Source organism: Streptomyces rectiverticillatus, assembly GCF_013394065.1.
Taxonomy (GTDB): Bacteria; Actinomycetota; Actinomycetes; order Streptomycetales; family Streptomycetaceae; genus Streptomyces; species Streptomyces rectiverticillatus.
Genome location: NZ_CP040752.1, coordinates 4,176,049 through 4,232,652, shown reverse-complemented (window position 1 = coordinate 4,232,652; position 56,604 = coordinate 4,176,049). Strand labels below are relative to the sequence as shown.

Annotated in this window: 51 protein-coding genes and 3 rRNA genes (2 of these 54 cut by a window edge); 16 read left to right on the top strand and 38 right to left on the bottom strand. The window is 71.5% G+C overall.

Annotated elements, in window-relative coordinates; genetic code table 11:
- The 3 genes in view from FGW37_RS18460 to FGW37_RS18450 are tightly spaced (each overlapping or abutting the next) and all read right to left on the bottom strand, a layout consistent with a single transcriptional unit that may run on beyond the window.
- Nucleotides 1-302 carry the beginning of a response regulator gene (locus FGW37_RS18460; RefSeq protein ID WP_179082048.1) on the bottom strand. Its footprint begins 352 nt before the window's first position, so the window shows 302 of its 654 coding nt (coding positions 1-302); its start codon is at nt 300-302; its stop codon lies beyond the left edge, outside the window.
- Complete coding sequence (locus tag FGW37_RS18455; protein ID WP_179082047.1) at nt 299-1,603, bottom strand: sensor histidine kinase; 1,305 nt, start codon at nt 1,601-1,603, stop codon at nt 299-301. The genes FGW37_RS18460 and FGW37_RS18455 overlap by 4 nt, the downstream gene beginning before the upstream one ends.
- Nucleotides 1,603-2,166: a GNAT family N-acetyltransferase gene (locus FGW37_RS18450; RefSeq protein WP_179082046.1), complete on the bottom strand. Its 564-nt coding sequence runs from the start codon at nt 2,164-2,166 to the stop codon at nt 1,603-1,605. Before FGW37_RS18450 ends, FGW37_RS18455 begins: the two co-directional genes overlap by 1 nt.
- A 75-nt stretch (nt 2,167-2,241) precedes the next feature.
- Between FGW37_RS18450 and FGW37_RS18445 the strand changes: the two genes are divergently transcribed.
- Nucleotides 2,242-3,267: a hydroxyacid dehydrogenase gene (locus FGW37_RS18445; protein WP_246430439.1), complete on the top strand. Its 1,026-nt coding sequence runs from the start codon at nt 2,242-2,244 to the stop codon at nt 3,265-3,267.
- Between the two features lie 75 nt (nt 3,268-3,342).
- On the opposite strand, the gene rrf is transcribed toward FGW37_RS18445, so the two are convergent.
- From rrf to FGW37_RS18420, 5 genes are all read right to left on the bottom strand, one after another.
- Nucleotides 3,343-3,459 (bottom strand): 5S ribosomal RNA (gene rrf, locus FGW37_RS18440).
- A gap of 74 nt (nt 3,460-3,533) precedes the next feature.
- Nucleotides 3,534-6,656, bottom strand: a 23S ribosomal RNA gene (locus tag FGW37_RS18435).
- A gap of 277 nt (nt 6,657-6,933) precedes the next feature.
- Nucleotides 6,934-8,457, bottom strand: a 16S ribosomal RNA gene (locus FGW37_RS18430).
- The 16S, 23S and 5S rRNA genes sit together here, the layout of an rRNA operon.
- Nucleotides 8,458-9,038: 581 nt before the next feature.
- Nucleotides 9,039-9,509, bottom strand: a complete 471-nt coding sequence (locus tag FGW37_RS18425; protein WP_179082045.1) for a hypothetical protein — start codon at nt 9,507-9,509, stop codon at nt 9,039-9,041.
- Nucleotides 9,510-9,582: 73 nt separating this feature from the next.
- Nucleotides 9,583-9,837: an SH3 domain-containing protein gene (locus tag FGW37_RS18420; protein ID WP_246430438.1), complete on the bottom strand. Its 255-nt coding sequence runs from the start codon at nt 9,835-9,837 to the stop codon at nt 9,583-9,585.
- A 195-nt stretch (nt 9,838-10,032) separates the two neighbouring features.
- Between FGW37_RS18420 and FGW37_RS18415 the strand changes: the two genes are divergently transcribed.
- Nucleotides 10,033-12,276 (top strand): protein kinase domain-containing protein, encoded by a 2,244-nt coding sequence (locus tag FGW37_RS18415; protein WP_179082044.1) that lies wholly within the window; start codon nt 10,033-10,035, stop codon nt 12,274-12,276.
- A gap of 403 nt (nt 12,277-12,679) precedes the next feature.
- Here the strand turns inward: FGW37_RS18415 and ilvD are convergent, their stop codons facing one another.
- The 4 genes from ilvD to FGW37_RS18395 all read right to left on the bottom strand — a co-directional run bounded on the left by ilvD (nt 12,680) and on the right by FGW37_RS18395 (nt 17,303).
- Complete coding sequence (gene ilvD / locus FGW37_RS18410; protein ID WP_179082043.1) at nt 12,680-14,533, bottom strand: dihydroxy-acid dehydratase; 1,854 nt, start codon at nt 14,531-14,533, stop codon at nt 12,680-12,682.
- A gap of 160 nt (nt 14,534-14,693) precedes the next feature.
- A complete protein-coding gene (locus FGW37_RS18405) occupies nt 14,694-15,353 on the bottom strand; it encodes a TetR/AcrR family transcriptional regulator (RefSeq protein WP_179082042.1) in 660 nt (219 codons plus the stop codon).
- Between the two features lie 20 nt (nt 15,354-15,373).
- Nucleotides 15,374-16,198, bottom strand: a complete 825-nt coding sequence (locus FGW37_RS18400; RefSeq protein WP_079110629.1) for a sugar phosphate isomerase/epimerase family protein — start codon at nt 16,196-16,198, stop codon at nt 15,374-15,376.
- 163 nt (nt 16,199-16,361) lie between these two features.
- Nucleotides 16,362-17,303, bottom strand: coding sequence for a Ppx/GppA family phosphatase (locus tag FGW37_RS18395; RefSeq protein WP_179082041.1), 942 nt, complete (start codon nt 17,301-17,303; stop codon nt 16,362-16,364).
- A gap of 135 nt (nt 17,304-17,438) precedes the next feature.
- Here FGW37_RS18395 and FGW37_RS18390 point away from each other — a divergent pair, with 135 nt between their 5' ends.
- Complete coding sequence (locus tag FGW37_RS18390) at nt 17,439-18,239, top strand: DUF3109 family protein (protein ID WP_425506650.1); 801 nt, start codon at nt 17,439-17,441, stop codon at nt 18,237-18,239.
- Nucleotides 18,240-18,685: 446 nt separating this feature from the next.
- Here the strand turns inward: FGW37_RS18390 and FGW37_RS33865 are convergent, their stop codons facing one another.
- Entirely contained in the window at nt 18,686-20,461 is a 1,776-nt protein-coding gene (locus FGW37_RS33865) for a BACON domain-containing protein (RefSeq protein ID WP_281394846.1), read from the bottom strand.
- Between the two features lie 246 nt (nt 20,462-20,707).
- On the opposite strand from FGW37_RS33865, the gene radA reads away from it, so the two are divergent.
- Nucleotides 20,708-22,165 (top strand): DNA repair protein RadA, encoded by a 1,458-nt coding sequence (gene radA, locus FGW37_RS18380; RefSeq protein WP_179082038.1) that lies wholly within the window; start codon nt 20,708-20,710, stop codon nt 22,163-22,165.
- Nucleotides 22,166-22,285: 120 nt separating this feature from the next.
- Complete coding sequence (disA, locus tag FGW37_RS18375; protein WP_179082037.1) at nt 22,286-23,410, top strand: DNA integrity scanning diadenylate cyclase DisA; 1,125 nt, start codon at nt 22,286-22,288, stop codon at nt 23,408-23,410.
- Between the two features lie 172 nt (nt 23,411-23,582).
- On the opposite strand, the gene FGW37_RS18370 is transcribed toward disA, so the two are convergent.
- Nucleotides 23,583-24,422 (bottom strand): hypothetical protein, encoded by an 840-nt coding sequence (locus FGW37_RS18370; protein WP_179082036.1) that lies wholly within the window; start codon nt 24,420-24,422, stop codon nt 23,583-23,585.
- A gap of 184 nt (nt 24,423-24,606) precedes the next feature.
- Here FGW37_RS18370 and FGW37_RS18365 point away from each other — a divergent pair, with 184 nt between their 5' ends.
- Nucleotides 24,607-25,197, top strand: a complete 591-nt coding sequence (locus FGW37_RS18365) for a phosphatase PAP2 family protein (protein ID WP_179082035.1) — start codon at nt 24,607-24,609, stop codon at nt 25,195-25,197.
- Between the two features lie 72 nt (nt 25,198-25,269).
- On the opposite strand, the gene FGW37_RS18360 is transcribed toward FGW37_RS18365, so the two are convergent.
- The 3 genes from FGW37_RS18360 to FGW37_RS18350 are packed head-to-tail and all read right to left on the bottom strand — an operon-like array spanning nt 25,270 to nt 28,199.
- A complete protein-coding gene (locus tag FGW37_RS18360) occupies nt 25,270-25,803 on the bottom strand; it encodes a pyridoxamine 5'-phosphate oxidase (RefSeq protein WP_179082034.1) in 534 nt (177 codons plus the stop codon).
- A 48-nt stretch (nt 25,804-25,851) separates the two neighbouring features.
- Nucleotides 25,852-26,484: a response regulator gene (locus tag FGW37_RS18355; RefSeq protein WP_179084769.1), complete on the bottom strand. Its 633-nt coding sequence runs from the start codon at nt 26,482-26,484 to the stop codon at nt 25,852-25,854.
- Nucleotides 26,485-26,519: 35 nt separating this feature from the next.
- Entirely contained in the window at nt 26,520-28,199 is a 1,680-nt protein-coding gene (locus FGW37_RS18350; protein ID WP_246430437.1) for a sensor histidine kinase, read from the bottom strand.
- A 120-nt stretch (nt 28,200-28,319) separates the two neighbouring features.
- On the opposite strand from FGW37_RS18350, the gene FGW37_RS18345 reads away from it, so the two are divergent.
- The 5 genes from FGW37_RS18345 to cseC all read left to right on the top strand — a co-directional run bounded on the left by FGW37_RS18345 (nt 28,320) and on the right by cseC (nt 32,785).
- Entirely contained in the window at nt 28,320-29,249 is a 930-nt protein-coding gene (locus FGW37_RS18345; RefSeq protein WP_246430436.1) for an HhH-GPD family protein, read from the top strand.
- Between the two features lie 209 nt (nt 29,250-29,458).
- The gene (locus tag FGW37_RS18340; RefSeq protein WP_179082033.1) at nt 29,459-30,007 is read left to right on the top strand and encodes a SigE family RNA polymerase sigma factor; all 549 of its coding nucleotides are present in this window, start codon (nt 29,459-29,461) and stop codon (nt 30,005-30,007) included.
- On the top strand, nt 29,995-30,663 hold the full coding sequence (locus tag FGW37_RS18335) for an LppP/LprE family lipoprotein (protein ID WP_246430435.1): 669 nt from the start codon (nt 29,995-29,997) through the stop codon (nt 30,661-30,663). The genes FGW37_RS18340 and FGW37_RS18335 overlap by 13 nt, the downstream gene beginning before the upstream one ends.
- Nucleotides 30,664-30,670: 7 nt before the next feature.
- Complete coding sequence (gene cseB, locus FGW37_RS18330; RefSeq protein WP_179082032.1) at nt 30,671-31,378, top strand: two-component system response regulator CseB; 708 nt, start codon at nt 30,671-30,673, stop codon at nt 31,376-31,378.
- Between the two features lie 105 nt (nt 31,379-31,483).
- Nucleotides 31,484-32,785, top strand: a complete 1,302-nt coding sequence (gene cseC / locus FGW37_RS18325; RefSeq protein ID WP_179082031.1) for a two-component system sensor histidine kinase CseC — start codon at nt 31,484-31,486, stop codon at nt 32,783-32,785.
- Nucleotides 32,786-32,818: 33 nt separating this feature from the next.
- On the opposite strand, the gene FGW37_RS18320 is transcribed toward cseC, so the two are convergent.
- Together FGW37_RS18320 and FGW37_RS18315 are read right to left on the bottom strand one after the other, a co-directional pair.
- The gene (locus tag FGW37_RS18320) at nt 32,819-33,280 is read right to left on the bottom strand and encodes a VOC family protein (RefSeq protein WP_179082030.1); all 462 of its coding nucleotides are present in this window, start codon (nt 33,278-33,280) and stop codon (nt 32,819-32,821) included.
- A 127-nt stretch (nt 33,281-33,407) separates the two neighbouring features.
- Nucleotides 33,408-34,142 carry a M23 family metallopeptidase gene (locus FGW37_RS18315; RefSeq protein ID WP_179082029.1) on the bottom strand — a complete coding sequence of 245 codons (735 nt, stop codon included), beginning with the start codon at nt 34,140-34,142 and terminating at the stop codon, nt 33,408-33,410.
- Nucleotides 34,143-34,493: 351 nt separating this feature from the next.
- Between FGW37_RS18315 and FGW37_RS18310 the strand changes: the two genes are divergently transcribed.
- Nucleotides 34,494-34,832 carry a trypco2 family protein gene (locus tag FGW37_RS18310; protein ID WP_179082028.1) on the top strand — a complete coding sequence of 113 codons (339 nt, stop codon included), beginning with the start codon at nt 34,494-34,496 and terminating at the stop codon, nt 34,830-34,832.
- Nucleotides 34,833-34,954: 122 nt separating this feature from the next.
- Here the strand turns inward: FGW37_RS18310 and FGW37_RS18305 are convergent, their stop codons facing one another.
- Entirely contained in the window at nt 34,955-37,480 is a 2,526-nt protein-coding gene (locus tag FGW37_RS18305) for an ATP-dependent Clp protease ATP-binding subunit (RefSeq protein WP_179082027.1), read from the bottom strand.
- A gap of 499 nt (nt 37,481-37,979) precedes the next feature.
- Here FGW37_RS18305 and FGW37_RS18300 point away from each other — a divergent pair, with 499 nt between their 5' ends.
- A complete protein-coding gene (locus FGW37_RS18300; RefSeq protein ID WP_179082026.1) occupies nt 37,980-38,657 on the top strand; it encodes an SCO3374 family protein in 678 nt (225 codons plus the stop codon).
- Here FGW37_RS18300 and FGW37_RS18295 read toward each other — a convergent pair.
- The 12 genes from FGW37_RS18295 to FGW37_RS18240 all read right to left on the bottom strand — a co-directional run bounded on the left by FGW37_RS18295 (nt 38,588) and on the right by FGW37_RS18240 (nt 47,892).
- Nucleotides 38,588-38,926: a histone-like nucleoid-structuring protein Lsr2 gene (locus tag FGW37_RS18295; protein WP_058045639.1), complete on the bottom strand. Its 339-nt coding sequence runs from the start codon at nt 38,924-38,926 to the stop codon at nt 38,588-38,590. The genes FGW37_RS18300 and FGW37_RS18295 overlap by 70 nt on opposite strands.
- 160 nt (nt 38,927-39,086) lie before the next feature.
- Entirely contained in the window at nt 39,087-39,605 is a 519-nt protein-coding gene (locus FGW37_RS18290) for an amino-acid N-acetyltransferase (protein WP_179082025.1), read from the bottom strand.
- A gap of 9 nt (nt 39,606-39,614) precedes the next feature.
- Nucleotides 39,615-40,010 (bottom strand): BlaI/MecI/CopY family transcriptional regulator, encoded by a 396-nt coding sequence (locus FGW37_RS18285; protein WP_179082024.1) that lies wholly within the window; start codon nt 40,008-40,010, stop codon nt 39,615-39,617.
- 215 nt (nt 40,011-40,225) lie between these two features.
- Nucleotides 40,226-40,405: a hypothetical protein gene (locus FGW37_RS18280; RefSeq protein ID WP_179082023.1), complete on the bottom strand. Its 180-nt coding sequence runs from the start codon at nt 40,403-40,405 to the stop codon at nt 40,226-40,228.
- 77 nt (nt 40,406-40,482) lie between these two features.
- Nucleotides 40,483-41,211, bottom strand: a complete 729-nt coding sequence (locus FGW37_RS18275) for a hypothetical protein (protein WP_179082022.1) — start codon at nt 41,209-41,211, stop codon at nt 40,483-40,485.
- 104 nt (nt 41,212-41,315) lie between these two features.
- The gene (locus FGW37_RS18270) at nt 41,316-41,954 is read right to left on the bottom strand and encodes a hypothetical protein (protein ID WP_179082021.1); all 639 of its coding nucleotides are present in this window, start codon (nt 41,952-41,954) and stop codon (nt 41,316-41,318) included.
- Between the two features lie 82 nt (nt 41,955-42,036).
- Nucleotides 42,037-42,834, bottom strand: coding sequence for a type III pantothenate kinase (locus FGW37_RS18265; RefSeq protein ID WP_179082020.1), 798 nt, complete (start codon nt 42,832-42,834; stop codon nt 42,037-42,039).
- On the bottom strand, nt 42,834-43,877 hold the full coding sequence (nadC, locus tag FGW37_RS18260) for a carboxylating nicotinate-nucleotide diphosphorylase (protein WP_058045632.1): 1,044 nt from the start codon (nt 43,875-43,877) through the stop codon (nt 42,834-42,836). The genes FGW37_RS18265 and nadC overlap by 1 nt, the downstream gene beginning before the upstream one ends.
- Entirely contained in the window at nt 43,874-45,586 is a 1,713-nt protein-coding gene (locus tag FGW37_RS18255; protein WP_179082019.1) for an L-aspartate oxidase, read from the bottom strand. The genes nadC and FGW37_RS18255 overlap by 4 nt, the downstream gene beginning before the upstream one ends.
- Nucleotides 45,583-46,449: a pantoate--beta-alanine ligase gene (gene panC, locus FGW37_RS18250; protein ID WP_179082018.1), complete on the bottom strand. Its 867-nt coding sequence runs from the start codon at nt 46,447-46,449 to the stop codon at nt 45,583-45,585. Before panC ends, FGW37_RS18255 begins: the two co-directional genes overlap by 4 nt.
- On the bottom strand, nt 46,446-47,366 hold the full coding sequence (locus FGW37_RS18245; RefSeq protein ID WP_179082017.1) for a Rossmann-like and DUF2520 domain-containing protein: 921 nt from the start codon (nt 47,364-47,366) through the stop codon (nt 46,446-46,448). The genes panC and FGW37_RS18245 overlap by 4 nt, the downstream gene beginning before the upstream one ends.
- A gap of 187 nt (nt 47,367-47,553) precedes the next feature.
- Nucleotides 47,554-47,892, bottom strand: coding sequence for a hypothetical protein (locus FGW37_RS18240; protein ID WP_179082016.1), 339 nt, complete (start codon nt 47,890-47,892; stop codon nt 47,554-47,556).
- Between the two features lie 99 nt (nt 47,893-47,991).
- On the opposite strand from FGW37_RS18240, the gene FGW37_RS18235 reads away from it, so the two are divergent.
- The gene (locus FGW37_RS18235; protein WP_179082015.1) at nt 47,992-49,068 is read left to right on the top strand and encodes a DUF5937 family protein; all 1,077 of its coding nucleotides are present in this window, start codon (nt 47,992-47,994) and stop codon (nt 49,066-49,068) included.
- Nucleotides 49,069-49,105: 37 nt separating this feature from the next.
- Here FGW37_RS18235 and FGW37_RS18230 read toward each other — a convergent pair whose 3' ends face one another.
- Nucleotides 49,106-49,786, bottom strand: coding sequence for a response regulator transcription factor (locus FGW37_RS18230; protein WP_179082014.1), 681 nt, complete (start codon nt 49,784-49,786; stop codon nt 49,106-49,108).
- Nucleotides 49,787-49,850: 64 nt separating this feature from the next.
- Complete coding sequence (locus tag FGW37_RS18225) at nt 49,851-51,056, bottom strand: sensor histidine kinase (protein WP_179082013.1); 1,206 nt, start codon at nt 51,054-51,056, stop codon at nt 49,851-49,853.
- Nucleotides 51,057-51,177: 121 nt separating this feature from the next.
- Here FGW37_RS18225 and FGW37_RS18220 point away from each other — a divergent pair, with 121 nt between their 5' ends.
- On the top strand, nt 51,178-52,206 hold the full coding sequence (locus FGW37_RS18220) for an SAM-dependent methyltransferase (protein ID WP_179082012.1): 1,029 nt from the start codon (nt 51,178-51,180) through the stop codon (nt 52,204-52,206).
- A 22-nt stretch (nt 52,207-52,228) separates the two neighbouring features.
- A complete protein-coding gene (locus FGW37_RS18215) occupies nt 52,229-53,371 on the top strand; it encodes an NADH-quinone oxidoreductase subunit D (RefSeq protein ID WP_179082011.1) in 1,143 nt (380 codons plus the stop codon).
- 75 nt (nt 53,372-53,446) lie between these two features.
- Here the strand turns inward: FGW37_RS18215 and FGW37_RS18210 are convergent, their stop codons facing one another.
- From FGW37_RS18210 to FGW37_RS18195, 4 genes are all read right to left on the bottom strand, one after another.
- Nucleotides 53,447-54,463, bottom strand: coding sequence for a hypothetical protein (locus FGW37_RS18210; RefSeq protein WP_343067123.1), 1,017 nt, complete (start codon nt 54,461-54,463; stop codon nt 53,447-53,449).
- 183 nt (nt 54,464-54,646) lie between these two features.
- Nucleotides 54,647-55,639, bottom strand: a complete 993-nt coding sequence (locus FGW37_RS18205) for an ABC transporter substrate-binding protein (protein ID WP_179082009.1) — start codon at nt 55,637-55,639, stop codon at nt 54,647-54,649.
- Between the two features lie 79 nt (nt 55,640-55,718).
- Entirely contained in the window at nt 55,719-56,402 is a 684-nt protein-coding gene (locus FGW37_RS18200; RefSeq protein ID WP_179082008.1) for an ABC transporter permease, read from the bottom strand.
- Nucleotides 56,402-56,604, bottom strand: the end of a protein-coding gene (locus FGW37_RS18195; protein ID WP_179082007.1) for an ABC transporter permease. It continues 532 nt past the right edge of the window; only the last 203 of its 735 coding nucleotides appear in the window; the start codon falls outside the window, past its right edge; it ends in the stop codon at nt 56,402-56,404. Before FGW37_RS18195 ends, FGW37_RS18200 begins: the two co-directional genes overlap by 1 nt.

The following is a 56,604-nucleotide window of genomic DNA, read 5'->3' as shown; positions in this document are numbered from 1 at the left end:
AACCCGCTGGCCCCCGCGTGCAACGCCTCGTAGACGTAGTCGTCCTGGTCGAAGGTGGTGAGCATGACGGCGCGGCAGCCGGTCTCCGCGCAGATCGTGCGGGCCGCCTCGATGCCGTCCATGCGCGGCATGCGGATGTCGAGGAGGACGACGTCGGGCGCGTGCCGCCGCACGGCCGCCACGGCCTCGGCGCCGTCCCCGGCCTCCGCCACGACGTCGATGTCCGGCTGGGCGGACAGGATCATCGCGAATCCGCTGCGCACCAGTTCCTGGTCGTCCGCCACCACCACACGGATCGTCACGCCGCCCCCACCTCCGCAGGCGAGGAGATCACGACGGGCAGCTCCAGGCAAACGCGGAAGCCGCGGCCGTCCGGACCGGGCCCGGCCGAGGCGGTCCCGCCGTGCACGGCGGCCCGCTCCCGGATGCCGATCAGGCCTCTTCCGCTGCCCGCACCCCCCGGCTTGCAGACGCCCGTACCGTCGTCGGTCACGGTGACGGACAGCCCCCGTTGCCGGTCACCCTGCTGCCGGTCACCCTGCTGCCAGGCAAGGCGTACGGACACCGAGCGCGCGTCGGAGTGTTTGAGGACGTTCGTCAGCGCCTCCTGCACCACGCGGTAGACGGTGACCTGCGCGTCGGCGGCGAGCGGCTGCGGCTCCCCTTCCGTCAGCAGGACCACGGACAGCCCCGCCCGCCGGACCTCCCCGACCAGGGCGTCGAGACCGTCCAGGGTGGGCTGCGGAGCCGGCCCGCTCAGGCCCCTCCGATCCCCCGGCTCCCCCGACTCCCCCGGCTCCTCCTTCAGCACACCGAGCATGCGCCGCAGCTGCACCATCGCGTCCCGCCCGGCCCCGGCGATCGCATCGAACGCCGCCTCCGCCCGGTCGGGATCCGACCGTACGACCAGGGGCCCTGCCTCCGCCTGCACCACCATCAGGCTGACGGCGTGCGACAGGATGTCGTGCATCTCCCGGGCGATCCGCGCCCGTTCCCGCTCGGCGGCCCGCTCGGCCTCCACGATCCGGGCCCGCTCCAGCTCCGCGGCGCGCGCCTCGACGGCCTCCGTGTACGCCTGCCGGGTACGCGCCAGCACTCCGAGCGCGTACACCATGGAGAAGAGGAAGAAGGCGAAGAGGTACTCGCGGGCCGTATTCGTCCGCAGGGCCACCGCGACGGCCACGACCGGCACCCCGATCACGACCGTCACCCGCCGCTGCCGCACCCCCGCCTGCGCGGCCACCGTGAAGATGGCCACCAGCGGGCTGTACGGCATCGGCTGCCCCGGCCCGTCCATGGGCAGATAGGCCAACCCGGCCACGGTGATCGCCAGCAGACACGTCAGGGGCGCCCGGCTGCGCCACAGCAGCGGCAGCACGGACAGCGTGGTCATCCCGTAGAACGCCCAGGTGGCGGGCGGCACGTCCGCTGAGCGGGGCACGACGAAGGGGATGGTCACGGCGGCCTGCACCACGACCGCGATCAGGGCGTCCACGGCCCAGGGGCTACGGATCCGGATACGGGCGCGAGTGCGGGTGCGGGTGCGGGTGCGGGTGCGGGTGCGTTGACGGAGGCGGGAGCGAAGGCCGGTGCAGGAATTCATCAAGCGGCGGGACGAGCGAGCGCGAGCTCGTACTCCTTGGCCTCGGGGTCGCCCTGCATCGGGATGGTCGTGCCGGTGGGCTCGAAGCCGGCCTTGCGGTAGACCGCCATGGCACGGCCGTTGTCCTCGTGGACGAAGAGACGTATGCGCTCGACGCGCGGCTCGGAAAGGGCCCAGGACCACTCGACGGCGGCGTCGAAAAGCGCCTGGATAAGGCCGGCCCCACGCCGCTCGGGACGGACGAAGACCCCGACGATGTGCGTCTGCGGCACGGGCGGAGCGCCGCCGAAGACGGCGCCTTCCTCCGCCTCCGGGTCCTCGACGAGGACGGTGACCGTGCCGTCCCAGCTGCCGTCGGGCCCCTCCGCCACGAACGTGATGACGCGGCACGCCTCGGAGCTCGCCCGCGCCCGCTCCTGCCAATAACTGTCGGGCTGCTCGACGGCCTTGTCGTAGGTGTCGAGAAAAGCGATGGACGCCACGGGATCCAAGAGCGCCGTCAGCCGCAGTTCCTTGGACTTCTCCCAATCGCCCGCCTGCACAGGCCTGATGATGTGCTCCATCCTTTGATCGTCACCCCGGACGGACGGCACGAGCAATGTGTTTTCGCTCTCTGACGGGCGGGCAGAGGGGTGCGCATGACGGATGAACGGGCGTGTGGGGTCGGCGTGGCCGTGGCCATGGGGGCGGATGAACTGCCGGTCGTCCTGCCGCCTGATCTGCGGCAGCGGCTGGGAGAGTTGACGGGACGTGAGGTACGGGTGATTCCGGCGCTCGGTGGGCTTGGGCTCCCCGGGCGCCCGGCCGGGCTGGGCGACGTGGACATCCTCGTCACGGGGTGGGGGTGCCCGCCGCTGACGAAGGCCGTCCTCGACGGTGCGCCGCGGCTGAGGGCCGTCGTCCACGCGGCGGGTTCAGTAAAGCAACTGGTGACCGAGGCGGTGTGGGAACGGCGGCTCGTCGTCTCCTCGGCGGCGGAGGCCAATGCGGGACCGGTGGCCGAATTCACCCTCGCAGCCATCGGGCTCGCAGCGAAGGGAGCCTTGCCGGCGGCTGCCGCATACGCAGGTGGCCACTGGCCGGCCTTCCGCGACCGGCAGGGCGCCGACGGCCGGACCGTCGGTGTCCTCGGTGCTTCCCGTATCGGCCGCCGGGTCATCGCCGGCCTACAGGCTTCCACTGCCGGATACCGGGTGCTGCTCTACGACCCGTATGTAACGGACGAGGAAGCCGCACGCCTGGGTGCGGAACGAGTGGACCGCCTGGCCGACGTCTGCCGCGCCGCCGGCATCGTAACGGTCCACGCTCCCGCGACACCGGACACGTACCGCTTGCTGGACGCGGAACACCTGGCCCTCATCCCGGACGGCGGCACGGTCATCAACACAGCACGGGGGTCGATCGTCGACACCGAGGGCCTGGAACGGGAGTGCAGGTCGGGGCGGTTGAGCGCTTGGCTCGACGTCACGGACCCGGAGCCGCTGGAAAGGGGACACGCACTCTTCCGGCTGCCGAATGTGCTGGTGACACCCCATATCGCCGGCGCTCAGGGAAGCGAGGGGAGGCGGCTGGGGACGTATGCGGTGGAGGAGGCCGGGCGGTGGGCGAGGGGTGAGCCGCTGCTGGGGGCGGTGGAGAAAGAGAGCCTGGACCGTCTGGCATAAAAGCGATTCCGCCCGGAAACGCGAAAAAGCCCCGGCGGGAACTCAAGGTTCCCACCAGGGCTTTCTCTAAAAATTGTTCGGCGGCGTCCTACTCTCCCACACGGTCCCCCATGCAGTACCATCGGCGCTGAAAGGCTTAGCTTCCGGGTTCGGAATGTAACCGGGCGTTTCCCTAACGCTATGACCACCGAAACACTATGAAGTTAACCAACCCGGCAATGACACAGGTCGTTACTTCAGAACCTACACAGTGGACGCGAGCAACTGAGGACAAGCCCTCGGCCTATTAGTACCAGTCAGCTCCAACCGTTACCGGTCTTCCACACCTGGCCTATCAACCCAGTCGTCTACTGGGAGCCTTACCCCATCAAGTGGGTGGGAGTCCTCATCTCGAAGCAGGCTTCCCGCTTAGATGCTTTCAGCGGTTATCCCTCCCGAACGTAGCCAACCAGCCATGCCCTTGGCAGGACAACTGGCACACCAGAGGTTCGTCCGTCCCGGTCCTCTCGTACTAGGGACAGCCCTTCTCAAGACTCCTACGCGCGCAGCGGATAGGGACCGAACTGTCTCACGACGTTCTAAACCCAGCTCGCGTACCGCTTTAATGGGCGAACAGCCCAACCCTTGGGACCGACTCCAGCCCCAGGATGCGACGAGCCGACATCGAGGTGCCAAACCATCCCGTCGATATGGACTCTTGGGGAAGATCAGCCTGTTATCCCCGGGGTACCTTTTATCCGTTGAGCGACGGCGCTTCCACAAGCCACCGCCGGATCACTAGTCCCGACTTTCGTCCCTGCTCGACCCGTCGGTCTCACAGTCAAGCTCCCTTGTGCACTTACACTCAACACCTGATTGCCAACCAGGCTGAGGGAACCTTTGGGCGCCTCCGTTACTCTTTAGGAGGCAACCGCCCCAGTTAAACTACCCACCAGACACTGTCCCTGATCCGGATCACGGACCGAGGTTAGACATCCAGCACGACCAGAGTGGTATTTCAACGACGACTCCACCATGGCTGGCGCCACGGCTTCACAGTCTCCCACCTATCCTACACAAGCCGAACCGAACACCAATATCAAGCTATAGTAAAGGTCCCGGGGTCTTTCCGTCCTGCTGCGCGAAACGAGCATCTTTACTCGTAGTGCAATTTCACCGGGCCTATGGTTGAGACAGTCGAGAAGTCGTTACGCCATTCGTGCAGGTCGGAACTTACCCGACAAGGAATTTCGCTACCTTAGGATGGTTATAGTTACCACCGCCGTTTACTGGCGCTTAAGTTCTCAGCTTCGCCCCACCGAAATGGAGCTAACCGGTCCCCTTAACGTTCCAGCACCGGGCAGGCGTCAGTCCGTATACATCGCCTTACGGCTTCGCACGGACCTGTGTTTTTAGTAAACAGTCGCTTCTCGCTGGTCTCTGCGGCCACCCCCAGCTCAGAGTGCAAGACTCATCACCGGAAATGGCCCCCCTTCTCCCGAAGTTACGGGGGCATTTTGCCGAGTTCCTTAACCATAGTTCACCCGAACGCCTCGGTATTCTCTACCTGACCACCTGAGTCGGTTTAGGGTACGGGCCGCCATGAAACTCGCTAGAGGCTTTTCTCGACAGCATAGGATCATCCACTTCACCACAATCGGCTCGGCATCAGGTCTCAGCCTTAACGTGTGACGGATTTGCCTACCACACGGCCTACACCCTTACCCCGGGACAACCACCGCCCGGGCTGGACTACCTTCCTGCGTCACCCCATCGCTTACCTACTACCACCTTGGGTCAGCGGCTCCACCACTCCCCTTTCCCCGAAGGGTCCAGGGCGGCTTCACGGCCTTAGCATTAATGGATTCGATATTGGGCGTTTCAAAGCGGGTACCGGAATATCAACCGGTTGTCCATCGACTACGCCTGTCGGCCTCGCCTTAGGTCCCGACTTACCCTGGGCAGATCAGCTTGACCCAGGAACCCTTAGTCAATCGGCGCACACGTTTCCCACGTGTGTATCGCTACTCATGCCTGCATTCTCACTCGTGAACCGTCCACAACTCGCTTCCGCGGCTGCTTCACCCGGCACACGACGCTCCCCTACCCATCCCAGCGGGCGTTGGCCCTCATGCTGGAATGACACGACTTCGGCGGTACGCTTGAGCCCCGCTACATTGTCGGCGCGGAATCACTTGACCAGTGAGCTATTACGCACTCTTTCAAGGGTGGCTGCTTCTAAGCCAACCTCCTGGTTGTCTCTGCGACTCCACATCCTTTCCCACTTAGCGTACGCTTAGGGGCCTTAGTCGATGCTCTGGGCTGTTTCCCTCTCGACCATGGAGCTTATCCCCCACAGTCTCACTGCCGCGCTCTCACTTACCGGCATTCGGAGTTTGGCTAAGGTCAGTAACCCGGTAGGGCCCATCGCCTATCCAGTGCTCTACCTCCGGCAAGAAACACACGACGCTGCACCTAAATGCATTTCGGGGAGAACCAGCTATCACGGAGTTTGATTGGCCTTTCACCCCTAACCACAGGTCATCCCCCAGGTTTTCAACCCTGGTGGGTTCGGTCCTCCACGAAGTCTTACCTCCGCTTCAACCTGCCCATGGCTAGATCACTCCGCTTCGGGTCTTGGGCGCGCTACTCAATCGCCCTATTCGGACTCGCTTTCGCTACGGCTTCCCCACACGGGTTAACCTCGCAACACACCGCAAACTCGCAGGCTCATTCTTCAAAAGGCACGCAGTCACGACGCACCGAGCAAGCTCGATGCGCGACGCTCCCACGGCTTGTAGGCACACGGTTTCAGGTACTATTTCACTCCGCTCCCGCGGTACTTTTCACCATTCCCTCACGGTACTATCCGCTATCGGTCACCAGGGAATATTTAGGCTTAACGGGTGGTCCCGCCAGATTCACACGGGATTTCTCGGGCCCCGTGCTACTTGGGTGTCTCTTAAACGAGCCGTTGATGTTTCAGCTACGGGGGTCTTACCCTCTACGCCGGACCTTTCGCATGTCCTTCGCCTACACCAACGGTTTCTGACTCGTCTCACAGCCGGCAGACTATGAAAAAGAGATCCCACAACCCCGTATACGCAACCCCTGCCGGGTATCACACGCATACGGTTTGGCCTCATCCGGTTTCGCTCGCCACTACTCCCGGAATCACGGTTGTTTTCTCTTCCTGCGGGTACTGAGATGTTTCACTTCCCCGCGTTCCCTCCACACTGCCTATGTGTTCAGCAGCGGGTGACAGCCCATGACGACTGCCGGGTTTCCCCATTCGGACACCCCCGGATCAAAGCTTGGTTGACAGCTCCCCGGGGCCTATCGTGGCCTCCCACGTCCTTCATCGGTTCCTGGTGCCAAGGCATCCACCGTGCGCCCTTAAAAACTTGGCCACAGATGCTCGCGTCCACTGTGCAGTTCTCAAGCAACGACCAGCCACCCATCACCCCCAACCAAAACGGTCAGAGTGCACTGGGGCCGGCATCGCGAAGGTCGGACCGAAGTCCGTACCCTCAGATACCCAACAGCGTGCCCGGCCCAGCCCCTCAGGATTCACGTTCCACGCCGAAGCAGTACTAGTGATCCCTCACGACTGTGCCGAATAGTCAACGTTCCACCCATGAGCAACCGTGCGAGTCATTCGCTCGCAGTCGGCCATATGCTCCTTAGAAAGGAGGTGATCCAGCCGCACCTTCCGGTACGGCTACCTTGTTACGACTTCGTCCCAATCGCCAGTCCCACCTTCGACGGCTCCCTCCACAAGGGTTGGGCCACCGGCTTCGGGTGTTACCGACTTTCGTGACGTGACGGGCGGTGTGTACAAGGCCCGGGAACGTATTCACCGCAGCAATGCTGATCTGCGATTACTAGCAACTCCAACTTCATGGGGTCGAGTTGCAGACCCCAATCCGAACTGAGACCGGCTTTTTGAGATTCGCTCCACCTCGCGGTATCGCAGCTCATTGTACCGGCCATTGTAGCACGTGTGCAGCCCAAGACATAAGGGGCATGATGACTTGACGTCGTCCCCACCTTCCTCCGAGTTGACCCCGGCAGTCTCCTGTGAGTCCCCATCACCCCGAAGGGCATGCTGGCAACACAGGACAAGGGTTGCGCTCGTTGCGGGACTTAACCCAACATCTCACGACACGAGCTGACGACAGCCATGCACCACCTGTACACCGACCACAAGGGGGCACCTATCTCTAGGTGTTTCCGGTGTATGTCAAGCCTTGGTAAGGTTCTTCGCGTTGCGTCGAATTAAGCCACATGCTCCGCTGCTTGTGCGGGCCCCCGTCAATTCCTTTGAGTTTTAGCCTTGCGGCCGTACTCCCCAGGCGGGGAACTTAATGCGTTAGCTGCGGCACGGACGACGTGGAATGTCGCCCACACCTAGTTCCCAACGTTTACGGCGTGGACTACCAGGGTATCTAATCCTGTTCGCTCCCCACGCTTTCGCTCCTCAGCGTCAGTATCGGCCCAGAGATCCGCCTTCGCCACCGGTGTTCCTCCTGATATCTGCGCATTTCACCGCTACACCAGGAATTCCGATCTCCCCTACCGAACTCTAGCCTGCCCGTATCGAATGCAGACCCGGGGTTAAGCCCCGGGCTTTCACATCCGACGTGACAAGCCGCCTACGAGCTCTTTACGCCCAATAATTCCGGACAACGCTTGCGCCCTACGTATTACCGCGGCTGCTGGCACGTAGTTAGCCGGCGCTTCTTCTGCAGGTACCGTCACTTTCGCTTCTTCCCTGCTGAAAGAGGTTTACAACCCGAAGGCCGTCATCCCTCACGCGGCGTCGCTGCATCAGGCTTTCGCCCATTGTGCAATATTCCCCACTGCTGCCTCCCGTAGGAGTCTGGGCCGTGTCTCAGTCCCAGTGTGGCCGGTCGCCCTCTCAGGCCGGCTACCCGTCGTCGCCTTGGTAGGCCATTACCCCACCAACAAGCTGATAGGCCGCGGGCTCATCCTGCACCGCCGGAGCTTTCCACCACCAACCATGCGGTCAGCGGTCGTATCCGGTATTAGACCCCGTTTCCAGGGCTTGTCCCAGAGTGCAGGGCAGATTGCCCACGTGTTACTCACCCGTTCGCCACTAATCCACCCCGAAGGGCTTCATCGTTCGACTTGCATGTGTTAAGCACGCCGCCAGCGTTCGTCCTGAGCCAGGATCAAACTCTCCGTGAATGTTTACCCGTAATCGGGTGTGACACTCGCGTTGAGCGGAACGACCAGGAGGAATAATCCCGGTCGTTCACAGCGTCCTCGCTGTGTTGCCTGCGCAATCCCGAAGGACCGGCAGGACTTTCAAAGGAACCGCGTCCCGGTCAAAACTGACCGAGGACGGGGTATTTTATAGTCTGGCGTTGACTTTTGGCACGCTGTTGAGTTCTCAAGGAACGGACGCTTCCTTTGTACTCACCCTCTCGGGCTTTCCTCCGGGCGCTTCCCTTCGTTGTTTCCAACCTTACCAGATCCGTTTTCCGGCCCGTTTCCGGTCCGAATTCCGTTTCCGGCCCCCTGTTGGAGCGGGGTTGTTTCGCGCCTTCCGGCGTGATCACTACTTTAGCGGATTTCCCCGGTGACTCCTAATCGGAGTCCGAGGCCTTCACAGTCCGAATTTCGGCAGGCCGAAATCCATCCCGTTCAGGGGCCGTGCAGTGGTGATTGCCGCCGGTGCGGCTCGAGTGGCTGCCCCGCCGTCCTTGCGGACCCCGCGGCAACTCGGAGAACACTACACGAGGTTTGGGGGCCGTGTTGCCACCCCCCTAGCGCTTGCGACGGCGCTTCCGCTCGCCCCGCCGCTCGTACCTCGCGACGGCCTCCTCGTACTCCCGGCGGTGGAGTTGCTCGCCGGGGGCTTCCTTGAGTGTGCGGAGCGCGTAGGCGAGCAGGGCGCCGACGAAGCCGATCATCATCAGGCTCTGCATCGACCGCTCGGCGTGGGGGTCGGCCCCGGGGTCGGGGCGGCGGCCGAAGCGTTCCCAGGTGCGGCGGAAGGCCAGGGCGCTGCACACCGCGAACGCGACGACCACCATGGCGTTGACCAGGCCGCCCACCTGGGCGATGGCCAGGCCCTCGTAGCCGAAGCGCAGGACCAGTGCGCCCGCCGCGGCGGCGGCAAGCGCGCCGAGGCCCGCGCCGACGCGGCGCAGGGCGTACCCGCCGTCGTGATTCAGCCACGTGGTGCCGAAGAACCTGATCGGTTCCGGCTGAGGTCCTTCCGGCTCTTCGCTCATGCCTCGATTATCCCGGCCGAGGTCAGGAGCCGTCAGGAGCCGTCAGGGGCCGCCGGGGCCTCAGGAGACGCCGTCAGGAGCAGCGGATGGCCACAAAGCCGTCGCTGCCCGTCTTCACATACGCGTCGGACACGTACTGGCCGGGGGCGATGCTGTCCCAGATGTCGGTGGTGCCGTAGGGGCCGGTGATTGTTTCCCCGCGGGTCTGGCAGCGGATCGCGACGCGGGAATCCTCCGGGAGGACGCGGACGATCTGGCTGCCGGTGTTCGGGCCACGGCGTACGTTGACCTGCTCGCCCGGAGCGACCGGGTAGTAGATGGTGGTCATTCGGCTTCTCCCCCGCTTGAGCGTTCACCGTCGATCAATGACGTGTTGATCGGTGCTGTGTAGATCAAAGACATGCAATGTCATGTGCAGTGCAGGCTAGCAAGGCGCGGCACGGCTTCCCGGGATTGCCGGATGCCATCGATTAGGCTCCGGACGCCGCGCACTTCGCGGCCGACAGACAACGGGGGTGGGGGAATGCCGCCGCTGCGCAGTGCCGGGACGGGCCCGGAAGCGGAGGATCCGGAATTCGCCGGCCGATACCGGCTGGAAGGGCGTCTCGGCTCCGGCGGCATGGGGGTCGTACACCTGGCCCGCTCCTCCTCCGGAATGCGGCTCGCGGTCAAGGTGGTGCACGCCGAATACGCGGAGGACCCCGAGTTCAGGGCGCGGTTCCGGCAGGAGGTCGCGGCCGCGCGGCGCGTGAGCGGTGCGTTCACCGCGCCCCTCGTGGATGCCGACCCCGACGGTGAGCGGCCCTGGATGGCCACCCTCTACATTCCCGGCCCCACCCTCTCCGAGCGCGTGAAGCGGAACGGGCCTCTCGGGCCGGCGGAGGTGCGGCGCCTGGCGGCCGGGCTGGCGGAGGCGCTGCGGGACATCCACCGGGCCGGCGTCGTGCACCGGGATCTCAAGCCGAGCAATGTGCTGCTCGCCGAGGACGGGCCCAAGGTCATCGACTTCGGCATCTCGCGCCCGTACGACAGCGAGCTGCGGACCGAGACCGGGAAGCTGATCGGTACGCCGCCGTTCATGGCGCCGGAGCAGTTCCAGCGGCCGCGCGAGGTGGGACCGGCGGCGGATGTGTTCGCGCTGGCCTCGCTGCTCGTGCACGCCGCGACCGGGCGGGGGCCGTTCGAGTCGGAGAGCCCGTACATCGTCGCGTACCAGGTGGTGCACACCGAGCCGGATCTGACGGGGGTGTCGGCCGATCTCGTACCGCTGATCCGGGACTGCCTGGCGAAGGAGCCGGAGCAGCGGCCGACGCCGGACGAGATCATGGCTCGGCTGCCGCGGGTTCCGCAGTACGGGGGGCGGCTCGTCGAGGCGGCCGCGCCGGACGCGTCCGTGCCGACGCATGTCCGTGTCCCTCAGGCTCGTGAGGACTCTCCGTCCTCTCCCTCTCCCTGCTCCTCTCCCTCCTCCGCTTCCGCTACCCCGGCTTCTCCCCTCCCTCGGCGGCGGCGTCTGATGTGGCTCGTCGCCGCCGGCGTCGCGACCGCCGCGCTCGTCGCCGGCGGGACGTGGGCGCTGAGCCGCAGCGGTGACGCGGACCGGCCGCTGCAGACGCGGCCCACCGTGGCTTCGGCGGACTGGCGGCCGTGGGAGACGTCCGTGCCGGAGGGCGCGGCGGGGGACGGCACGGTGCGGGCGGGGGCCTGTGTGTACGGAGGGGATGCGCTGTACTGCTCCGCGCGGGGCGTGCAGGCGGCTCGTATCGACGCCGACGACGGCAAGGTCGCCTGGCGGAGGAGCGCCGGCGACGGAGGCTCCAGGTCCGCCTCCGGTCCCGCCTCGGCCTCTGCCTCCACCGCTCCTGTGCCCGCCCCCGTGATCTCCGGCGGTCTCGTCCACGTCCTGTCGGGGGACGGCGGGCGGCTGTCGGCGCTGGACCCGGCGAACGGTGAGCCGCGCTGGACGCGGGACGTGTCCGCGTACCGCGGCCGGGTGTACCACGCGGGCGACACCGTGCTGCTGGTTGCCGCCGACGGCACGGTGACGGCCGTCGACGGCGGTACGAACAAGGAGCGCTGGCGGCACGGGCTGGGGCTGCCGGAGCGGTCCAAGCCGGTCTTCTCGTTCTACGGCCGGGGGCCGGTGTACGCCGTGGCGCCCGCCGGTCAGGGCCGTCACCGCACGCGGATCCTCGCGGTCGACCCGGTGCGGGGGACGACGCTGTGGGAGCGGACGGCGGACGGCGACCTGACCGCGGTGGGGGCCGGGGCCGGGGCGGACGGTGCGCTGTTGCTGACGGCTCCCGACAAGGACAACCGGGTGGTGGCCGTCGTCCGGTACGAGCCGGGCACGCGGCGCGAGACGCGCGTGCCGCTCGCCACGCCGCTCAACGTTGCGAGCGCGGTCGCTGCGGCCCGGGGTGATGCGGTGTATCTGCTGTCCACGGACGGCGGGCTGACGGCGGTGGGAACGGCTGAGCGCCGGGGGCAGCTGTGGCGGCTGGACACGTCCGTGGCCAATGCGTCCGCGCTGGTCGCCGCCGACGGTGACCGGGTGTACTTCTCGGCGGCGGACGGACGGCTGCTGGCCGTCGGCACGGCCAAGGGGACGCTGCTCGGGCAGACGTCCCCCCGCCTGACCCGGGCCGGGCGCGGCTACCTCGATCTGCTGCCGGCACCGGTCGCGGCGGACGGCCGGGTCTTCGGCGCGGCGCCGGACGGAACGGTGTTCGCGGTCAGCGCCCGGGATCCGTCGCGCTGGCGTTGACCCCTGCGGGGGGTACGGGATGGACGAGGGCCGTTTCGGCACCGCCGGTCACCACCGCGGTGGTCGAGCACCGCCGCGGCGGAAAGCATGATGCCGGCCCCTTGCGCTCCACGCCCTTGCACAACGCAGCAGCACAGCGTCGACTGCCGGCCAACCGACAACCGCCCGAGCCCGGACCGGCACCGCCGATCACCACCATCGTGGCCGCGCGCCATCGCGGCGGAAGGATGGTGCCGGTTGCCGCCGTCGTAGCCGACGGCCGGCAGTGCCAGCAGGTTACGAGCTGCCGGCAGCGCCTTTGTCCCGCCGCAGCGGCGAGCAACCCGCCGACAACGCTTCCGGCGGTGCCGAGCAGCCCTCAGGACCCGGCCGCCGGGCAAACCCGGCCGTCCGCTCAGGCCCGTCAGCCTTCCAGAAGGCTGACGTCCCGCACTGCGCCCCGGTCCGCGCTCGTTGCCATCGCCGCGTAGGCCCGCAGTGCCGCCGAGACCTTGCGTTCGCGGTTTTTCGGGGCGTACGTGCCGCCGAGGGCCTCGCGGCGGGCCGCGAGCTCGGGCTCGTCGATGAGGAGTTCGATCGAGCGGTTCGGGATGTCGATGCGGATGCGGTCGCCGTCCTGCACGAGGGCGATCGTGCCGCCCGACGCCGCCTCCGGCGAGGCGTGGCCGATCGACAGGCCCGACGTGCCGCCGGAGAAGCGGCCGTCGGTGACGAGCGCGCAGGCCTTGCCGAGGCCGCGGCCCTTGAGGAAGGACGTGGGGTAGAGCATTTCCTGCATGCCGGGGCCGCCGCGCGGGCCCTCGTAGCGGATGACGACGACGTCGCCCTCCTGCACGCCCTTGGAGAGGATCTTGTCGACCGCCTCCTCCTGCGATTCGCAGACGACGGCGGGGCCCTCGAACGTCCAGATCGACTCGTCGACGCCGGCCGTCTTCACGACGCAGCCGTCGACCGCCAGGTTGCCCTTGAGGACGGCCAGGCCGCCGTCCTTGGAGTAGGCGTGGGCGGCGTCGCGGATGCAGCCGCCCGCGGCGTCCACGTCGAGGGACTCCCAGCGCTCGGACTGGGAGAAGGCGGTGGCGGAGCGGACGCAGCCGGGGGCGGCGTGCCACAGCTCGACAGCCTCGGGGGTGGGCGAGCCGCCGCGCACGTCCCACGCCTCCAGCCATTCCTTGATGCCGGGCGAGTGGACGGTGTGCACGTCCTCGTTGAGGAGGCCCGCGCGGTAGAGCTCGCCGAGGATGGCGGGGATGCCGCCGGCGCGGTGCACGTCCTCCATGTAGTACGTGCCGCCGGGGGCGACGTTCGGGGCGACCTTGGCGAGGCAGGGGACGCGGCGCGAGACGGCGTCGATATCGCCGAGGTCGTAGTCCAGCCCGGCCTCCTGGGCGGCGGCGAGCAGGTGCAGGATCGTGTTGGTCGAGCCGCCCATGGCGATGTCGAGGGCCATGGCGTTGTCGAAGGCGGCGCGGGTGGCGATGTTGCGCGGGAGGACGGAGTCGTCGCCGTCCTCGTAGTAGCGCTTGGTGATCTCGACGACCGTGCGGGCGGCGTTCTCGTAGAGGGCCTTGCGGGCCGTGTGCGTGGCGAGGACGGAACCGTTGCCCGGCAGGGAGAGGCCGATGGCCTCGGTGAGGCAGTTCATGGAGTTGGCGGTGAACATGCCGGAACAGGAGCCGCAGGTCGGGCAGGCGTTCTCCTCGATGCGCAGCACGTCCTCGTCGGAGACGTTCTCGTTGACCGCGTCGACGATGGCGTTGATGAGGTCGAGCTTGCGGACCGTGCCGTCGACGAGGGTGGCCTGGCCGGCCTCCATGGGGCCGCCGGAGACGAAGACCACAGGGATGTTGAGGCGCATGGCGGCCATCAGCATGCCGGGGGTGATCTTGTCGCAGTTGGAGATGCAGATCAGGGCGTCGGCGCAGTGGGCCTCGACCATGTACTCGACGGAGTCGGCGATGAGGTCGCGGGAGGGCAGCGAGTAGAGCATGCCGGCGTGGCCCATGGCGATGCCGTCGTCGACGGCGATGGTGTTGAACTCGCGCGGGACCGCGCCCGCCGCCTTGATCGCCTCGGAGACGATCCGGCCGACCGGTGCGAGGTGGGTGTGGCCCGGGACGAACTCGGTGAAGGAGTTGGCCACGGCGATGATCGGCTTGCCGATGTCCTCGCTCGCTACGCCCGAGGCCCGCATGAGGGCGCGGGCGCCCGCCATGTTGCGGCCGTGGGTGACGGTGCGGGACCTCAGCTCGGGCATCCTGCTCCACTCCTCGCAGTGTGTGGCGCCGCGTCGGCGTATCGACGTGTCGGCGTCTTTCGAGACTACGCCCGCCCTCCAGGGGGCGGACAGTTTTTCCGCTATGTGAGACGCGCGTCCGCGGTGCAGGCCGAGACGCCCGTCCGCGGTGCAGGCGCCGTCAGGCGTGGCCCGCCAGGTGCCGCTGCACCGCCGGTGCCACTATCGCGATCACCTGCTCCAGGTCCGCCGACGCCAGCGGCTCGACCTTGATCACGTAGCGCAGCATGGCGACGCCGACGAGGTGGGCCGCGGCCAGCTCCGAGCGCAGCTTCGGGTCGGGGACGTCGAGCTCGCCCGCGATGCGGGCCATCAGCCGGGTGGTGACGAGGTCGCGGAAGACGGCGGCGGCGGTCTCGTTGGCGACGGCCGAGCGGACGATCGCAAGCAGCTGTTCGCGGGTGTCCGGGTTCTCCCACACGCCGAGGATGAAGCGGGTGAGCCGCTCCCCCAGGGCCTCCGGGCCGCCGGCCTGGACGACGTCCGGCGCTTCGAGTGCGGGTGCGAAGTCGGTGGCGATGGCGGCCGCGAAGATCTGTTCCTTGGGGCCGTAGTAGTGGTGGACGAGCGCCGGGTCGACGTTCGCGCCCCTCGCGATGGCGCGGATGGACGCCTTGTCGTAGCCGCGCTCGGCGAATTCGGCGCGGGCGGCGGCGAGGATGCGCTCGCGGGCGCCGGGGCCGCTGCCCGCGTCCGTCCGGGCGGGCCGGCCACGTCTCCTGGGGGCTCCGGCACCGCTCCCGGCACCGCTTCGGGCACCGGCACCGGCTCCCCCGCCCACTCCCCCGCCCCCTGCCGCGCTCACGGCCGGGGCACGCGGCTGGGCGAGGCCAGGTGCAGCCGGGTGAAGGCGAGGGCCTCGGCGAGGTCGGCCTCGCGCTCGGCTGCGGACATCGCGCGGCGGGTGTTGACCTCGATCACCACGTGTCCGTCGAAGCCGCGGGTCGCGAGGCGCTCCAGCAGCTCGGCGCAGGGCTGCTTGCCGCGGCCGGGCACGAGGTGCTCGTCCTTGGCGGAGCCGTTGCCGTCGGCGAGGTGGACGTGGGCGAGCCGGTCGCCCATCCGGTCGATCATCGCGATGGCGTCCGTCCGGGCGGTGGACGTGTGCGAGAGGTCGACGGTGAAGTGGCGGTAGTCGTCCTTGGTGACGTCCCAGTCGGGCGCGTAGGCGAGCATCTCGCGGTCGCGGTAGCGCCACGGGTACATGTTCTCGACGGCGAAGCGGACGTCGGTCTCGTCGGCCATCCGCCAGACGCCGCGGACGAACTCGCGGGCGTAGCCGCGCTGCCAGCGAAAGGGCGGGTGCACGACGACGGTGCTCGCGCCGAGCTTCTCGGCGGCCGCCCGGGCGCGCTGGAGCTTGACCCACGGGTCGGTCGACCAGACGCGCTGGGTGATCAGCAGGCAGGGTGCGTGCACGGCCAGGATCGGCACCTGGTGGTAGTCCGAGAGGCGGCGGAGCGCCTCGATGTCCTGGCTGACCGGGTCGGTCCAGACCATGACCTCGACACCGTCGTAGCCCAGGCGTGCGGCGATCTCGAAGGCCGTCGCCGTCGACTCGGGGTAGACCGAGGCCGTGGACAGCGCGACCTTCGCATCCGGGATGCGCACCACTGGCTCTGTCACGAGGGACAGCGTACGACCGCCTCTCGTACGGCGTGCGGGTACCTCCGATGTGGCGGGTCAGCCGTGGCGGTCAGCCGGGGGGGGCGGCGGGTCGGCCGTGGGGGCGGCGGGTCAGCCGTGGCGGTCAGCCGTGGCGGTCAGCCGTGGCGGTCAGCCGTGGCGGTCAGCTCTCCCTCGGGGTCGGCAGGTGATCCAGCCTGCGCAGGATGACCCCCTCGCGCAGCGCCCACGGGCAGATCTCCAGCTCGTCCACCCCGAACAGGTCCATCGCGCCCTCGGCGACCAGCGCGCCGGCCAGCAGCTGGTGCGCCCGGCCCTCCGACACGCCGGGCAGCTGAGCGCGCTGGGCGGTGGTCATGGCGGCGAGCCGGGGGACCCAGTCCTCCAGGGCCCGGCGGCTGAGGGCGCGCTGGACGTAGAGGCCCTCGGTGGAGCGGGCGGCGCCGGCGATGCGGGCGAGCTGCTTGAAGGTCTTGGAGGTGGCGACGACGCGGTCGGGCGGGCCGAGGCGCACGAAGTCGCCGACGATGCGGGCGATCTGGGCCCGGACGTGGCGGCGCAGGGCCCGGACGTCCGTCGGGTCGGACGGGTCGCCGGGCAGCCAGGAGGTGGTGAGGCGGCCGGCGCCGAGGGGGAGGGAGGCGGCGGCGTCCGGTTCCTCGTCCAGGCCGAGGGCGATCTCCAGGGAGCCGCCGCCGATGTCGAGGACCAGAAGCTTTCCGGCCGACCAGCCGAACCAGCGGCGGGCGGCCAGGAAGGTCAGGCGCGCCTCCTCGTCGCCGGTCAGGACGGGCAGCGTGAGGCCGGTCTCCTCCTGTACGCGGGCCAGGACCGTGTCGGCGTTGGCGGCCTCGCGGACCGCGGAGGTGGCGAACGGCAGGACGTCCTCGCAGCCCTTGTCCTCGGCGGCCTGCAGGGCGTCCTGGAGGACGGCGACGAGCCGGTCTATGCCCTTGTCGCTGATCGCCCCGTCCTGGTCGATGAGCTGGGCGAGGCGCAGCTCGGTCTTGTGGGAGTGGGCGGGCAGCGGGCGCGCGCCCGGGTGCGCGTCCACCACGAGCAGATGGACCGTATTCGAACCCACGTCGAGGACACCGAGTCTCATGGCCTGAACGCTACTGCCGGGGCCGGGGGCGCATAGGCTTGTGGGGTGGCAAAGACGAAGAAGGCCAAGCAGGGCAAGCAGGGCAAAAAGCGCGACCGCTCCGCAGCGGCCTCCAGCACCTCCTCCAGCACCTCGGTGACCTCGAAGAACCCGGCGACCTCGGCGACCCCGGCGAAGGCGCCGGCGGTCTCCGACGAGGTCGGGCTCGACTTCGCCCGCGCCTGGGTCGAGTTCCCGGACCCGGCCGACGACGAACAGGTCTTCCGCTGCGACCTGACGTGGCTGACCTCGCGCTGGACGTGCATCTTCGGCAGCGGTTGCCAGGGCATCCAGGCCGGCCGCGCCGACGACGGCTGCTGCACGCTGGGCGCGCACTTCTCCGACGAGGACGACGAGAAGCGGGTCGCCGGGCACGTGGCGCGGCTCACACCCGAGATCTGGCAGTTCCACGACGTGGGCACGGACTCCGGCTGGACCCAGCTCGACGAGGACGGCGACCGCCAGACGCGCCGCTGGAAGGGCTCGTGCATCTTCCAGAACCGGCCGGGCTTCGCCGGCGGCGCGGGGTGCTCGCTGCACATCCTGGCCCTGAAGGAGGGCCGCGAGCCGCTCGAGACCAAACCGGACGTGTGCTGGCAGCTGCCGGTGCGGCGGACGTACGACTGGATCGACCGGCCGGACGACACGCGCGTCCTGCAGATCTCCATCGGGGAGTACGACCGCCGCGGCTGGGGCCCGGGCGGCCACGACCTGCACTGGTGGTGCACCTCGGCGACGTCGGCGCACGGCGCCGGCGACCCGGTGTACGTGACGTACCGGCCGGAGCTCACGGAAATGATGGGCAAGGAGGCCTACGAGCGGCTGGTCGAGCTCTGCGAGGAGCGGATGGCTGCGCTGCTGCCGATGGCTCCGCATCCGGCGGACGCGCGCCCGTAGAAGCGGGCGCCCGGCGGCGGGCCTGCTGCGCGAGCACGGCGGGCGGCTGATTCGGCACCGCCGGGCTGCGGCGTCGTGGTCACGCGCCGCAGCGGCGGAGGCACGCTGCCGGACCGGCATGCATGAGCGCCTGCACGAACGCCCACCGGCCCGGCGGCGGGCCTGCTGCCGCGGACAGAACTGACGGCTGGTTCGGCACTGCCGGGCTGCGGCGTCGTGGTTACGCGCCGCTGCGGCGGGGGTGCGCTGCCGGACCGGCATGCATGAGTGCCTGCACGAGTGCCCGCGCTGCCGCTACCGCCACCGCCGCGTAGCCACGGGTGGCCGCAACCCGGACCTCCCATCCGCCGCGACGGCGCGCCACCACGACGGCGGCGACCGGCGGTGCCGGGCCGGGCCCGGGTGTTCGGGGGGTGGGAGCGGGGCCCGCTCGCGCCCCGGGGTGGTCACGGCGGGGTCGGGCCCGCCGGGGCCGGTGGTGTGCCCGTCGGTGTCGGCGGGGGCTGCGTGGCTGCGGGGGACGAGACCACCGGGCGGCCCCGGCCCTCGATCGTGACCGTCGTGCCGCCCGGTGCGACGGTCACCCGCGCGCGCCACGGCCCTGCCGGCTCCCGCTCGCCGTCGACTTCGATCACCACGGTCACGGACTGCCCGGGCTGCAGCACGCCGCCCGGCCGGCTCAGCCGTAGCCACGGCGCGTCGGCCGTCATCGACCACACCACCGCCTGCCCGCCGCTCGCCGTCAGCGTGACGACCGTAGCGGTGCCGCTGGGCTGCGCCGTGACGGTCAGCCGGCCGGGGCCGGGCGCCCGGGCGGCGGGCGGCGCGGGCGGCGGGGCGGCACCGCCCGCGGGGGAGGGCGGGGCGGTGCCGGGTCGCGGGGGCGGTACGGGTCTGCCGTCCGGACCGATGACCGCCACCGAGAGCCCGGTGGCCACGCGCCCGGGCGTGACGCCCGTGCCGGCGGGGCGCGGGGCGGGCCCCGGCCCCCGGTAGGGGCGCTCGCCGACGGCGCCGGTCTCCTTCGCGGAGACGGCCGCGGGGTCCGGGCGCGCCTCCCCCGTCTCCGGCGCGCCGCGCCACGCGGCCCACAGGGCGAGCACGGGCGCGGCGATGACGGTGGCGACGACGGTCGTGGTGACGGCCCGGCTGCGCAGGCGGCTGCGGCGCGCCGTGCGGTCCTTGGGGTCGACGGGGTAGCCGCGCCGGTCGAAGCGGGGGGCCGCGGGCGCCTGGGCGCCGCGCTGCCGGCCCGCGCTCACGGCGGACAGCATGGCGGCGTACGCGGCGGCCCGGGGCGCCCGGAGGAGGGGCAGGGGCGCCGAGGAGGCGGTCGTACCGGGCCAGGGCTCGCCGGCGGTGGACCGCTCGGCGGTGCGGCGGCAGTCGGCGCAGTCGTCGACGTGCCGTACGAGCTCGCGCCGCAGGGTCGAGCCGAGCAGCACCTGGGTGTCGCCCGCGAAGCGGGCGACGACGGGGCAGCGGCCCGATTCCACGACGGCCAGTGCCGTCCGGGTGCGCTCGACCTCGCAGGCCGCGGAGGACATCAAGGCGCGCGCGCCGTCGGTCTCCAGGCCGAGGACGGCGGCGACCTCGGGGGCGGTCAGGCCGTGCCGGACGGCCAGTTCGAGCGCCTCGCGCTGCTCGGCGGTGGTCCCGGCGGCCTCGGGCCAGGCGAGCAGCGCGAGCTCGGCCCGGCGGTACGAATCCGGCGGGGCGGGCGGCTCGGAGCCCGGGGCGTCCGGGTTCTCCGGGTCGACCTTCTCCAGGGCGACGTTCTCCGGGGCGATGTTCTCCGGGGCGACGAGCCGGCGCAGGCAGGCCCAGCGGGCGAGTGCGTAGAGCCAGGAGCGGCGCAGTTCCTCGTCGGCGGGGGCGCGCTCGCACCGCTTCTCGGCGAGGGCGAGGGCTTCGCCGAGGGCGGCGGTCGCGGCGTCGTGCTCGCACAGCACCGACAGGCAGTAGGTGAAGAGCCCGTCGAGGTGGGGGTCGTACCGCAGGGGCGGCTGCTGCGCGAGGGTGTCGTGCGGGCCGGCGGGCACGGCGGGAATGCGGGCCGTCTCGGCCACCGCGGCGGACGTCGCGGCCTCGGAGGCCGGCTGCTCCTCGTACGCCGCCGGCGCGTGCTGATTGTCCCGAGGCGGGCGGGCCTCGCGCGGCCCACCGCGGTGTGCGCGGTGCGCGCCGGTGGCATGCGGTCGGTGCTCTGGCCTCCTGGTCATCATCCCGGCGACGGTAGGCGGGTGACGGGCCGTTGCTGCCACTGCCGACGCAGGTTTAACCCATTCGGGTGACGTTCTCCCGCAAAATAGGGACACGGCTGCGCTGTCCCCCCTGAGTTTGCGGGGGAAGGCCCGCCGGACCGCGGAAACAGACGGCTCCGCGGTTCTGGTAATGGACGGAGCCCTGCGCGCCCCGCGCCGAACGGGGGCCCCGGAATGTCAGTGGCCCCCGCTACGGTGGCTCGCATGGCTGCCCGCACCTCACGCTCGTCCGCCAAGGACCGGCCCTCCTACCGCTGCACCGAGTGCGGCTGGACCACCGTCAAGTGGCTCGGCCGCTGCCCCGAGTGCCAGGCGTGGGGCACGGTCGAGGAGTACGGCGCACCCGCCGTGCGGACGACCGCACCCGGCCGCGTCTCCTCGGCCGCGCTGCCCATCGGCCAGGTCGACGGCCGCCGGGCCACGGCGCGCAGCACGGGTGTGGACGAGCTGGACCGCGTCCTGGGCGGCGGGCTCGTGCCCGGTGCGGTGGTGCTGATCGCGGGTGAGCCGGGTGTCGGCAAGTCCACGCTCCTGCTGGACGTGGCGGCGAAGGCCGCGTCCGAGGAGCACCGCACGCTCTATGTGACGGGTGAGGAGTCCGCGAGCCAGGTGCGCCTGCGCGCGGACCGCATCGGTGCGATCGACGACCACCTCTACCTGGCGGCCGAGACGGATCTGGCCGCCGTGCTGGGCCACCTCGACTCCGTCAAGCCGTCCCTGCTGATCCTGGACTCGGTGCAGACGGTGGCCTCGCCGGAGATCGACGGCGCCCCGGGCGGCATGGCGCAGGTGCGCGAGGTGGCGGGCGCGCTGATCCGGGCCTCCAAGGAGCGGGGCATGGCCACGCTCCTGGTCGGTCACGTCACCAAGGACGGCGCGATCGCGGGCCCGCGCCTGCTGGAGCACCTGGTCGACGTGGTGCTGAGCTTCGAGGGCGACCGGCACGCGCGGCTGCGCCTGGTGCGCGGCGTGAAGAACCGCTACGGGACGACGGACGAGGTCGGCTGCTTCGAGCTGCACGACGAGGGCATCACCGGCCTGGCCGATCCGAGCGGGCTGTTCCTCACCCGCCGTGCCGAGCCCGTCCCGGGCACGTGCCTGACGGTGACGCTGGAGGGCCGCCGCCCGCTGGTGGCCGAGGTGCAGGCGCTGACCGTCGATTCGCAGATCCCCTCGCCCCGCCGCACCACCTCGGGCCTGGAGACCTCGCGGGTGTCGATGATGCTGGCGGTGCTGGAGCAGCGGGGCCGGATCAGCGCGCTGGGCAAGCGGGACATCTACAGCGCCACGGTGGGCGGCGTGAAGCTGTCCGAGCCGGCGGCGGACCTGGCCGTGGCGCTGGCCCTGGCGAGCGCCGCGAGCGACACCCCGCTGCCGAAGAACCTGGTGGCGATCGGCGAGGTGGGCCTGGCCGGCGAGGTCCGCCGGGTCACCGGAGTGCAGCGGCGGCTGGCGGAGGCGGCCCGGCTGGGCTTCACCCACGCACTGGTCCCGGGCGACCCCGGCAAGGTCCCCGCCGGGATGCGCGTGGTGGAGGTGGCGGACATAGGCGAGGCGCTTCGAGTGCTGCCCAAGCGGGTACCCCGGGAGAACCGGCGCAGAGCCGGGTCGGACGACCGAGCCGGGGAGAGCCCTGTCCAAGCGGGTGGGGGCCCTCTTTAATAGGCTGGACGAATAGGCTGGACGCCCGCATACGCCAGTAGACTTTGCCCTGGTCTCGCCCGTACGTACGGAAAGCAGGGCGGCCTGCGGCACCGTTGACCTTGCGACCGGAGGAGTGCAGTGGCAGCCAACGACCGGGCATCGGGCCCCGGCAAGGCCGGGGGTTCCTCCGGTGCCGACGGTCTGATGCGCGCCTCGCTGAGCGCCGTCGCGCCCGGCACGGCCTTGCGCGACGGCCTGGAGCGCGTCCTCCGCGGTAATACGGGTGGCCTGATCGTCCTGGGCATGGACAAGACGGTGGAGTCCATGTGCACGGGCGGCTTCGTCCTGGACGTGGAGTTCAGCGCCACGCGCCTGCGCGAGCTGTGCAAGCTCGACGGCGCCCTGATCCTCGACAAGGACATCACCAAGATCGTGCGGGCGGGCGTGCAGCTCCTGCCGGATGCGTCGATCCCCACCGAGGAGACCGGCACCCGGCACCGCACGGCGCAGCGCGTCTCCATCCAGTGCGGCTTCCCCGTCGTGTCGGTCAGCCAGTCGATGCGCCTGATCGCGCTCTACGTGGACGGCGAGCGGCGGACACTGGAGGAGTCCGGGGCGATCCTCTCCCGGGCCAACCAGGCCCTGGCCACCCTGGAGCGCTACAAGCTCCGGCTGGACGAGGTCGCCGGCACCCTCTCCGCCCTGGAGATCGAGGACCTGGTCACGGTCCGCGACGTGACCGCGGTCTGCCAGCGCCTGGAGCTGGTGCGCCGCATCGCCACGGAGATCGCGGAGTACGTGGTGGAGCTGGGCACCGACGGCCGCCTGCTCTCCCTCCAGCTGGACGAGCTGATCGCGGGCGTCGAGCCCGAGCGCGACCTGGTCGTGCGGGACTACGTGCCGGAGCCGACCGCCAAGCGCACCCGCACCGTCCCCGAGGCCCTGTCCGAGCTGGACTCCCTCACCCACCCCGAGCTGCTCGAACTGCCCATCGTGGCGCGCGCCCTGGGCTACAGCGGCTCTCCGGAGACGCTGGACTCCGCGGTCTCGCCGCGCGGTTACCGCCTGCTGGCGAAGGTGCCGCGCCTGCCGGGCGCGATCATAGAGCGGCTGGTCGACCACTTCGGCGGGCTGCAGAAGCTCCTGGCCGCCAGTGTGGACGACCTGCAGACGGTCGACGGCGTTGGCGAGGCCCGCGCCCGCTCGGTCCGCGAGGGGCTGTCGCGGCTGGCGGAGTCCTCGATCCTCGAACGCTACGTCTGAGGCCCCTGCGCCCCGGGGCCGGGCCCTCGAACGCTACGCCTGAGGCCCTGCGCCCGAGGTTGGCCGAGCCCTCGAACGCTCCGTCCAGGACGGATCGGCCGTACGGCTCCTGCCGCTCCCGTATCGAACGGCCGGGCGGCGCGGCCGCACGCCCGGCCGTCAACCCTTTTCGTCAGGCCTTCTCCAGGGTGAATTCCACCTTTTCGGTGACACCCGCGATCCTGACCTCGGCCCGGTACTTACCGGCGCCCGCCGCCCCCTCACCGGAAGGCGTCGCACAGCGCGGGGCGCTGCGCTTGCGGTCCCATTCCACCGTGCGCTTCGTCTCGCCCGAACCGGGGAGCTCGACCAGCACCGCGCCCGCGGCCCGGGGGCAGTCGTCGGAGGCCCACACGTGGTCGTCGCCGTCGATATGCGCAATCTTCAGAATGGCGGCGGTGGAACCGAAGTTCACCTTGCAGGCACTTCCGCCGGAGTTCTTCACGACGATCTCGAACTTCGGCTTCTCGCCGGGCTCGTAGGAGTCCTTCACACTGCGGATCGCAAGCCGCACCGAGCCGGGCCCGCAGTCGGGCAGGGACGAGCCGGCCGGAACGGCCTTGCCGTCGCCGGTGCCGAGGGCGCCGCTGCCGCCGCCCGTGCCCGTCGTCCCGCCGCCGCCCGCACCGGAACCGCCGCTGCCCGAGGCGCCGCCGCCGGAGCGGCCGTCACCGGCACCGCCGTCCGTGCCGCTGCCGCCCGTACCGCCGCTGCCCGACTCGCCGCGCCCGCCCGGGCGTTGGCTGAAGTGCGGGCCGGAGGGCACCGGTCCGGGGGTGATGGTGGTGTTGTCGGCCGGGTTCTTTCCGTCCGAGCCCTTGCCCTGGGCATCACCTGAGCCGCCGTCACCCCCGAGGGTGACGAACCAGAGCCCGACGAGAACGAGAAGGCCGAGCAGGCCAAGCGCAACTGCCCTCCGCCGCCAATAGATGGAGGAGGGAAGCGGCCCGATCGGATTGCGCAGAGATCCCACGCGAAGACTCTACGAGACATCGGCGGGGGCGCCTGCCCATACCCGCCGGGTGGGTGCCGGATTTTCTCATCATCAGCCCGCTGTCAGGCGGTTTTCGCGGGCCGCCGTCTGACGAAAGTCGGATGGACTGCCTGCCGATAGCCCGGTGTGGCGCCGAAGTGACGGACCGTAGGCTCCCTGGACCATGGACACTGTGGACAACGGCCTCTATCGCGACGTCACCGAATTCGCCCGCTCCACACCGGAGTGGGTGCACAGCCTTGCGGAAATCGGCACGGAGGCCGGGCTGTTGCTGCTGATGGCCGTCGCCGTCGCCGTCTGGTGGCGCAACAGGCGGACGGGGGCGCGCGGCGTCGCGCTCGCGCTGCTCGTACCGGTCACGACCGCGGTCGCCTACGGGATCAGCGAGATCGTCAAGGTCCTGGTGGACGAGGAGCGGCCGTGCCGGGCGGTCCGGGGCGCGGTCGCCTCGCTCGCGCCCTGCCCGCCGCACGGTGACTGGTCGTTCCCCAGCAACCACGCGACGCTCGCGGCGGCGCTGGCGGCCGGGATCGTCCTCGCCCGGCGGGTGCTGGTGTGGGCCGTGCTGCCCATGGCCCTGCTCGTCGCCTTCTCGCGGGTCTTCCTCGGCGTGCACTACCCGCACGACGTGGCCGCGGGCCTCCTGCTCGGCGCCGCCGTGGCGCTCCTGGGCGGGCTGCTGCTCGCGCGGTGGGCCACCTCGCTCGTGGACCGGGCGGGGCGGGGACGGCTGCGGGTGCTGGTCCGGGCGTAGGCCGTCGCGGGGACGGGTCCCGCAGGCACAGGTCCCGCAGGCACAGGCCCCGCGGGGCTCACGCCGTGGGGCTCACGCCGTGGGGCGCGTCCACTCCGTCTTGTGGCCGAAGCCCTGGCCGTTGTCGACCAGCCGCAGCCAGTCGGGGCGCAGCTCCCACAGGTCGGTACGTTCCATCGCCTGCCGGAGCCGGTCGTTGTGGTCGACGTACGGGAAGCGCTCGCTGTACGCGCGCCACCCGGCCTCGCGCTCCGCGCCCTCCAGGCGGCGGCAGGTGCCGCGCCCTTGAAGGCCCGTCAGGGCCGTCCACACCTGCCCGTCGCGCTGGGCGGTGAACGCGACCCGGGCACCCGCGCCCGGGTCGCCCGTGCTCGCGGCGACGAGGGCGCGGCCGTGCCGGGTGGTGGCCGAGGTGACGAAGAGCAGCGCGGTGACGTCGTCACCGGGCGGTCCGGGCGGTCCGGCCGGGTCGGCGGGCCCGGCGAGGGCGTAGAGCACCGCGCACGCCTGCGGACCGTCCTCGTCCGCGTAGGCCAGGGTGAGGGTCGAGTGCGCGTCGAGAGCCGCCCGGATCTCGCGCGGCGGCCGCTGCTCCGTATCGCTCATGGCCCCATTCCACCGCGTCCGGCCGGAGCCGACCAATCGGGGGGCCGGTCAGCCCACGACCGAACCGGTGACCAGCCCCGCCTCGTAGGCGACGATCGCGGCCTGCACCCGGTTGCCGGCCCCCAGCCGGTCGAGGACCGCGCTCACGTAGCCCTTGACCGTGCCCTCCACCAGGTGGAGGCGCCGGCCGATCCCCGCGTTCGAGAGCCCTTCGCCCACCAGGGCGAGGACCTCGCGCTCGCGGGCCGTCAGCCCGGCGATCCGGGCGCGGGCGGCGGCCCCGCGCGTCAGGCGCTCGCCGCCGAGCTCGGCGATGACGTGCAGGGCGACCTTCGGGGAGAGGTAGGCGCCGCCGTCCGCGACGGCACGGACACCGGCCATCAGTTCGTAGGGATCGCCGGACTTGAGCAGGAAGCCGGTGGCCCCGCCGCCCAGGGCACGGGAGACGTAGGCGTCCTCGGAGAAGGTGGTGAGGATCGCGACGGCCGTGCCGGACGCGCTCCGGCGGATCTCCTCGCACGCGGCGAGGCCGTCCAGGCGGGGCATGCGGATGTCGAGGAGCGCCACGTCCGGGCGGTGGGCGCGGGCGGCTTCGACGGCCTCGTGGCCGTCCGCCGCCTCCGCGACCACCTCGATGCCGGGGTCGGCGGACAGGATCGCGCAGACTCCGGCGCGGATCATCGCCTCGTCGTCGGCGACGAGGACTTTGACGGTGCTCACCGCAGCCGCTCCTTCTCTTCCTGTTCCATGACCTCTTCCTGTTCTGCGAGGCCGGAGGGGCCGGAGGGGCCGGCGCGCGGGATGCGGCTCTTGGCGACGAGGTGCCCGTCGCGGAAGCAGAGCCGGAAATGTTCGACGCTGACGAAGAGTTCGCCGCTCGCCCGGTAGTAGCGGCACTCCGCGCCGGCGGGCGGCTCGACCGTGGCCCGGTCGGCCGGCGGGTCGGCGACCTGCCGGTCCGGCAGGACCGGGGCGACGTCGGCGTACGGCGCACCGACGGGCAAGGCGGCGTAATCGGCGGGCTTCAGGACCGAGTGGCCCTTGATGTACGCGTACCAGGCGAAGGCCGCGGCGAGGAAGACGGCACCGGAGGCGGCCGCGACGGCGAAGGGGACGGCGAACCGCCGCCGGGCGGTGCGGTGAGCCTGTGCGAGGCCCGCCGGTTGCCCGGTCGGTCCGGTCCGTCCGGTCCCTCCGGCCCCTCCGGCCGTCGAGGGCCGGGGTGCGGGGCGGAGCCCCGGCTCGTGCGGCAGACGCGCGCTCACCTCGAACGCCCCGCCGTCCCCGCAAGGCCCCGCCGTGAACTCGCCTCCCGCGAGCGCCACCCGCTCCCGCAGGCCCAGCAGGCCCGTACCGCCTCCGGGTGCCGGGGACGCGGCCGTGGGGCCGGGGCCCGGACCGGTCACGACCGTCACCGCGGTCTCCCCCGCCCCGCTCTCCACGGTCACCGAAACCTCCGCTCCCGGCGCGTGCTTGGCCGCGTTCGTCAGCGCCTCCTGGACGACGCGGTACGCGGCCCGCTCCACGAGCGGCGGCAGCGCCGTTTCGTAGGGCAGCCGGGCGCGTACGGGCAGGCCCGAGGCCGCCGCGCGGTCCACGAGGGCGCGGAGCGAGTCGTCCGGCGGGGTCAGCGGCGCGGGCGCGGCCGGGCCGGCGTCGCGCAGGACGCCGATGATGTCGCGGAGCCGGTCCGTCGCCGCCGCCGCGGCCTCGCGCAGGTCCGCGGCGGCGGCCCGGTGCGTCGCGTCGAGGCCGGGTGCGACCTGCAGGGCCCCGGCGCGCAGGGCGATCAGGCTGAGCTCGTGGCCGAGGGAGTCGTGCATGTCCTGGGCGATGCGGGTGCGTTCCCGCAGCCGGGCCCGGTCGGCGACGATCTCCTGTTCGCGCTCCAGTTGCGCCGCCCGGCTCCAGCCCGCGGCGACGAGCTCGCGGGCCTGGCGTCGGTACCGGCCGGCCAGCCAGGGGAAGACCGCGCCGAAGAGCAACGTGCCGGTCAGAACCAGCCATTCGACGACGGGGTCGACGTCGCGGGCGAGGACGAGCAGCGTGCCGGCGGCGGCGACGGCCGGGAAGGCGTACAGCGCGGGGCGGGCGGCGGCCGAGCGGCGGCCCAGAAGGTAGGCGAGGACGGAGAGCGCGGGCCCGTAGGAGAGCGTGAAGAGGGAAGGGGACGTGGCGAGCCCGAGTCCGGCGGCGAGGGCCAGGGCGAGCACCGGACGGGCCCGGGAGAGCGCCACGGCGACGGCGAGGACGGCCGCGCCGATGGCGCTCTGCCACCAGGGCCGGGGCGCGTTCACGCCGGTCAGGTCCGCGACCGCGCCGGGTACGGCGAGCACCGCCCACAGCAGGGCGTCGGGCAGGGCCCTGAACAGGGTGGTGATCGTGCGGCGGCTCACCGGTCCGACGGTACAAGCCGGCCCGTCCGCGCACCCCTGACGAAAGTCAGACGAAAGTCAGGGGAACGGGGCCCGGCGCGTTTCTCCGTCGCGCACGGCCGTGCCAGGATCGGAAGCGCCATGACTGTCACAGACCGCACCACCATCCGTTCCGAGTCCTCCTCCTCCGAGCCGCTTCCCGGGGAGCTCCACGGCCCGGTCATCGACTGGTTCGCCGCGAACGCCCGCGATCTGCCCTGGCGCCGCCCCGAAGCCGGCGCCTGGGGCGTGATGGTCAGCGAGTTCATGCTGCAGCAGACGCCGGTCAGCCGGGTGCTGCCCGTCTACGAGCAGTGGCTCGCGCGCTGGCCGCGCCCGGCGGACCTGGCGGCGGAGCCGCCCGGGGAGGCGGTGCGCGCGTGGGGCCGGCTCGGCTATCCGCGGCGGGCGCTGCGGCTGCACGCCGCCGCAACGGCGATCACAGAGCTGCACGGCGGCGACGTGCCGCGCGACCACGCCAGGCTGCTGGCGCTGCCGGGCGTCGGCGAGTACACGGCGGCCGCGGTGGCCTCCTTCGCCTACGGGCAGCGGCACGCGGTCCTCGACACCAACGTGCGCAGGGTGTTCGCGCGCGCCGTGAGCGGCGCGCAGTACCCGCCGAACGCGACCACCGCGGCCGAGCGCAAGCTGGCCCGGGCGCTGCTGCCGGAGAGCGAGCCGGTGGCCGCCCGCTGGGCCGCCGCGACGATGGAGCTCGGTGCTCTGGTGTGCACGGCGCGCACGCCGGTCTGCGGGCGCTGCCCGATCGCCGACCGGTGCGCCTGGCGCGCCGCGGGATCCCCCGCGCACGACGGCCCGCCGCGCCGCGGCCAGACGTACGCGGGGACCGACCGGCAGGTGCGCGGCAAGCTGCTCGCGGTGCTGCGCGAGGCGCTGGAGCCCGTACCGCAGGCGGCGCTGGACGCCGTGTGGGACGAGCCGGTGCAGCGGGCCCGGGCGCTGGACGGGCTGGTGGCGGACGGCCTGGTGGAGCCGCTGGCCGGTGGCAGGTACCGGCTGCCGCTGACGTAGCGCGCAGGGGGCTCCCGAACGGGACAGAGCCCCCTTTTCACGCCCTACCGCCCCTGCTCCCGCATCGCTGTTACACAACCTATGGACAGCTGTGCACCTGCCGCAGTGCTGCCGCACATCACGCCGCAACAGCTCCTCCGTAGCGTCCTACCCGTGCTGGGAGACCACCAGCGTGACGCGGGGAATGCAAGCGGAATGGAGGCTGCGAGATGGCCAGCAGCGGCAAGGTTCTGGACTTCGAGGAGTACGTGCGCAACCGTCAGGACGCCCTCCTGCGCAGCGCCCGCCGTCTCGTGCCGGACCCCATCGACGCACAGGACCTCCTCCAGACCGCCCTGGTGCGCACCTACGGCCGCTGGGAAGGCATAGCGGACAAGTCGCTGGCCGACGCCTACCTCCGCCGTGTCATGATCAACACTCGTACGGAGTGGTGGCGCGCCCGCAAGCTCGACGAGGTGCCCACCGAGCAGCTCCCCGACGCGAGCGTCGAGGACAGCACGGAGCAGCACGCCGACCGCGCCCTGCTGATGGACATCCTCGGGGTCCTGGCACCCAAGCAGCGCAGCGTCGTCGTGCTGCGACACTGGGAGCAGATGAGCACCGAGGAGACCGCGGAGGCGCTCGGCATGTCGACCGGCACGGTCAAGAGCACGCTGCACCGGGCCCTGGCCCGGCTGCGCCAGGAGCTGGAGAGCCGCGACCTGGACTTCCACGCCCTCGAGCGCAACGAGCGGGGGCAGGAACGGTGCGCAGCCTGAAAAAGGCGGCTCCCCCCAGGCCGGCACTGATCACCGGCGGCACGGTCACAGCTCTGGCCGCGGCCGCCGGTCTTCTGCTTGCCGGATGCGATGCGGGCAGCGAGGGCGTCCGCAAGGAAGGCACCGCGCAGACGCAGTCCGCGGCGAAGCCGACCCGCATGCCCTCGGCCTCGGCATCGGCGGGCCGGCCGCAGGAGAAGATCGACGCGGTAAAGCTGATCAAGAACGATCCGAAGATCGGCAGCCAGGTCAAGAAGGACCTGAAGCCGTGCGTGAAGAACCAGTACCCGCTGGATGTGATCTACGGGAAGCTGACCGACGGCAGCCGTGACGACATCGTCGTCAACATCCTCACGTGCGGCGATTCCGTGGGCGTGGGCTCGTATGTGTACCGTGCGAAGAGCGACGGCTCCTACGAGAACGTGTTCATGATCGAGCAGGCGCCCGTCTACTCCGAGATCGACCGCCGCGACCTCCGCGTCACCAAGCAGGTCTACGGCCCCGGTGACGCGGTCTGCTGCGCCTCGGGCGAAGATGTCATGACGTACCACTGGTCGGGTACGGAGTTCCGGGAGACCGGTCGCACGCACACCGACTACAGCAAGGTCGGCAACACCGACAAGGGCGATCTCCCCAGCGTGGGGACGGAGGGCTGAGGGCAGCGTGGCCGATACGCATGTGCTCTTCGTGGAGGACGACGACGTCATCCGTGAGGCCACCCAGCTGGCACTGGAGCGCGACGGTTTCGAGGTGACCGCGGTGCCGGACGGGCTGCTGGGGCTGGAGAAGTTCCGCGCCCGCAAGCCCGACATCGCGCTGCTCGACGTCATGGTCCCGGGCCTGGACGGGGTCAGCCTCTGCCGCCGGATCCGTGACGAGTCGACCGTTCCCGTGATCATGCTGTCGGCGCGCGCGGACTCCATCGACGTCGTCCTGGGCCTGGAGGCCGGCGCCGACGACTACGTCACCAAGCCCTTCGACGGCGCCGTGCTCGTCGCCCGCATACGGGCCGTGCTGCGCCGCTTCGGGCACGCCGGCGGGAAGAACGGCGCCGCCGGGGCCGACACCCCCGAGGAGCTGGAGGGCGGCGTGCTGCGCTTCGGCGACCTGGAGGTCGACACGGACGGCATGGAGGTCCGCAAGGGCGGCGCGCCCGTCGCACTGACCCCGACCGAGATGCGGCTGCTGCTGGAGTTCTCCGCCGCGCCCGGCACGGTGCTCTCCCGCGACCGCCTGCTGGAGCGGGTGTGGGACTACGGCTGGGGCGGCGACACCCGGGTCGTCGACGTCCACGTGCAGCGGCTGCGCGGCAAGATCGGCCAGGACCGGATCGAGACGGTCCGCGGCTTCGGCTACAAGCTCAGAGGGTGACGAGGGTGACCACCCCATGGTGATCCGCCCGGTGGCGCCCCGGCCGACGGCGATCCGCCCGGCGGGGACCGGCTCGGCGGGGACACACCCGGTGGGGACCGGCTCGTGGTGAAGCTCGCCCTCCGCTCCGGTCTGCGCTGGAAGGTCAGCCTCGCCATCGCGGGCGTCAGCGCGCTGGTCGCGGTGGCGCTCAGCCTCGTCGTGCACAACGCCGCCCGCCTGTCGATGCTCGACAACAGCCGCGACGTCATGGACGAGCGCGTACAGATCGCCCAGCGGTACTACGAGAACACCGGCCGGCTGATGCTGCACGCCAAGCTCGACGATCCCGCGCTGCCCAAGTCGCTGCGCGACGCCGCCGCCATCGGCCAGCGCGCCACGTTCCTGCAGGACTCCGGCGGCAAGGGCTCGCCCGAGGTCTGGGCCTCGGTGCCGGTCCGCAACGGCAAGATCCTCTCGATCCACACCCGGTTCAAGGACCGGTTCTCCATCATCGACGCACTCGACAAGGCGCTGATCATCGGCTCGGTCTCGGTCGTCCTCGGCGGCTGCGCGCTCGGCATCCTCATCGGCGACCAGCTCTCCCGCCGGCTGCGCAAGGCCGCGACGGCCGCCCGCAAGCTCGCCGACGGCGACTCCGAGGTGCGGGTGCGCGAGGCCATCGGCGGCCGCGTCCGGGACGAGACCGACGACCTGGCCCGCGCCGTCGACGGCATGGCCGAGGCGCTCCAGCGCCGGCTGGAGGCCGAGCGGCGCGTCACCGCCGACATCGCCCACGAGCTGCGCACCCCCGTCACCGGCCTGCTCACGGCCGCCGAGCTGCTGCCGCCGGGCCGGCCCACCGAGCTCGTCCGCGACCGCGCCCAGGCCATGCGCACGCTCGTCGAGGACGTGCTGGAGGTCGCCCGGCTGGACGGCTTCGCCGAGCGCGCCGAGATGCAGGAGATCCTGCTGGGCGAGTTCGTCGAGCGCCGGGTGCGCGCGTTCGCGCCCGAGGCCCGCGTACGGGTCGCCCGGGACGCCTACGTCTCCACGGACCCGCGCCGCCTGGAACGCATCATCGGCAACCTCCTGGCCAATGCCGCCAAGCACGGCAAGCCCCCGTTCGACGTCACCGTCGAGGGGCGCGTCCTGCGCGTGCGCGACCACGGGCCCGGCTTCCCCGAGGAACTGCTCCGGGAGGGGCCGAGCCGGTTCCGCACCGGCAGCAAGGACCGCGCGGGCAAGGGCCACGGCCTGGGCCTGACCATCGCCGCCGGACAGGCCCGGGTGCTGGGCGCCCGCCTGAGCTTCCGCAACGCCGACCCGGAGGTCGAGGGCGGCACGGGGGCCATCGCGGTGCTGTGGCTGCCGGAGTCGGCGCCGACGAGCACGGGGACGTTCCCGATCATCCAGGTGCCGGACTAGCGGGCCCGACGCGGCTCACGGGCGTCATGGGCCTCACATCGGGTCGACGCACTCGCCCCAGGTCTTGTCGAAGTCCAGCCGCTCGTTGCGCTGCGTCAGCGAGAACCAGTTGCCGGAGTCGTCGCGCAGGATCGCCTCCGTGCCGTACGGGCGCTCCTGGGGCTCCTGCAGGAACTCCACGCCCTTGGCCTTGAGCGTCTCGTAGTCCCGGTGGATGTCGTCGGTGCTCAGCACCCCCGCGCCCAGCGCGCCCTTGGACACCAGCTTCTTCATGGCCTCCGCCGACTCGGGGTCGAGCCCGGGCGGTCCGGGGACCATCAGCGTCAGCTCGACGTCCGGCTGGTCCTTGGCGCCCACCGTGAGCCAGCGCATTCCCTTCTCGCCGCCCATGGTCATATCGGTGCGGACCTCCAGGCCGAGCTTCTCCGTGTAGAAATCCTTCGCCCGGTCCTGATCGAGGACCCAGACGGTGGTGACGGCAATTCCCTTGATCATGACGCGCTCCGATCACCGGCTTTTGCGCTGCATTACCACCGTAAAAGCAGGAGCCGGTGCACCGCGTGTCGCGGTGCACCGGCTCCTGGGGTGGATCCGATTGATCAGAGGGTGATCAGAGGTGTGATCAGAGGCTTCCGCCGCGGGCCTTCAGGAAGCCGACCGGCTCGATGGCAGTGCCGTAGTTCGGGGTGGTGCGGATCTCGAAGTGCAGGTGGGGGCCGGACGAATTGCCGGTGGAGCCCGACAGGCCGATGACCTGGCCGGTGCTGACGCTCTGGCCGACCGAGACCTTCACCTGCGAGAGGTGGGCGTACTGGGAGTACGTGTTGTCATCGTGCTTGATCACGATGGCGTTGCCGTACGCGGGGCCGTCGCCGCCGCCGTTCGGGCCGGCCTTGACGACGGTGCCGCCGTGGACGGACATGACGGGCGTACCGCTGGCGACGACCAGGTCCTGGCCGCTGTGCTTGGCGGCCCACATCTTGCCGGCCTTACCGAACGGCTGGCCGATCTGGTACTGGGCCAGGGGCGCGACCCAGGCGTCGGCACGGTTACGGGAGGCCTCGGCCTCCTTGCGGGCATCCTCGGCACGCTTGGCAGCGTCCCGCTTGGCCTGCTCGGCGTTCTGCTTCTCCTTCTCCGCCACCTTCAGCTGCGTCTCGGCCTGCTTGTTCAGCGCGTCGTCCAGCGCCGCGACGGACGCGAACGCCGGGAACTCGCTCACCGAGGCGGTGGTGTCGGCTGCGAGCGCGACCCCGGAACCCAGCGCGACCGAGGCTCCCAGGCCGGCTGCCACGACGGCGACGCGGGTACGGAGAACGGTCTTGCTCGGGTTACGGAAAGCGGTGCGCTTCGACATACGGATAAACCTCCAGGCATAAACAGGTCCCGGCTGCGGACCGGGATCGCCATACCTTGGTAACCCGCATTCGCCGGGCTGCCAAGCACGGCCTCTACTAACGAATGCCGTAGCGATGGCCTGGTAATTCATGCCGCCCTGAGCAGGGATTCCGCCTGTTTTATAGGAGAAATGAGGTGTGGTCCGGCTGCTAATTTCCTTAGTACGTGACCCACGCCCTATGGCGGGTGTCACCACCGAAGGACATTCGGCCTCCCCGGTTCCGGGACCAAAGACCCGGCCGCGGCGGTACGCTCCCCGTCAGCGGTCGCGCACACAGCGCAGCGGCCGCCGGGGCCGGGGGTGGCAGAGATGAGCAGTGGTTTCGAGGACGTGGAGCTGGCGGATGCCGTCCAGGCGGTACGGGAGGGCCTGACCTCGGCTGCGGCCCGGGGCGCGGGCCAGGACCTGGCCTTCGAGGTGGGCGAGATCGCCATGGAGTTCACCGTCGAGATCCGCAAGGACGCCAAGGGCTCGGGCGGGGTGAAGGCCTGGGTGGTCAGCGCGGACGCGGAGGCGTCGCGCGGCTCGACCCGCACCCACAAGGTCTCCTTCACCCTGACGCCCAAGGACACGCGCACAGGTGGCAGCTGGCGCGTGGGCAACGAGCGGCCGGGCGGGGTGTCGCGGTTCGGGTCCTCCGGGCAGTAGCGGTGGGCCGGGCGGGGGCCTCGGCCGGGACGTCGTGGCGGCCCTGCACGGAAAACACGGGTCGGCCCCGGAACCGTGCGGTTCCGGGGCCGACCCGCTGTCGCGGAATGTGCGGAGGGCGCTTACGCGTCCTTGGACAGGTTGGGACCCGCCCCGCCCGCCGCCGACTCGATCGGCGGGGTGTCCGGCAGGGCCGACTTCTCCTCGCCGCGGAAGGTGAACTTCTTCTCCTCACCCTCGGTCTCCGTGCCGACGACCACGATGTGGCCGGGGCGCAGCTCGCCGAAGAGGATCTTCTCCGAGAGGATGTCCTCGATCTCGCGCTGGATCGTGCGGCGCAGCGGGCGGGCGCCCAGGATCGGGTCGTAGCCCTTCTTCGCCAGGAGCGACTTGGCCTCGGAGCTGAGCTCGATGCCCATGTCGCGGTCCTTGAGCCGCTCGTCCACCTTGGCGATCATGAGGTCGACGATCTGGATGATGTCTTCCTCGGTGAGCTGGTGGAAGACCACCGTGTCATCGACACGGTTGAGGAACTCGGGCCGGAAGTGCTGCTTGAGCTCCTCGTTGACCTTGGCCTTCATGCGCTCGTAGCCGGTCTTGACGTCGCCCTGGGCGGCGAAGCCCAGGTTGAAGCCCTTGGAGATATCCCGGGTGCCGAGGTTCGTCGTCATGATGATGACGGTGTTCTTGAAGTCCACGACCCGGCCCTGGGAGTCGGTCAGGCGACCGTCCTCCAGGATCTGCAGGAGCGAGTTGAAGATGTCCGGGTGGGCCTTCTCGACCTCGTCGAACAGGACCACCGAGAACGGCTTCCGGCGGACCTTCTCCGTCAGCTGGCCGCCCTCTTCGTAGCCCACGTAGCCGGGGGGCGAGCCGAAGAGGCGCGAGACGGTGTGCTTCTCGCTGAACTCCGACATGTCGAGGGAGATCAGGGCGTCCTCGTCACCGAAGAGGAACTCGGCGAGGGTCTTGGACAGCTCGGTCTTACCGACACCCGAGGGGCCGGCGAAGATGAACGATCCGCCCGGGCGCTTGGGGTCCTTGAGGCCCGCACGGGTGCGCCGGATGGCCTGGGAGAGCGCCTTGATGGCGTCCTTCTGGCCGATGACGCGCTTGTGCAGCTCGTCCTCCATGCGCAGCAGGCGGGAGGACTCCTCCTCCGTCAGCTTGAAGACCGGGATGCCGGTGGCCGTGGCGAGGACCTCGGCGATCAGCTCGCCGTCGACCTCGGCGACGACGTCCATGTCGCCGGCCTTCCACTCCTTCTCCCGCTTGGTCTTCGCGGCGAGGAGCTGCTTCTCCTTGTCACGCAGGGAGGCGGCCTTCTCGAAGTCCTGCGAGTCGATCGCGGACTCCTTCTCCCGGCGCACGTCGGCGATCTTCTCGTCGAACTCGCGGAGGTCCGGCGGCGCGGTCATCCGGCGGATGCGCATCCGGGAGCCGGCCTCGTCGATCAGGTCGATCGCCTTGTCCGGCAGGAAGCGGTCGGAGATGTAGCGGTCGGCGAGCGTGGCGGCCTGGACCAGCGCCTCGTCCGTGATGGAGACGCGGTGGTGGGCCTCGTAGCGGTCGCGCAGACCCTTGAGGATCTCGATGGTGTGCGGCAGCGAGGGCTCGGCGACCTGGATGGGCTGGAAGCGGCGCTCGAGGGCGGCGTCCTTCTCCAGGTGCTTGCGGTACTCGTCGAGCGTGGTGGCACCGATGGTCTGCAGCTCGCCGCGGGCCAGCATCGGCTTGAGGATGCTGGCGGCGTCGATCGCGCCCTCGGCGGCGCCCGCACCCACCAGGGTGTGGAGCTCGTCGATGAACAGGATGATGTCGCCGCGGGTGCGGATCTCCTTGAGGACCTTCTTCAGGCGCTCCTCGAAGTCACCGCGGTAGCGGGAGCCGGCGACCAGGGCGCCGAGGTCGAGGGTGTAGAGGTGCTTGTCCTTGAGGGTCTCGGGCACCTCGCCCTTGACGATGGCCTGGGCCAGGCCCTCGACGACGGCGGTCTTGCCGACGCCGGGCTCGCCGATGAGGACCGGGTTGTTCTTCGTACGGCGGGACAGCACCTGCATGACCCGCTCGATCTCCTTCTCGCGCCCGATGACCGGGTCGAGCTTGGATTCGCGGGCGGCCTGCGTCAGGTTGCGGCCGAACTGGTCCAGGACGAGCGAGGTCGAGGGCGTGCCCTCGGCCGGGCCGCCGGCCGTGGCGGCTTCCTTGCCCTGGTAGCCGGAGAGCAGCTGGATGACCTGCTGCCGGACTCGGTTGAGATCGGCGCCCAGCTTCACGAGGACCTGGGCGGCGACGCCCTCGCCCTCGCGGATCAGGCCGAGCAGGATGTGCTCGGTGCCGATGTAGTTGTGGCCGAGCTGAAGGGCCTCGCGGAGCGAAAGCTCCAGGACCTTCTTCGCACGGGGGGTGAAGGGGATGTGCCCGGACGGGGCCTGCTGGCCCTGGCCGATGATCTCCTCCACCTGCTGGCGGACCGCCTCGAGCGAAATCCCGAGGCTCTCCAGGGCCTTAGCGGCGACACCCTCACCCTCGTGGATCAGGCCCAGGAGGATGTGCTCGGTGCCGATGTAGTTGTGGTTGAGCATCCGGGCTTCTTCCTGAGCCAGGACGACAACCCGCCGCGCACGGTCGGTGAACCTCTCGAACATCGTTAATCGCTCCTCAGAGCGGTCAGGCAAGTAGGGGTCGGTCCCCTCCCTGTCCTTCCGCATGCTAGTCCCGCGGGACGGGACAGCTCATTCCAACTGCCGACATCCGTCCGGATCACCCCGCGTCGGCGGGGAAACCTGCTGCCGAACAGCCGACATCTCCTCCAACCCGATGGTGGGAGACGATGTTCCCGCAGGCCAGGCATATACGCTCGCCGTCACTACGCCGACGGCGAACGCGAGCCCGGCCCGACACGCCCGCCCATCGCCCGCCGCCATCGTTGATGACGCGCTCCGCGCGGTGTCGCACCGCCTCTTCCCATGGGGAACCTCTTACCCGCAAGGATTGACAATCCATGCGGCGCGGGCACCGTCCATCCGCTACGGGCGAACACCCTCGCGCCGCCCGGAGCGCCTGTGCGCCCCCCACTCCTTATACGGAGTGTGCCCAACTACCCACCCAGAGTAACCTCTTGGTGGTTTCACCGTTGCACCGCACATGACCGTTGCCCTCCCGCGCCCCGGCGGTCCCGCAGATCAATGGTGCCAGGCGCGTCGGTGGTACGAGCACGAGCTGGGCTGGCCGACCTCCGGCGCGGCACCCCTGGAGCTGCCGACCGGCCTCCGCTTCGACGTCCTGGATCTCCCTTTGGACGCCGGCTCCGCCGTGCTCGCCCGCCCGGTGCGCACGGGCCCCGTAGCCCTCGACGTCCGGACGCGGAGGCTGTGGTTCCTGGTCGCCGCGGGCAGCGCGGACGAGCTGCCGGAGCTGCTCGACTGGCTGGAGTGGGGCGCGGTCCCCCTGGACCTGGCCGCGCTGGGGCAGGGCGGGCGGATCGCCGCGCCGGTGCCCGTCGGCCCGGGCCACGGGCGCCTCGGGACGCTCGGTCCGGGGAAGCCGGACAAGCCGGGGAGGGCCGTGTGGGTACGGCCTCCCGCACCGGGGAGCCCCGGGGGCGGGGTCGAGCCTGCACTGCCGGTGACCGGCCTCGGGGGCGATGGGGACGCCCCCGATCTCGCACGGCTCGTGGGCGCGGCGGCCACGGAGGTCCACCGAGCCCGGTTGCTGCGCACCCGAAGGGCACGCTCGCAGGGGCCGGCGGAAGATCAGCCGTTGGCCTTCTCGTACGCCTCGCGGATGTCGGCGGGCACGCGGCCGCGGTCGTTGACGCTGTAGCCGTTCTTCTTGGCCCAGGCGCGGATCTTCGCGGTGTCCGGGCTGCCGGCAGCGGCGGCGGCGCGCACCTTGCCGCGAGCGCCCGCGGCACGGCCGCCGGTGCGGCGCCCGCTGCGGGTGTACGGCTCCAGCAGGCCGCGGAGCTTGTCAGCGTTGGCCGTGGTGAGGTCGATCTCGTACGTCTTCCCGTCCAGGGCGAACGTCACGGTCTCGTCGGCCTCGCCACCGTCGAGGTCATCGACAAGAAGGACCTGAACCTTCTGCGCCACGGGGAATCCTTTCAGTGGAAAATGGGATTACGGAGGAATAGCAAACCGCCTTTCCCGGAAAAACACAAACCCCCCGGGAAGGTTCAGCCCGCCTTCCGCGTGGGAACCATCCCTTCCGGAGGCATGTGATAGGGGCGCGATTCGGACATAGGGACCGCGATCACAGATGCAGAAGCATCCGGCTGTTGCCAAGGGTGTTCGGCTTCACCCGTTCGAGACCCAGGAACTCGGCGACGCCCTCGTCATAGGAACGCAGCAGCTCGCTGTAGACATCACCGTCCACGGGTGTCTCACCGATCTCCACGAAGCCGTGCTTCGCGAAGAAGTCCACTTCGAAGGTGAGGCAGAAAATGCGCCGCACGCCGAGCCAGCGCGCCGTCTGCAGCAGCTTGCCCAGTACGGCGTGGCCCACCCCGGCGCCCTTCACGTCCGGGTCCACCGCGAGAGTGCGCACCTCGGCCAGGTCTTCCCACATCACGTGCAGGGCCCCGCAGCCGATGACACTGCCGTCCTCGTCCCGCTCGGCCACCCAGAACTCCTGGATGTCCTCGTAAAGAGTGACGGTGGCTTTGTCGAGGAGGATGCGGTCACGAACGTACGTGTTGATGAGACGGCGCAGCGCCGGCACATCGCTGGTCCGGGCACGGCGGACGGTGACGACTTTTGATAGTGCGGGCATGCCCGGACGCTATCGCCCCGGGGTCCCGGTGCCCTCGCCGGGCCCGTCGAGTTGCACGACCCGGATGGCGTCCCGCAGGGCTTCGCGTTGTTCGGCCGACATCATGCCGAAGAAGGCGACGAGAGCGGCCGCGGGGTTGTCGCTCACGGACCACGCTTCGTTCATCAGTGCGGCCGAGTAGGCGGCTCGGTTCGAGACCGCCTCATATCGATAGGCGCGGCCTTCCGCTTCCCTGCGCAGCCAGCCCTTCTGATACAGGTTGTCCATTACGGTCATGACCGTGGTGTAGGCGATGGACCGTTCCTGTTGAAGGTCTTCCAGCACTTCTCGAACAGTGACCGGCCGGTTCCAGTCCCACACGCGCGTCATGACGGCGTCTTCCAGATCACCCAGGCGTCTGACCACACGCGAATAATAGTGGGAGATGTCTGGAATGACGCTTTATCGAGGCAGCAAAGGGGCAGCAAAAAGGGCGCACGGCCGAGAAATGCGGTCTCGAACCGTACGCCCGTGAGCACCCGCGCCCGCCGGGGGCGCATCCGGCGGCCGTCGCGCCGCGCGGAGACGCGCGTCGGACGAGGATGCGTGCCGGACGGAGACGGAGAACGGGGAGACAGGCGTCAGGCGGCGCTGCCCTTGCCGGCCTGCTGGGCGGCCTCGGCCCGGGCCAGGGCCGCGTCGACCAGGGCGTCCTCCTTGCCCTTGTTCGCGCCGCCCTGACTCTTGATGATCGTCACGACCAGGGCGGTGAAGGCGATCGCCATCACGACGGGCGGCACCAATGCGGCGACATAGTCCATGGCCGTCGGCTCCTTCTGGGTCTGGCTTGCGCGGATGTGAGCGACCCGTCCAGATTACGCGCGCTCCGTAAGGCCGCTCAGGCGGGTCGGGCGTGCGGCGCCTCGCCCGCCGGGGGCGGTGCGGGCTTGCGCCGGGGCGGGAAGACCTCACCGGGCGTGGGGATGGGCCGCTCCGGGCGCGGCCCGTTCGGCGGCTTGGCGGGCTCCGTGCCGGGCTTGCCCGGGGGCTTCTCCTCCGGCTTGCGCCCCGGCTTCTGCCCGGGGCCCGCCGGACCGTCGGCGGCGGGCGGGAGGCCGCCGGGCAGGGCGAGCAGCGGAGTGCGGCGCAGCCGGATGCGCGCGGCGGGCACCGCGCAGGCCACGCGGTCGGCCGCCGCGGCCCGGCCGGCCGGGCCCGCGACGAGTTCGCAGCGGCGCAGCAGGGCCCGGTAGCCGGCCGTGGCGGGCCCGGCCGAAGGGGTCGAGCACAGGGCCCGGAGGGCGTCGAGGTCCTCCGTGCGCGGCCGGTAGCCCGCCGCGAGGGCGTCCTGGAGGCGCTCGGCGTAGCCGGAGGCGGCGCCGGGGAGGGCGGCGCGGTAGCGGGCGAGGTCGGCGAGGAGGAAGGCGCGCAGCCTTCCGCTCTCCAGCACGGCCTCGTCCACGGCCGCGGCGAGCCGGTGGCAGTCGCGCACCTCCGCGGCGCGCTCGGGGCCGGGGCGCCCGGGGACGGCGTGGGGGTGGAGGGCGATGGCGAGGGCTCGGCGCAGCACGCGCAGTTCGTCCGCGCTGAACGCCATGCCGCCGCGTGATCCATAGGGCGTGGGCATGCGCCGACTTTAAGTGCTAAACGGACAATTTTCGTCTAGCTGGATATTTACGGCGTGGCACGGGCCGGTCACCCACGGGACGCACCCGCAGGGCGCCCTGGGGGTCAGCGCCGCCTGCGGCGGGTGACCCCGAGCGCGATGGCGCCTGCCGAGACGGCGGTGCCGGAGGTGGTGGCGAGCAGCAGGGTGCTGTTGGTGGCCGGTTCGGCGGGCGGCCGGGGCACCCGGTCCACGACCTCGACGCGGATCGGCGCCGAGTCGTTGCCGGGGTCCGGGTCGGCGGCGCTCTCGCCGTCGCGGTCGAGGATCCGGACCCGGCCCTCGGCGCCGTCGACCTTCTCGTCGATGCGGACCCGGAAGCCGAGCGTCTCCCGCTCCCCGGCGGTGAAGCCCTCCCCGATGGAACAGACGTACGAGCCGGGCTCGGCGGACGGGCCCGGCTTCGCCACGCAGGGCTGCCGGACGCCGCTGTGCGGGGCCGCGACGATCGTCGTGCCGGGCGGCGGCGTCACCTCGTACGCGCTGGCGCCGTGCCCGGGGCGCCCGCCGGCCGGGCCGGGCCCGCCGTTCCTGACCCCCAGCTCGACCTCGACGGTCTCGCCGACCTGCCCGACGACCGGATGGGCGATGGCCTGGTAGTCGGCGCGGAGCGCCGCTCCGGCCTGCGCCGGGCCGGCGCACAGCCCCAGCCCGGCCGCCAGCGTCGCGGCGGGGACCACCGCCCACCGCATTGTCCGCTTCATTGCCCACACGCCCCATGCCCGTCGGATGCGGAATCAGGTTCCGCAGCTGACAGGACAGTTGAAACGGACGGTTGGTTGCGTGCTACGCGCGGGAGACGTTCCGCTCGTAGACCAGCCGCAGGCCGATCAGTGTGAGCCACGGCTCGTGTTCGTCGATGACGGACGCCTCGCCGAGGACCAGGGGCGACAGGCCGCCGGTGGCGATGACGGTGACGTCGTCCGGATCGTCGGCGAGCTCGCGGGCCATCCGCTCGACGACGCCGTCCACCTGCCCGGCGAAGCCGTAGAGGATGCCGGACTGCATGGCCTCGACCGTGTTCTTCCCGATGACGCCGCGCGGGCGGGCCAGCTCGATCTTGCGCAGCTGCGCGCCCTTGACGCCCAGCGCCTCCACCGAGATCTCGATGCCCGGGGCGATCACGCCGCCCGCGTACTCGCCGCGGGCGCTGACCGCGTCGAAGGTGGTGGCCGTGCCGAAGTCGACGACGATGCACGGGCCGCCGTAGAGCTCGACGGCCGCGACGGCGTTGACGATCCGGTCGGCGCCGACCTCCTTGGGGTTGTCCATCAGGATCGGCACGCCGGTCTTCACGCCCGGCTCGACCAGCACCGCGGGCACGTCCCCGTAATAACGGCGGGTGACCTCCCGCAGCTCGTGCAGGACGGCGGGGACCGTGGAGCAGATGGCGATGCCGTCGATGCCGTCCCCCAGCTCCTCGCCCAGCAGCGGGTGCATGCCCATCAGGCCCTGGAGCAGGACCGCCAGTTCGTCGGCCGTGCGGCGGGCGTCGGTCGACACCCGCCAGTGCTCGACGATCTCCTCGCCGTCGAACAGGCCGAGGACCGTGTGGGTGTTGCCGACATCGATGGTGAGCAGCATCAGGCGGCTTCCTCCTGCGCATCGTCCTCGTCGCGCTCCCGCAGGTCGAGGCCGATGTCGAGGATCGGGGACGAGTGGATCAGCGAGCCGACCGCCAGGTAGTCCACGCCGGTCTCGGCGTAGGCGTGGGCGTTGACGAGCGTGAGCCGGCCGGAGGACTCCAGCAGGGCCCGGCCCGCGACGAGTTCGACGGCCTCGCGGGTCTGCTCGGGGGTGAAGTTGTCCAGCAGGATGAGGTTGGCGCCCTCGGCGAGGACGGGCGGGATCTGGTCGATCCGGTCGACCTCGACCTCGACCGGCAGGCCCGGGAAGGCCTCCCGCACGGCCCTGAAGGCCTCGGCCACGCCGCCGGCCGCGACCACGTGGTTGTCCTTGATGAGCGCCGCGTCCGACAGGGACATGCGGTGGTTGACGCCGCCGCCGCAGCGCACCGCGTACTTCTCCAGGGCGCGCAGGCCGACCGTGGTCTTGCGGGTGTCGCGGACGGCGGCCTTGGTGCCGTCCAGCAGGTCGGCCCACTCGCGGGTCGCGGTGGCGATGCCGGACAGGCGGCACAGGAGGTTGAGCGCGCTGCGCTCGGCGGTGAGCAGGTCACGGGTGCGGGTGCGGACGGTGAGCAGCTTCTGGCCGGCGGTCACCCGGTCGCCGTCCTCGACGTGCCGCTCGACCTCGAACTCCTCGGTGCAGACGACCGAGAGGACCGCCTCGGCGATGTGCAGGCCGGAGACGGTGCCGTCCTCGCGGGCGGTGAAGTCGCCGGTGGCGACGGCGTCGGCGGGGATGGTCGCCACGGTGGTGACGTCCTGGCCGCCGTCGAGGTCCTCCTCGATGGCGAGGTGGGCGATGTCCTCGATCTGCAGGGGGTCGAGGCCGGCCTCGGCGAGCAGCCGGGCCAGGTCGGGGTCGAGCCCGCACTCCAGCGCGTCCTCCGCGAACGTCTCACCGCAGCCACAGCCGTCACCGCAGCCGCCGGTGGCCGTCTCGAGGTTCACCTGGATGTCCTGGCCGATCTGGTGGAGGGGGAGTTCGTTCGGGGTGGTCACGTGGTGCTCCTCGGTTCGGCGCCGGTCGTGGACGGGTCGGGCGTGACGGACGGGAAGGCCGCCGTCCCGGTGGTGGAGACCGAGAGCGTACGGTCCGGGCGCAGGGTCACCAAAAGATGCCGGTGCCAGGCGGTGTCGTCGCGGTCGGGGCGGTCCTCGCGCCAGTGGCAGCCGCGGGTCTCCTCGCGGCGGAGCGCGGCGGCGACGAGGACGCGGGCCACGAGCAGGAGGTTGGTGGCCTCCCAGCTCTCCGTACCGGGCGCCTCCAGCGCGGCGGCGGCGTCCTCGTCGATGCGCGCCAGCTCCGCGGCCGCCCGCTCCAGGCTCTCCCTGGACCGCAGGACCCCGGCGCCCTCCGTCATGATGCGCTGGATCTCCGAGCGGGCCTTCGGGCCGGCGAGCACCGTGCCGGTGGCGGAGGCCTCCGGCGGGAGGGCCTCCCCCGGCGCGCCCGCCTTCCGGAGGCCGGCGGTCACGTCGGCGGCGATGCGCTCCGCGAAGACCAGGCCCTCCAGCAGGGAGTTCGACGCCAGGCGGTTCGCGCCGTGCACGCCCGTGCAGGCGACCTCGCCGCACGCGTAGAGCCCGGGGACGGTCGAGCGGCCGAGCAGGTCCGTGCGGACGCCGCCGGAGGCGTAGTGCGCGGCGGGCGCGACCGGGATCGGCTCCGTCACCGGGTCGATGCCGTGCGCGCGGCAGGCGGCGAGGATCGTGGGGAAGCGGTGCTCCCACATCTCGGCGCCGAAGTGGCGGGCGTCCAGGTACATGTGCTCGGCGCCGAGCTCCTGCATGCGGCGCGTGATGCCCTTGGCGACGATGTCGCGCGGGGCCAGCTCCGCGAGCTCGTGCGCACCGGCCATGAAGCGGTGACCGTGCTCGTCGACGAGGTGGGCGCCTTCGCCGCGTACGGCCTCCGACACCAGCGGCTGCTGGCCCTCGGCGTCGGGGCCGAGCCACAGCACGGTGGGGTGGAACTGGACGAACTCCAGGTCGGACACCTCGGCCCCGGCGCGCAGGGCGAGGGCGACGCCGTCGCCGGTGGAGACGGCCGGGTTCGTGGTGGCGGAGAAGACCTGGCCCATGCCGCCGGTGGCGAGGACGACGGCCCGGGCCCGTACGGCACCCACGCCGTCGCGCTCACCCTCGCCCATGACGTGCAGCGTGACGCCCGCGGCGCGGCCGTCCGCGTCCTTGAGGAGGTCGAGGACCAGGGCGTGCTCGATGGTCTCGATGCCCGCCGCCCGCACGGCCTCGACCAGGGCGCGGGAGATCTCGGCGCCGGTGGCGTCGCCGCCCGCGTGGGCGATGCGGCGCCGGTGGTGGCCGCCCTCGCGGGTGAGCAGGATGGCGCCGGACTCGGCGTCGGTGTCGAACTGCGCGCCCGTGGCGATGAGCCGGCGCACCGCGTCGGGGCCCTCGGTGACCAGGGTGCGCACGGCCTCGTCGTCGCACAGGCCCACGCCCGCCACGAGCGTGTCGTCCAGGTGCTGTTCGGGGGTGTCGCCCTCGCCGAGCGCGGCCGCTATGCCGCCCTGGGCCCAGCGGGTGGAGCCGTCGTCCAGGAGGGCCTTGGTGACGACGGTGACCTTCGCACCGGCGGCGGCGCAGCGCAGGGCGACGGTGAGCCCGGCGACGCCGGAGCCCACGACGACCACGTCGGCGTCGACCGCCCAGCCGGGCTTGGGTGCGTGGAGGCGTATACCGGTCATCGCTCGGCTCCGAGATGCAGGGGGACGTTGTCGATCAGGCGGGTGGTGCCGACCTTGGCGGCGACGGCCAGGACGGCTTCGCCCGCGTAGTCGTCGGGGACCTCGGTGAAGTCGGAGGGGTCGACCAGGGCCAGGTAGTCCAGGAGGACCGGGGGCTCCAGCTTCGCCGCCGCTTCCAGGATGCCGCGGGCGGAGCTGCGGACCGCGGCCGCGCCGCCGTCCACGGCCGCGGCGCCGGCGCGCAGGGCCCGGGAGAGCTCCAGCGCCGTGGCCCGGTCGGCCTCGGAGAGGTAGCGGTTGCGGCTCGACAGTGCGAGGTGGTCGCCCTCGCGGACCGTCGGCACCCCGACGACCTCCACGGGGAAGTTGAGGTCGCGGACCATGCGGCGGATCAGGGCGAGCTGCTGAGCGTCCTTCTGGCCGAACAGCGCGACGTCCGGCGCGGTCAGGTGCAGGAGCTTGGCGACGACGGTGAGCACGCCGTCGAAGTGCCCGGGGCGGCTGGCGCCTTCCAGGCGCTCGCCCATGGGGCCGGCGGTGATGCGGACCTGGGGCTCCCCGCCGGGGTAGACCTCGTCCACGGAAGGGGCGAAGACGGCGTCGGCGCCCGCCCGGCCGGCGATGGCGAGGTCGGCGTCGAGGGTGCGCGGGTAGCGGTCGAGATCCTCACCCGCGCCGAACTGCAGCGGGTTGACGAAGACCGTGACGACGACCTGGCCGTCCGGCCCGGCCAGCCGGCGCGCTTCGCGCACGAGGGTGGCGTGGCCCTCGTGCAAGGCGCCCATCGTCATCACGACGGCGCGGCGGCCTGCGCGCGGGAGGGCCTTCAGCTCCTCGGCGTCGCGGGTGAGCTGGGTGGTCATGCGGTGCCTCCGTCCGCGAGGACGCCGAGCAGGTCCTCCGCCAGTTCCGGCTTGAGCAGGCCGGCCGCGAGGGCGCGGTCGGCGGTCGTACGGGCCATCGCCAGATATCCGGGGACGGCCTGGGGTGCGTGGGCGCGCAGCTCGGCGATGTGCGCGGCGACGGTGCCGGCGTCGCCGCGGGCCACCGGGCCGGTCAGGGCCGCGTCGCCACTGCGCAGGACGTTGTCGAGCGCGGCGCCGAGGAGGGGGCCGAGCATGCGGTCGGGTGCCCCGACGCCGGCGGTCCGCAGCAGGTCCATCGCCTGGGCGACCAGGGTGACCAGGTGGTTCGCGCCGAGGGCGAGGGCCGCGTGGTAGAGCGGGCGGGCCTCTTCCGCTATCCACTCGGGCTCGCCGCCCATCTCGATGACCAGGGCCTCCGCGGCGAGCCGCAGCTCGTCGGGGGCGGTGACGCCGAAGGAGCAGCCGGCGAGCCGGTCGACGTCGACCGGGGTGCCGGTGAAGGTCATGGCGGGGTGCAGGGCGAGCGGGAGGGCTCCGGCGCGGCGGGCGGGGTCGAGCACGGCGGTGCCGTGCCGGCCCGAGGTGTGCACGATGAGCTGGCCCGGGCGGACGGCGCCGGTCTCGGCGAGCCCGGCGACCAGGCCCGGCAGGGCGTCGTCGGGCACGGTGAGCAGGACCAGCTCGGCGCGCGCGAGCACCTCGGCGGGGGTGACGAGCGGGACCTCCGGGAGCAGGGCGGCGGCCCGGCGCACGGAGGCGTCGGAGACTCCGGAGGCGGCGACCGGGCGGTGCCCGGCGAGCCGGAGCGCGGCGGCGAGCGCCGGGCCGACGCGGCCCGTGCCGACGACGCCGACGGTGAGCCGGGCGGGTCGGTCCTGGGGGCTCGGGTGCTCCGGACGGGTATGTGCGTTCACGCGGCGATGGCCTTCCGTTCCAGTCCGCGGCGGGTACCGGACGATTCCTTCGTCATGCTACGTGAGGCGCGGGGGGCGGTCCCCGGCCGTCCCCAGCCCTGTGGATAACGCCGGCCGTGTGAAGAACCCGGCCACGCGTCCGGGCGTCCCGAGTGATCGGCCGGGCGTCCGGCGGGCCGGGAGCGCGTCAGCACTCGGCCGGGCGGCCGCAGGCGTCCGGGACGCGGCGGTCGGCGTCCTGCACCGGAGACGGCCGGACGGCTGCCGGGCGGACGGCCGACGGCAGGACGGCCGACTGCAGGACCGCTGCCGGGCGGAGGCGGGCGGCGGGGCGGAGGAAGCGGAACAGCGCCGCCCGGCGGGCGCGGCGGGCGGCCACCCGCTCGTCGACGACCGCCCGGAAGGCGCGCCAGGTGCGGAAGGCGCGGTAGGCCTCCACGTCCCCGGCGCCCGGGGCGGGCGGGGCCGGCTCCCCGTGCTGGGCGGCGCGGTAGAGGTCGAGCATGTGCTGCTGAGCTGCGTTCATGTGATCCACGGTGCGCCGGTGGACGCGCCCCTGCCGCTTCAATTGACGAGAGCCGTCAAGTGACGGCCGGACCCCCGGGGGGAAGGGCACGATGAGCGCATGACCGTGGAGATCGACATCGCCGGGCTGCCGCACGAGCGCATCCTTTTCAACCCGTCGCCGCTGGCGGAGCTCGGTGCGATGCTGCACGTCCTGGCGGAGCCCGGCCACCACCCCGGGCTGCACGGCTGGGCCACGGCGACCGCCTCCGGGCTCCGGCCCGACCTCGCCGACCGGCTGACCGAGGCCGACTTCCTGTGGCGCTCGGCCCGCTCCGACCTGCTGCTGCCCGCCGCACCCCGGGCCACGCTCGCCGAAGAGCTCGACGACCTCGACCGCATGGACGACGAGAAGTTCGTGGCCGCGGCCTTCGAGGTCACCTGCAGCTCCGAGCGGCCCGTGCCCTCCCCGCTGGTCGACGCCGAGCAGCGAATGCGGGTGCGCGAGCTGTCCGCCGCCCGGGGCCCGCGGCAGGCGCAGTTCACCGACCGCATGCTGGAGAACCCGCCCGCGCTGCGCGCCTGGCTGCGCAGGCTCCTGGAGGACTGCGAGGAGGCCTTCTTCGCCGACAACTGGCAGCGCGTACGGGTCCAGCTCGCCACGGACGCCCGGCACAAGGCGGATCTGCTGCGGCGCAAGGGGCTCGCCGAGGCCATGGCCGCGGTCTCCACGGCCGTCTCCCTCGGCGCGGGCGGCACGCGGATCGTCTTCGACAAGCTGCAGAACGGCCGGGCGACGGCCTACGCGGACGGCCTGACGTTCATACCGACCGCGTTCGGGTGGCCGCACCTCATCGTGCTGAACCGGCCCGGCTGGCAGCCGATGGTGCAGTACCCCGTGGCCGCACCCGAGCTCCCCAAGGGCACGGCCCTGCAGCTGGTGCAGCACCGGATGGAGGCGCTCGCGCACCCCGTCCGGATGCGGCTGTGCCGCACGCTGGCCCGCGGCCCGCACACCACCAGCGAGCTGGCCGCCGTCTTCGGTCTGACGGCGCCCGAGGTGTCCCGGCACATAGCCGTGATGAAGAAGGCGGGCCTGCTGGCCACGCGCCGCCGCGGCCGCTACGTCCTGCACCAGCTGGACCTGCCGGTGGTGGCCCGCCTGGGAAGCGACTTCCTGGAAACGGTCCTGAGGTAGGAGACCGTCCTGAGGTAGGGGCAGGGCCCGCCGGGCGCTACTTCTGCGGCGTCCCGCCCCCGGCCCGGACGAGACCGCTCTCGTAGGCCAGCACCACCACCTGCACCCGGTCGCGCAGCCCCAGCTTGGTCAGGATGCGTCCGACGTGCGTCTTGACCGTGGCCTCCGAGAGCACGAGCCGCGCCGCGATCTCACCGTTGGACAGGCCCTGCGCCACCAGCAGCATGACCTCGCGCTCCCGCTCGGTCAGGCGCCCCAGCTCCGTGCCGGCCTGCTCCTTCGTCGTGCTCGGCAGCATCGGGGTGAAACGATCCAGCAGGCGGCGGGTGGTGCTGGGCGCGACCACCGCGTCACCGCTGTGCACGGCCCGGATCGCCCCGAGCAGCTCGGCCGGCGGCACGTCCTTGAGCATGAAGCCGCTCGCGCCGACCTTGAGCGCCGAGAACGCGTACTCGTCCAGGTCGAAGGTGGTCAGGATGAGCACCTTCGGCGGATCCTGCTGGGCGCAGATCCGGCGCGTCGCCTCCACGCCGTCGAGCCGGGGCATGCGGACGTCCATCAGGACGACGTCCACCTCGGTGCCGGCCAGCACCTCCAGCGCCTCCGCGCCGTCCCCGGCCTCGGCGACGACCTCCATGTCGGGCTGGGCGGCCAGCACCATGCGGAAGCCGGTACGCAGGAGTACCTGGTCGTCGACGAGCATCACCCGGATGGACATGCAGATGTCCCTTCCCTCGGTCGGAGTACGGCGGCAAAACGTCCGGCACCAGCAAACACCATGGTCAGCGACCGCCCGGCTTCACCGGCAGCAGCACGCTGATCCGGAACCCGCCGCCCGGCCGCGGGCCCGCGTCCAGCGTGCCCCCGACCATGCCGACGCGCTCGCGCATCCCGATCAGGCCGTGGCCCATGCCGTCGGCGCCGCCCGCCTCGTACAGCTCGTGCTGCGCGCCCCGGCCGTCGTCCTCGACGAGCAGGCCGAGCCCGTCGTCGAAGTAGGTCAGGCGGACGCTCGCACCGGCCTCCGGGCCGCCGTGCTTGCGGGTGTTGGTCAGGGCTTCCTGCACGATGCGGTAGGCGGTCAGCTCCACGCCGCTGGGCAGCGCGCGCGGCGCGCCCTCGATCTCGTACTCCACGGGCAGGCCCGCGTCGCGCACCTGCTCGACCAGGTCGCCGATCTGCTCCACGTCCGGCTGCGGCACGTAGTCCCCGCCCTCGGTGGTGCCCTCCTCGGTGCGCAGGACGCCCAGCAGGCGGCGCATCTCGGCCAGCGCCTGGCGGCCCGTGCCGGAGATCGTCTCCAGGGCCTGCTTGGCCTGCTCGGGCGAGGCGTCGAGGACGTACGCGGCGCCGTCGGCCTGGACGACCATCACCGAGACGTTGTGCGCGACGACGTCGTGCAGCTCGCGGGCGATGCGCGCCCGCTCGGCCGTCACGGCCATCCGCGCCTGCTGCTCGCGGTCCTTCTCCAGGCGGGCGGCGCGCTCTTCCAGCTGGGCCCAGTACGCGCGGCGGGTGCGCATGGAGTCGCCGAGCACCCAGGCGAGGACGAAGGGGGCGGTGAGGAAGGCCAGGGCGATGAGCGTGCCGCCGATCCCGCGGCCGACGACCGGCCACCGGATCAGGAAGAGCACCGGTGCGGCCAGCCCGCCGGCCAGGGCCACTCTCGACGCCCAGCGGACGTGGCCGGAGGCGACGGTGTAGACGATCGCGAGCATCGCGATGTCGGCGAACGAGCCCTGGACGTCGGCCACGACCTGCGCGAGGCCGCTCGCGATCGCCAGGAACAGCATGGGAATGGGAGCGCGGCGGCGCAGGGCGATCACCAGGCTGAGGGTCAGCACCGTGACGACGTCCACGGCCGTCTGAGTCGCCGACATGCCGTGTTCTTCAGCGGCGGCCAGCAGGCTGAACCCGAGCAGCAGTACAGCCCAGAAGCTGTCCACACCCGTCGGGTGCCTGCGGAGAAAGTCGTAGAGGCGGTGCACGTCACCCAGCGTAGGCACGCCGGGTACGTGCCGGGGTCAGCCCGGCGATCGATCCGGTGACGCTCCTTCTACTCCGCAAGGTGGAGGCGGCGTGTCCGCGAAGGGCGCATAGCGTGTGCGTATGGCAAGCGGAACGATGACATGGCGCGCTGCGACCGAGGCCGCGCTCTACGGTCCCGGCGGCTTCTACCGGCGCCCCGAGGGCCCCGCCGGGCACTTCCGAACCTCCGTGCACGCCTCCCCGCTGTACGCCGGGGCCGTCGCCGAGCTGCTGCGCCGGGTCGACGAGGCGCTCGGGCACCCGGCGGAGCTGACGTTCACGGACGTCGGCGCCGGCCGCGGCGAACTGCTCACCGGCGTCCTCGCCCGGCTGCCGGAGAAGGTGACGGCGCGGCTGCGGCCGGTCGCCGTCGAGCGGGCCGCCCGCCCGGACGGCCTGGACCCGCGCATCACCTGGGTGAGTGACATCCCGGACGGCACCGAGGGCCTGCTGTTCGCCAACGAGTGGCTCGACAACGTGCCCGTGGACGTCGCCGAGACGGACGCCGAAGGCGTCGCGCGCCAGGTGCTCGTCCAGGAGGACGGCGAGGAGATGCTCGGCGACCCGGTCGCGGGCGGGGACGCCGCGTGGCTCGCCCGCTGGTGGCCCGTCGACGGCGCGCCCCCCGGCACCCGCGCCGAGATCGGGCACCCGCGCGACGCCGCCTGGGCGCGGGCCGTGGGCAGCCTGCGCGGCGGCCTCGCCGTGGCCGTCGACTACGCCCACGAGCGGGCCGGCCGGCCGCCCTTCGGCACCCTGGCCGGCTTCCGCGAGGGCCGCGAAGTGCGGCCGGTGCCGGACGGCTCGTGCGACATCACCGCCCACGTCGCCATGGACGCCTGCGCGGGCCCCGGCAGCACCGTGCTGACCCAGCGCGAGGCGCTGCACGCCCTCGGCGTGGACGGCGGCCGCCCGCCGCTGTCGCTCGCCTCGAGCGACCCGGCCGCCTACGTCCGGGCGCTGGGGCGGGCGGGCGAGGCGGCCGAGCTCACCTCCCCGGCGGGCCTGGGCGCCTTCGGCTGGCTGGTGCAGCCCGTCGGCGAGGCCTGCCGGGGCCTGCTCCCGGGCCTTCCGGACCGTGCCCCGGACGGGGCCGGCCCGGAAGGCTGACAGACTTGTCCCCATGACCCCCATGACGGAGACGACAGTCGGCATCGGCGGTGCGGCGGAGAGCACCGACATGGTGCTCAACATCGGACCCCAGCACCCGTCCACGCACGGCGTGCTGCGCCTGCGGCTCGTCCTCGACGGCGAGCGGGTCCGCGAGGCCGAGCCGATCGTCGGCTATATGCACCGCGGCGCGGAGAAGCTCTTCGAGGCCCGCGACTACCGGCAGATCATCATGCTCGCCAACCGCCACGACTGGCTGTCGGCGTTCTCCAACGAGCTGGGCGTCGTCCTGGCCGTCGAGCGGATGCTCGGCATGGAGGTCCCCGAGCGCGCCGTGTGGACCCGTACGCTCCTCGCCGAGCTGAACCGGGTCCTCAACCACCTGATGTTCCTCGGTTCCTACCCCCTGGAGCTCGGCGGCATCACCCCCGTCTTCCACGCCTTCCACGAGCGCGAGGAGCTCCAGACGGTGATGGAGGAGGTCTCCGGCGGCCGCATGCACTACATGTTCAACCGCGTCGGCGGCCTCAAGGAGGACCTGCCCGCCGGCTGGCTGGGCCGGGCGCGGCACGCCGTGGCCCAGGTCCGCTCCCGGATGGACGTCTACGACCGGCTCGTGCTCGGCAACGAGATCTTCCGGGCGCGCACGCGCGGCGTCGGCGTGCTCGCGCGCGAGACGGTGCACGCGTACGGGGTCAGCGGCCCCATCGCCCGCGCGTCCGGCGTCGACTTCGACCTGCGCCGCGACGAGCCGTACCTCGCCTACGGGGAGCTGCAGGACACCCTGAAGGTCGTCACCCGCGAGGACGGCGACTGCCTGGCCCGCTTCGAGTGCCTGCTGGAGCAGACCCACAACGCGCTGGAGCTCGCCGAGGCCTGCCTCGACCGGATCGCCGAGCTGCCGCCCGGGCCGATCAACCAGCGGCTGCCGAAGGTCCTCAAGGCCCCCGAGGGCGCGACCTACGCGTGGACCGAGAACCCGCTCGGCCTCAACGGCTACTACCTGGTCTCGAAGGGCGAGAAGACGCCGTACCGGCTGAAGCTGCGCTCCGCGTCCTTCAACAACATCCAGGCGCTGACCGAGCTGTTGCCGGGGACGCTGGTCGCCGACATGGTGGCGATCCTGGGGTCGCTGTTCTTCGTGGTCGGCGACATCGACAAGTAGGCGGGACCGACAACGCAAAACCCCCGGTGGGCATTCACCGGGGGTTTCGTTTCTGCAGGCCGGGTTGCGGGCTGCCTACGAGGCGGCCGTACGCAGCTCGGCCACGTCTATCTGCTCGGTCTCGTCGTGCGCGGTCAGGTCGATGACGTCGTCCCCGGCGCGCTCGCCGTCCTTCCCGGACTCCGCCTTGGCCTCCGCCTCTGCCTCTGCCTCGGCGAGTGCCTCCTCGCCGACGACGTCCGCGAGGTCCGTCTCCTCGACGGGGCGCTGGGCCGGGGCCGGGCGCTGGGTGCCGAAGAAGTCGAAGCCGCCCGTGGCACGGGAGGCGGGGCGCCGGGCGGGGGCCTGCGGCACGGCGGCGCGGAGCGCGGGCTTGAGAGCGGCGCCGGACTCGGGCTTGCCCTCGGTGGCCGGCTCGGCCGGCTTGCCCTCGGTGCCCTGCTTGCCCGCCGCGACCGGCTCGGGCGCCCGCTCCGTGCCCTGACGCGCTTCCGGGCGCGTCTGCGGCACGGTCCCGGGCGCCGCCTGAGGCGCGCTCGCGGGCTTCTGCCGGGCCAGGGCCGCGGGACCGGCGGCAGGCCCGGCGGCGGGCCGGGCCCCGGCCTCGGGGTCCGCCTTCGCCGCGCCGCCGCCCAGGCTGCGCAGCGCCTCCGCGGCCTTGCGGTACGCGGCCGGGTCGACGGCCGGGCCGGGCACGGTGAGCGGAGCGCCGGGACCCAGCGCCGGGGTGCCGGGAGACGCACCGCCGCGGGCGACCCGGCGGCTCTCCAGCGCGCTGGCCCGCCCGGTCTCGGCGGCGGCGTAGCGGCGCAGCAGGTCGGCGTGCTCGGTGCGGAGACGGGCCAGCTCGGCGCGCTTGCCGCGCAGCTTGGACTCCAGCCGGGCCTTGGCCGCCCGGGTGTCCTCCAGATCCGTCTCCAGCTCGGCTATGCGCTCCTCGGTCTTCCACTCGTCCCGTGTGCGGGCGGCGGTGAGCTGGGCGACCCGCCTTCCGGCGGAGCGGTCCCAACGGCGCATCAGCACGGCACCGACCACCGCGGCGGCGGCTGCCGCCGCGGCGAGGCCCCGGATGACGACCGTTTCATCTACCACCCAGGCACCGGCGGCGCAGGCGACCGATGTCGCGGCGACCGCCGATGGGGGAAGAAGCCTGTGCAGGGATGGCGAATGGCGGTGGCGTCCTCGTGGCATGGCCTGAAACTTACCGTGCGTCGCCTTCGGAGTGTGACTCCACCACGAAACTCTTCCCTTGATCTTACTTGTCCCCTACACCTCTCACTTCGCCAGCAGCCGCTTCTCCTTGAGGTACTGCGCGGCGACATCCGCGGGCTTGAGCCGCTGCGCATCCACCTTCTTGTTGAGTTCGGTGAGGTCTTCCGTGGTCAGCACCCTCGTGAGCTTCGCGAGAGCATCGGCGACCTTCTGCGAACCGGCCTTCTCCGCATTCACCACCGGCAGCACGTTGTCGGAGTTCTGAAGCTTCTTGTCGTCCTTGAGCAGGACCAGTCCGAACTGTTCGAGCGTGGCGTCCGTCGTGGTGGTCAGGAGCAGCTGCGCCTTGCCGTCCTTGACCGCCTGCTTGGCCTGGACGCTGCCTACCTCCAGCGGGCTGATGCCCGTGACCTTGATGCCGTAGGTCTTCTCCAGACCGGGTCGGCAGAAGGGCCGCTGGGAGCATTCGTCGCCGGCCGCGAGCTTGACCCCCTGACCCGACTTTCCAAGATCGGAAAGCGTCTTGAGCTGGTGTTTCTCCGCGAACTCCGCCGTCACCGCGAAGGCGTTCTGATCGACCGCACGTCCCGGGTCGAGCACCTTCAGTCCGCGCGGCTCCGCGAGTTTCCGCAGGGCCTTCACCGTGGCATCCGCGTCGGCCGACGCGACGGCGGGAGCGTCCTTGCCGTTCTGCTTCTTGTTCAGGAATTCGGCGAGCGTCGCCGCATACTCCGGGACGACGTCGATCCGGCCCTTCTCCAGCTCCGGCTCATAGAGCTCGCGGGCCTCGGCCGTCCTGATCGACGGGGAATATCCGGCGTCCTTCAGCAGGCCCGCGTATATCTCGGCGAGCACCTTGGACTCCGTGAACCCCGCCGACCCGATGACGAGGGAACCCTGCCCCGGCTTCGCCGACCCGCCGCCCCCTCCCCCGGACTTCTCCAGGCTGTCGCCCCCGCACGCGGCGAGGCCCGCCGTCAGGGCGGTGACACCGGCCATCGCCAGCAGGGCGCGGGAGGTCCGTGCCCGGCGCGGGGTGCTGCTGATGGAGACCATGGAAAACACGTAAAAATCCGCCCTTCGGTTCCGGCGCCCGGCTCTCCGGCCGCCGTCGCTTCGATGACCGGCGCCGCGCCTACCCCGGCACCGGACCCGTACGCCGGCGCACCGGATCCAGCAGCCGCTCGGCCACCACCAGCACGCCCTCCACAAGCAAGGCGAGCGCCGCCACCAGCAGCGCGCCCGCCACCACTTGGGCGGTGTCGGTGAGCCGGAATCCGGCCGTGATGATGCGGCCCAGGCCACCGCCGCCGGGCAGGGCGGCGAGCGTGGTCGTCGCCACGACCTGGACGGCGGCGGTCCGCACGCCCGTCACGATCAGCGGGAAGGCCAGGGGCAGCTCGACGCGGGCGATCAGCTGACGCCCCGTCATTCCCATGCCGCGGGCCGCCTCGACCACGTCGCGATCCACCTCGCGCATGCCGACATAGGCGTTGGTCAGCAGCGGAGGTATCGCGAAGAGCACCAGGGCGATGACGGTGGGCCAGGAGCCGTGCGTGCCCAGCGGGCTGAGCAGCAACAGCACCAGCACGGCGAAAGTGGGCACCGCGCGGCCCGCATTGGAGAGGTTCACCGCGAGGGCGCCGCCCTTGCCCAGATGGCCCAGCAGCACGGCCACCGGAAGCGCTATCGCGCAGGAGAGAGCCAGGCACACGACCGTCAGGAAGAGGTGCTCACCGAGCCGGTGCCACACGCCGTCGGTGCCCGACCAGTGTGCGCCGGTGGCCAGCCACGTCCACGTACGCTCGATGACGCCCATCAGAGCGCCCCCTCGGCAGCCGCCGGCCGGCCGGCGGCCTTCCCGGCCTTGGCGCGGGGTGCCGCCTTGCCCGCCCTCGTCCACGGGGTGAGCAGCCGCTGGACGAGCAGCAGGAGCAGATCGGCCGCGACGGCCAGGGCCACGCAGAGCACCGAAGCGGTGAGCACCTGCGCCTTGAAGTAGCTGTGCATCCCGTCGTAGA

Bases quoted from the DNA above. Each gene is read 5' to 3' on its own strand.
- FGW37_RS18455 (WP_179082047.1), bottom strand. From the start codon at position 1,603: ATGAATTCCTGCACCGGCCTTCGCTCCCGCCTCCGTCAACGCACCCGC.
- FGW37_RS18450 (WP_179082046.1), bottom strand. From the start codon at position 2,166: ATGGAGCACATCATCAGGCCTGTGCAGGCGGGCGATTGGGAGAAGTCC.
- FGW37_RS18445 (WP_246430439.1), top strand. From the start codon at position 2,242: ATGACGGATGAACGGGCGTGTGGGGTCGGCGTGGCCGTGGCCATGGGG.
- FGW37_RS18425 (WP_179082045.1), bottom strand. From the start codon at position 9,509: ATGAGCGAAGAGCCGGAAGGACCTCAGCCGGAACCGATCAGGTTCTTC.
- FGW37_RS18420 (WP_246430438.1), bottom strand. From the start codon at position 9,837: ATGACCACCATCTACTACCCGGTCGCTCCGGGCGAGCAGGTCAACGTA.
- FGW37_RS18415 (WP_179082044.1), top strand. From the start codon at position 10,033: ATGCCGCCGCTGCGCAGTGCCGGGACGGGCCCGGAAGCGGAGGATCCG.
- ilvD (WP_179082043.1), bottom strand. From the start codon at position 14,533: ATGCCCGAGCTGAGGTCCCGCACCGTCACCCACGGCCGCAACATGGCG.
- FGW37_RS18395 (WP_179082041.1), bottom strand. From the start codon at position 17,303: ATGAGACTCGGTGTCCTCGACGTGGGTTCGAATACGGTCCATCTGCTC.
- FGW37_RS33865 (WP_281394846.1), bottom strand. From the start codon at position 20,461: ATGACCAGGAGGCCAGAGCACCGACCGCATGCCACCGGCGCGCACCGC.
- radA (WP_179082038.1), top strand. From the start codon at position 20,708: ATGGCTGCCCGCACCTCACGCTCGTCCGCCAAGGACCGGCCCTCCTAC.
- FGW37_RS18365 (WP_179082035.1), top strand. From the start codon at position 24,607: ATGGACACTGTGGACAACGGCCTCTATCGCGACGTCACCGAATTCGCC.
- FGW37_RS18360 (WP_179082034.1), bottom strand. From the start codon at position 25,803: ATGAGCGATACGGAGCAGCGGCCGCCGCGCGAGATCCGGGCGGCTCTC.
- FGW37_RS18355 (WP_179084769.1), bottom strand. From the start codon at position 26,484: ATGATCCGCGCCGGAGTCTGCGCGATCCTGTCCGCCGACCCCGGCATC.
- FGW37_RS18345 (WP_246430436.1), top strand. From the start codon at position 28,320: ATGACTGTCACAGACCGCACCACCATCCGTTCCGAGTCCTCCTCCTCC.
- FGW37_RS18340 (WP_179082033.1), top strand. From the start codon at position 29,459: ATGGCCAGCAGCGGCAAGGTTCTGGACTTCGAGGAGTACGTGCGCAAC.
- FGW37_RS18320 (WP_179082030.1), bottom strand. From the start codon at position 33,280: ATGATCAAGGGAATTGCCGTCACCACCGTCTGGGTCCTCGATCAGGAC.
- FGW37_RS18315 (WP_179082029.1), bottom strand. From the start codon at position 34,142: ATGTCGAAGCGCACCGCTTTCCGTAACCCGAGCAAGACCGTTCTCCGT.
- FGW37_RS18310 (WP_179082028.1), top strand. From the start codon at position 34,494: ATGAGCAGTGGTTTCGAGGACGTGGAGCTGGCGGATGCCGTCCAGGCG.
- FGW37_RS18305 (WP_179082027.1), bottom strand. From the start codon at position 37,480: ATGTTCGAGAGGTTCACCGACCGTGCGCGGCGGGTTGTCGTCCTGGCT.
- FGW37_RS18300 (WP_179082026.1), top strand. From the start codon at position 37,980: ATGACCGTTGCCCTCCCGCGCCCCGGCGGTCCCGCAGATCAATGGTGC.
- FGW37_RS18290 (WP_179082025.1), bottom strand. From the start codon at position 39,605: ATGCCCGCACTATCAAAAGTCGTCACCGTCCGCCGTGCCCGGACCAGC.
- FGW37_RS18280 (WP_179082023.1), bottom strand. From the start codon at position 40,405: ATGGACTATGTCGCCGCATTGGTGCCGCCCGTCGTGATGGCGATCGCC.
- FGW37_RS18275 (WP_179082022.1), bottom strand. From the start codon at position 41,211: ATGCCCACGCCCTATGGATCACGCGGCGGCATGGCGTTCAGCGCGGAC.
- FGW37_RS18270 (WP_179082021.1), bottom strand. From the start codon at position 41,954: ATGAAGCGGACAATGCGGTGGGCGGTGGTCCCCGCCGCGACGCTGGCG.
- FGW37_RS18265 (WP_179082020.1), bottom strand. From the start codon at position 42,834: ATGCTGCTCACCATCGATGTCGGCAACACCCACACGGTCCTCGGCCTG.
- FGW37_RS18255 (WP_179082019.1), bottom strand. From the start codon at position 45,586: ATGACCGGTATACGCCTCCACGCACCCAAGCCCGGCTGGGCGGTCGAC.
- panC (WP_179082018.1), bottom strand. From the start codon at position 46,449: ATGACCACCCAGCTCACCCGCGACGCCGAGGAGCTGAAGGCCCTCCCG.
- FGW37_RS18240 (WP_179082016.1), bottom strand. From the start codon at position 47,892: ATGAACGCAGCTCAGCAGCACATGCTCGACCTCTACCGCGCCGCCCAG.
- FGW37_RS18235 (WP_179082015.1), top strand. From the start codon at position 47,992: ATGACCGTGGAGATCGACATCGCCGGGCTGCCGCACGAGCGCATCCTT.
- FGW37_RS18230 (WP_179082014.1), bottom strand. From the start codon at position 49,786: ATGTCCATCCGGGTGATGCTCGTCGACGACCAGGTACTCCTGCGTACC.
- FGW37_RS18220 (WP_179082012.1), top strand. From the start codon at position 51,178: ATGGCAAGCGGAACGATGACATGGCGCGCTGCGACCGAGGCCGCGCTC.
- FGW37_RS18215 (WP_179082011.1), top strand. From the start codon at position 52,229: ATGACGGAGACGACAGTCGGCATCGGCGGTGCGGCGGAGAGCACCGAC.
- FGW37_RS18205 (WP_179082009.1), bottom strand. From the start codon at position 55,639: ATGGTCTCCATCAGCAGCACCCCGCGCCGGGCACGGACCTCCCGCGCC.
- FGW37_RS18200 (WP_179082008.1), bottom strand. From the start codon at position 56,402: ATGGGCGTCATCGAGCGTACGTGGACGTGGCTGGCCACCGGCGCACAC.